50 protein-coding genes and 1 tRNA gene (2 of these 51 only partly in view) are annotated in these 57,182 nt (G+C 62.5%); 32 read left to right on the top strand and 19 right to left on the bottom strand.

Annotation, left to right across the window (positions count from 1 at the left end):
- Nucleotides 1-1,165 carry the 5' end (the start) of a PAS domain S-box protein gene (locus ACIOAU_RS19910; RefSeq protein WP_312389784.1) on the bottom strand. 1,223 nt of this gene lie to the left of the window's left edge, so 1,165 of the gene's 2,388 nt are visible here — the first part of the coding sequence; it begins with the start codon at nt 1,163-1,165; its stop codon lies beyond the left edge, outside the window.
- 95 nt (nt 1,166-1,260) lie between these two features.
- On the opposite strand from ACIOAU_RS19910, the gene ACIOAU_RS19905 reads away from it, so the two are divergent.
- Complete coding sequence (locus ACIOAU_RS19905; RefSeq protein ID WP_312389783.1) at nt 1,261-2,259, top strand: alpha/beta hydrolase family protein; 999 nt, start codon at nt 1,261-1,263, stop codon at nt 2,257-2,259.
- A 13-nt stretch (nt 2,260-2,272) separates the two neighbouring features.
- On the opposite strand, the gene ACIOAU_RS19900 is transcribed toward ACIOAU_RS19905, so the two are convergent.
- From ACIOAU_RS19900 to ACIOAU_RS19890, 3 genes are read right to left on the bottom strand one after another with little or no spacing between them, the layout of a single operon-like run.
- Complete coding sequence (locus ACIOAU_RS19900; protein ID WP_101322383.1) at nt 2,273-3,037, bottom strand: TerB family tellurite resistance protein; 765 nt, start codon at nt 3,035-3,037, stop codon at nt 2,273-2,275.
- A gap of 1 nt (nt 3,038) precedes the next feature.
- Nucleotides 3,039-3,710, bottom strand: coding sequence for an N-acetylmuramate alpha-1-phosphate uridylyltransferase MurU (murU, locus tag ACIOAU_RS19895; RefSeq protein ID WP_103435190.1), 672 nt, complete (start codon nt 3,708-3,710; stop codon nt 3,039-3,041).
- Nucleotides 3,707-4,720 carry an aminoglycoside phosphotransferase family protein gene (locus ACIOAU_RS19890; RefSeq protein WP_401184137.1) on the bottom strand — a complete coding sequence of 338 codons (1,014 nt, stop codon included), beginning with the start codon at nt 4,718-4,720 and terminating at the stop codon, nt 3,707-3,709. Before ACIOAU_RS19890 ends, murU begins: the two co-directional genes overlap by 4 nt.
- Nucleotides 4,721-4,850: 130 nt before the next feature.
- Between ACIOAU_RS19890 and ACIOAU_RS19885 the strand changes: the two genes are divergently transcribed.
- The 11 genes from ACIOAU_RS19885 (at nt 4,851) to ACIOAU_RS19835 (ending at nt 18,854) form a co-directional block, all read left to right on the top strand.
- The gene (locus ACIOAU_RS19885; RefSeq protein ID WP_401184134.1) at nt 4,851-7,670 is read left to right on the top strand and encodes an LPS-assembly protein LptD; all 2,820 of its coding nucleotides are present in this window, start codon (nt 4,851-4,853) and stop codon (nt 7,668-7,670) included.
- Nucleotides 7,651-8,970: a peptidylprolyl isomerase SurA gene (gene surA, locus ACIOAU_RS19880; protein WP_101322387.1), complete on the top strand. Its 1,320-nt coding sequence runs from the start codon at nt 7,651-7,653 to the stop codon at nt 8,968-8,970. Before ACIOAU_RS19885 ends, surA begins: the two co-directional genes overlap by 20 nt.
- Entirely contained in the window at nt 8,967-9,956 is a 990-nt protein-coding gene (pdxA, locus tag ACIOAU_RS19875; protein WP_401184131.1) for a 4-hydroxythreonine-4-phosphate dehydrogenase PdxA, read from the top strand. Before surA ends, pdxA begins: the two co-directional genes overlap by 4 nt.
- Nucleotides 9,953-10,756 carry a 16S rRNA (adenine(1518)-N(6)/adenine(1519)-N(6))-dimethyltransferase RsmA gene (gene rsmA, locus ACIOAU_RS19870; protein ID WP_101322389.1) on the top strand — a complete coding sequence of 268 codons (804 nt, stop codon included), beginning with the start codon at nt 9,953-9,955 and terminating at the stop codon, nt 10,754-10,756. Before pdxA ends, rsmA begins: the two co-directional genes overlap by 4 nt.
- A gap of 152 nt (nt 10,757-10,908) precedes the next feature.
- Complete coding sequence (apaG, locus tag ACIOAU_RS19865; protein WP_101322390.1) at nt 10,909-11,289, top strand: Co2+/Mg2+ efflux protein ApaG; 381 nt, start codon at nt 10,909-10,911, stop codon at nt 11,287-11,289.
- On the top strand, nt 11,289-12,170 hold the full coding sequence (locus ACIOAU_RS19860) for a symmetrical bis(5'-nucleosyl)-tetraphosphatase (RefSeq protein WP_401184127.1): 882 nt from the start codon (nt 11,289-11,291) through the stop codon (nt 12,168-12,170). The genes apaG and ACIOAU_RS19860 overlap by 1 nt, the downstream gene beginning before the upstream one ends.
- The gene (gene glpE / locus ACIOAU_RS19855; protein ID WP_101322392.1) at nt 12,167-12,496 is read left to right on the top strand and encodes a thiosulfate sulfurtransferase GlpE; all 330 of its coding nucleotides are present in this window, start codon (nt 12,167-12,169) and stop codon (nt 12,494-12,496) included. The genes ACIOAU_RS19860 and glpE overlap by 4 nt, the downstream gene beginning before the upstream one ends.
- A gap of 280 nt (nt 12,497-12,776) precedes the next feature.
- Nucleotides 12,777-14,699 (top strand): PrkA family serine protein kinase, encoded by a 1,923-nt coding sequence (locus ACIOAU_RS19850; RefSeq protein WP_101322393.1) that lies wholly within the window; start codon nt 12,777-12,779, stop codon nt 14,697-14,699.
- 129 nt (nt 14,700-14,828) lie between these two features.
- Nucleotides 14,829-16,103, top strand: coding sequence for a YeaH/YhbH family protein (locus tag ACIOAU_RS19845; RefSeq protein ID WP_101322394.1), 1,275 nt, complete (start codon nt 14,829-14,831; stop codon nt 16,101-16,103).
- The gene (locus ACIOAU_RS19840; RefSeq protein WP_101322395.1) at nt 16,100-17,668 is read left to right on the top strand and encodes a SpoVR family protein; all 1,569 of its coding nucleotides are present in this window, start codon (nt 16,100-16,102) and stop codon (nt 17,666-17,668) included. Before ACIOAU_RS19845 ends, ACIOAU_RS19840 begins: the two co-directional genes overlap by 4 nt.
- A gap of 58 nt (nt 17,669-17,726) precedes the next feature.
- On the top strand, nt 17,727-18,854 hold the full coding sequence (locus tag ACIOAU_RS19835) for a multifunctional CCA addition/repair protein (RefSeq protein WP_401184122.1): 1,128 nt from the start codon (nt 17,727-17,729) through the stop codon (nt 18,852-18,854).
- A gap of 19 nt (nt 18,855-18,873) precedes the next feature.
- Here the strand turns inward: ACIOAU_RS19835 and folK are convergent, their stop codons facing one another.
- Nucleotides 18,874-19,383, bottom strand: a complete 510-nt coding sequence (folK, locus tag ACIOAU_RS19830) for a 2-amino-4-hydroxy-6-hydroxymethyldihydropteridine diphosphokinase (protein ID WP_150571167.1) — start codon at nt 19,381-19,383, stop codon at nt 18,874-18,876.
- A complete protein-coding gene (folB, locus tag ACIOAU_RS19825) occupies nt 19,374-19,730 on the bottom strand; it encodes a dihydroneopterin aldolase (protein WP_101322398.1) in 357 nt (118 codons plus the stop codon). The genes folK and folB overlap by 10 nt, the downstream gene beginning before the upstream one ends.
- A 74-nt stretch (nt 19,731-19,804) precedes the next feature.
- Here folB and plsY point away from each other — a divergent pair, with 74 nt between their 5' ends.
- The gene (plsY, locus tag ACIOAU_RS19820; RefSeq protein WP_103435199.1) at nt 19,805-20,374 is read left to right on the top strand and encodes a glycerol-3-phosphate 1-O-acyltransferase PlsY; all 570 of its coding nucleotides are present in this window, start codon (nt 19,805-19,807) and stop codon (nt 20,372-20,374) included.
- Between the two features lie 27 nt (nt 20,375-20,401).
- Here plsY and tsaD read toward each other — a convergent pair whose 3' ends face one another.
- Entirely contained in the window at nt 20,402-21,427 is a 1,026-nt protein-coding gene (tsaD, locus tag ACIOAU_RS19815) for a tRNA (adenosine(37)-N6)-threonylcarbamoyltransferase complex transferase subunit TsaD (RefSeq protein ID WP_101322400.1), read from the bottom strand.
- 205 nt (nt 21,428-21,632) lie between these two features.
- Here tsaD and rpsU point away from each other — a divergent pair, with 205 nt between their 5' ends.
- From rpsU to ACIOAU_RS19790, 5 genes are all read left to right on the top strand, one after another.
- Nucleotides 21,633-21,848, top strand: coding sequence for a 30S ribosomal protein S21 (gene rpsU, locus ACIOAU_RS19810; protein ID WP_002551877.1), 216 nt, complete (start codon nt 21,633-21,635; stop codon nt 21,846-21,848).
- 297 nt (nt 21,849-22,145) lie between these two features.
- Nucleotides 22,146-24,125: a DNA primase gene (gene dnaG / locus ACIOAU_RS19805; RefSeq protein ID WP_150571166.1), complete on the top strand. Its 1,980-nt coding sequence runs from the start codon at nt 22,146-22,148 to the stop codon at nt 24,123-24,125.
- Between the two features lie 68 nt (nt 24,126-24,193).
- A complete protein-coding gene (gene rpoD / locus ACIOAU_RS19800; RefSeq protein WP_101322402.1) occupies nt 24,194-26,044 on the top strand; it encodes an RNA polymerase sigma factor RpoD in 1,851 nt (616 codons plus the stop codon).
- Between the two features lie 183 nt (nt 26,045-26,227).
- The gene (locus tag ACIOAU_RS19795) at nt 26,228-29,965 is read left to right on the top strand and encodes a bifunctional diguanylate cyclase/phosphodiesterase (RefSeq protein ID WP_401184116.1); all 3,738 of its coding nucleotides are present in this window, start codon (nt 26,228-26,230) and stop codon (nt 29,963-29,965) included.
- A gap of 21 nt (nt 29,966-29,986) precedes the next feature.
- Nucleotides 29,987-30,063: transfer RNA gene (locus ACIOAU_RS19790), tRNA-Ile, on the top strand.
- Between the two features lie 194 nt (nt 30,064-30,257).
- On the opposite strand, the gene ACIOAU_RS19785 is transcribed toward ACIOAU_RS19790, so the two are convergent.
- On the bottom strand, nt 30,258-30,941 hold the full coding sequence (locus tag ACIOAU_RS19785) for a hypothetical protein (protein ID WP_150571164.1): 684 nt from the start codon (nt 30,939-30,941) through the stop codon (nt 30,258-30,260).
- 204 nt (nt 30,942-31,145) lie between these two features.
- Here ACIOAU_RS19785 and ACIOAU_RS19780 point away from each other — a divergent pair, with 204 nt between their 5' ends.
- The 10 genes from ACIOAU_RS19780 to ACIOAU_RS19735 all read left to right on the top strand — a co-directional run bounded on the left by ACIOAU_RS19780 (nt 31,146) and on the right by ACIOAU_RS19735 (nt 41,825).
- Nucleotides 31,146-31,607 (top strand): Lrp/AsnC family transcriptional regulator, encoded by a 462-nt coding sequence (locus ACIOAU_RS19780; protein ID WP_101322405.1) that lies wholly within the window; start codon nt 31,146-31,148, stop codon nt 31,605-31,607.
- A gap of 173 nt (nt 31,608-31,780) precedes the next feature.
- On the top strand, nt 31,781-33,460 hold the full coding sequence (locus tag ACIOAU_RS19775; protein WP_220632661.1) for an NAD(P)/FAD-dependent oxidoreductase: 1,680 nt from the start codon (nt 31,781-31,783) through the stop codon (nt 33,458-33,460).
- A gap of 12 nt (nt 33,461-33,472) precedes the next feature.
- Complete coding sequence (locus ACIOAU_RS19770) at nt 33,473-34,261, top strand: carbon-nitrogen hydrolase family protein (RefSeq protein ID WP_401184111.1); 789 nt, start codon at nt 33,473-33,475, stop codon at nt 34,259-34,261.
- A 41-nt stretch (nt 34,262-34,302) separates the two neighbouring features.
- Nucleotides 34,303-36,627, top strand: a complete 2,325-nt coding sequence (pqqF, locus tag ACIOAU_RS19765; protein WP_401184108.1) for a pyrroloquinoline quinone biosynthesis protein PqqF — start codon at nt 34,303-34,305, stop codon at nt 36,625-36,627.
- Nucleotides 36,628-36,792: 165 nt separating this feature from the next.
- Entirely contained in the window at nt 36,793-36,864 is a 72-nt protein-coding gene (gene pqqA, locus ACIOAU_RS19760; RefSeq protein ID WP_003243383.1) for a pyrroloquinoline quinone precursor peptide PqqA, read from the top strand.
- Between the two features lie 79 nt (nt 36,865-36,943).
- On the top strand, nt 36,944-37,855 hold the full coding sequence (gene pqqB / locus ACIOAU_RS19755) for a pyrroloquinoline quinone biosynthesis protein PqqB (protein WP_259076916.1): 912 nt from the start codon (nt 36,944-36,946) through the stop codon (nt 37,853-37,855).
- Between the two features lie 9 nt (nt 37,856-37,864).
- Nucleotides 37,865-38,620 (top strand): pyrroloquinoline-quinone synthase PqqC, encoded by a 756-nt coding sequence (gene pqqC, locus ACIOAU_RS19750; protein ID WP_101322410.1) that lies wholly within the window; start codon nt 37,865-37,867, stop codon nt 38,618-38,620.
- A complete protein-coding gene (gene pqqD, locus ACIOAU_RS19745; protein WP_101322411.1) occupies nt 38,617-38,892 on the top strand; it encodes a pyrroloquinoline quinone biosynthesis peptide chaperone PqqD in 276 nt (91 codons plus the stop codon). Before pqqC ends, pqqD begins: the two co-directional genes overlap by 4 nt.
- A complete protein-coding gene (gene pqqE, locus ACIOAU_RS19740; protein WP_150572901.1) occupies nt 38,864-40,024 on the top strand; it encodes a pyrroloquinoline quinone biosynthesis protein PqqE in 1,161 nt (386 codons plus the stop codon). Before pqqD ends, pqqE begins: the two co-directional genes overlap by 29 nt.
- Nucleotides 39,990-41,825 (top strand): S9 family peptidase, encoded by a 1,836-nt coding sequence (locus tag ACIOAU_RS19735; RefSeq protein ID WP_150571160.1) that lies wholly within the window; start codon nt 39,990-39,992, stop codon nt 41,823-41,825. The genes pqqE and ACIOAU_RS19735 overlap by 35 nt, the downstream gene beginning before the upstream one ends.
- 51 nt (nt 41,826-41,876) lie before the next feature.
- Here the strand turns inward: ACIOAU_RS19735 and ACIOAU_RS19730 are convergent, their stop codons facing one another.
- A complete protein-coding gene (locus ACIOAU_RS19730) occupies nt 41,877-42,035 on the bottom strand; it encodes a YqaE/Pmp3 family membrane protein (RefSeq protein ID WP_101322414.1) in 159 nt (52 codons plus the stop codon).
- A 173-nt stretch (nt 42,036-42,208) separates the two neighbouring features.
- Nucleotides 42,209-43,432 (bottom strand): aspartate aminotransferase family protein, encoded by a 1,224-nt coding sequence (locus ACIOAU_RS19725; protein ID WP_401184101.1) that lies wholly within the window; start codon nt 43,430-43,432, stop codon nt 42,209-42,211.
- A gap of 167 nt (nt 43,433-43,599) precedes the next feature.
- Between ACIOAU_RS19725 and ACIOAU_RS19720 the strand changes: the two genes are divergently transcribed.
- Nucleotides 43,600-44,523 carry a LysR family transcriptional regulator gene (locus ACIOAU_RS19720; protein WP_401184098.1) on the top strand — a complete coding sequence of 308 codons (924 nt, stop codon included), beginning with the start codon at nt 43,600-43,602 and terminating at the stop codon, nt 44,521-44,523.
- A 255-nt stretch (nt 44,524-44,778) separates the two neighbouring features.
- Here ACIOAU_RS19720 and ACIOAU_RS19715 read toward each other — a convergent pair whose 3' ends face one another.
- The 9 genes from ACIOAU_RS19715 to bioB form a co-directional block, all read right to left on the bottom strand.
- A complete protein-coding gene (locus tag ACIOAU_RS19715; RefSeq protein WP_401184095.1) occupies nt 44,779-46,557 on the bottom strand; it encodes an acyl-CoA dehydrogenase C-terminal domain-containing protein in 1,779 nt (592 codons plus the stop codon).
- A 136-nt stretch (nt 46,558-46,693) separates the two neighbouring features.
- A complete protein-coding gene (locus tag ACIOAU_RS19710) occupies nt 46,694-47,977 on the bottom strand; it encodes a diguanylate cyclase (protein WP_101322418.1) in 1,284 nt (427 codons plus the stop codon).
- A 210-nt stretch (nt 47,978-48,187) separates the two neighbouring features.
- Entirely contained in the window at nt 48,188-49,993 is a 1,806-nt protein-coding gene (locus ACIOAU_RS19705) for a phenylacyl-CoA dehydrogenase (protein WP_101322419.1), read from the bottom strand.
- Nucleotides 49,994-50,259: 266 nt separating this feature from the next.
- Nucleotides 50,260-50,556: a pyrroloquinoline quinone biosynthesis protein PqqE gene (locus ACIOAU_RS19700; RefSeq protein WP_181089436.1), complete on the bottom strand. Its 297-nt coding sequence runs from the start codon at nt 50,554-50,556 to the stop codon at nt 50,260-50,262.
- A gap of 124 nt (nt 50,557-50,680) precedes the next feature.
- Nucleotides 50,681-51,361: a dethiobiotin synthase gene (gene bioD, locus ACIOAU_RS19695; protein ID WP_101322421.1), complete on the bottom strand. Its 681-nt coding sequence runs from the start codon at nt 51,359-51,361 to the stop codon at nt 50,681-50,683.
- Nucleotide 51,362: 1 nt separating this feature from the next.
- Nucleotides 51,363-52,187, bottom strand: a complete 825-nt coding sequence (gene bioC, locus ACIOAU_RS19690; RefSeq protein ID WP_401184090.1) for a malonyl-ACP O-methyltransferase BioC — start codon at nt 52,185-52,187, stop codon at nt 51,363-51,365.
- A complete protein-coding gene (locus ACIOAU_RS19685; protein ID WP_101322423.1) occupies nt 52,180-52,911 on the bottom strand; it encodes an alpha/beta fold hydrolase in 732 nt (243 codons plus the stop codon). The genes bioC and ACIOAU_RS19685 overlap by 8 nt, the downstream gene beginning before the upstream one ends.
- The gene (bioF, locus tag ACIOAU_RS19680) at nt 52,904-54,076 is read right to left on the bottom strand and encodes an 8-amino-7-oxononanoate synthase (protein ID WP_401184086.1); all 1,173 of its coding nucleotides are present in this window, start codon (nt 54,074-54,076) and stop codon (nt 52,904-52,906) included. The genes ACIOAU_RS19685 and bioF overlap by 8 nt, the downstream gene beginning before the upstream one ends.
- 1 nt (nt 54,077) lies before the next feature.
- Nucleotides 54,078-55,136, bottom strand: coding sequence for a biotin synthase BioB (gene bioB, locus ACIOAU_RS19675; protein ID WP_150571154.1), 1,059 nt, complete (start codon nt 55,134-55,136; stop codon nt 54,078-54,080).
- 89 nt (nt 55,137-55,225) lie between these two features.
- On the opposite strand from bioB, the gene ACIOAU_RS19670 reads away from it, so the two are divergent.
- The 3 genes from ACIOAU_RS19670 to ACIOAU_RS19660 form a co-directional block, all read left to right on the top strand.
- Nucleotides 55,226-55,963, top strand: a complete 738-nt coding sequence (locus ACIOAU_RS19670) for a phosphoribosyltransferase family protein (RefSeq protein WP_401184083.1) — start codon at nt 55,226-55,228, stop codon at nt 55,961-55,963.
- 72 nt (nt 55,964-56,035) lie between these two features.
- A complete protein-coding gene (locus ACIOAU_RS19665; protein ID WP_401184080.1) occupies nt 56,036-56,800 on the top strand; it encodes a TOBE domain-containing protein in 765 nt (254 codons plus the stop codon).
- Between the two features lie 64 nt (nt 56,801-56,864).
- Nucleotides 56,865-57,182: the start of a serine/threonine protein kinase gene (locus ACIOAU_RS19660; protein ID WP_101322428.1), read on the top strand. 657 nt of this gene lie beyond the right edge of the window; only the first 318 of its 975 coding nucleotides appear in the window; its start codon is at nt 56,865-56,867; the stop codon falls past the right edge of the window.

The raw sequence follows: 57,182 nt of genomic DNA, 5'->3' as shown, positions 1-57,182 counted from the left end.
GGCGCCACAGCTCCAGCCAACGGTCCATGTCCAGGTTGGGCTCGAAGTCACGCAGCGGCCGGTCCAGCAGTTGCCCTTCGGCGTAGCCAAGCATGCCCTCGGCCGCGTGGTTGGCGTAGCGCACATGGCTGTCCCAGTTGATCCAGAGGATACCGACGGTGCTGTGGTCGATGGAAAACTGGCTCAGGCGCAGTGCCTGTTCGCGGCCGTGGCGCTCGGCCAACGCTTCGCGCGCCTGCAACAAGCTGCGTTCCAGCTGGCGCTGCTCACGGCGCTGCCACAGCAAGGTGGCGATGGCACACAGCAACAGCAGCCCGAACAACAGCGCGAGGTTCTGCCAGAAACCCGCGCTCTCGCTCAGGCGCGGGTACTTGGGCTGCAGCCAGCGCTGGTGCAATTGCTCCAGCTGCTTGGCCGGCATCGCCTGCAGCCCGCGCTCGAGCACATCGGCCAACAGCGGCCAGTCACGCCGCGAACCGATCCGCAGCAGTTGCGGCAAGCCGATGTCACCGACCACGACGAGATCGCTGAACTCGCCTTCGCGCGACAGGCGGCTGAGCTGCGCTTCGTCGACCACCGCAAAGCTCGCCTGCGCACCGAGCAGGGCTTGCAGCGCCTGCCGCTCGTTGGGCACGCCTTGCAGGTTGAGGTGGGTGTAGTTGCTGCGCAGGTAATCGGCCAGCGGGCTGGGCATGCGCACCACTACACGCTCACTCGACTCAAGCTTCTCCAGTTCGACCGCCACCGCGCCGCTGCGCGGCCCGACCACCAGCTGCGGCACGCGCATGTACGGGTCGCTGAACAGCCACAGGCGCAGGCTGGCCGGGGTCTGGGTCAGGCCTGGGGCGAAGTCGATCTCACCAGCCTTGAGGGCGTGCTCAAGCGCTGCCTGGTCAGCGAAATTGCGCCAGGTCAGGTCCAGTCCGAGCGCCTGCGCCAGCCAGCTGACCAGTTCGACGTTGGCCCCATACAGCTGCTGCAGGCGCCGGTCGAACTGCGCATAAGGCGCCTGCAGCACCAGGCCCACACGCAGGCTGCGGTGCTCCTCCAGCCATTGTTGCTGAACCGGCTCCAGCGCCACCGTCGGCACCGCAGCGGGCCGTGCCAGGGCGATCAAGGGCAGGCACAGGCAGCCGATAACCAACAGGCGACGCATTCGCTTCATCTATACGCTCGACTTGGCAAGCGCGACCACCAGCCGTGGCCGTCGCGGACAAATACTATTAGGCTGCCGGTATCATTCTGGCTTTGGGTTGATTCATGTTGACACTTTATCGCACGCAGCTGGCAATGATCTGCCTCAGCTCACTCCTGCCGCTGGCAGCCCAGGCGACCGCTGCCGAACCTGCAGCTCCGGCCGATACAGCCGCCGCCGCGCCGATTGTGCGCCCGGTGTTGCTCGAACGCAGTCAGGAAGACGCGCAAGCACTCGAACGGCGCGTGCCCAAGGCCGAGCAGCAGATGCTGCAGGCCGGCAGCGACAGCTTTCTGGCCCTGTGGAAGCCGGCCAACGACAGTAACCCACAAGGCGCGCTGATCATCCTCCCCGGCGCCGGCGAGAACGCCGACTGGCCCAATACGGTCGGCCCGCTACGCAGCAAATTCCCCGATGCCGGCTGGCACAGCCTTAGCATCAGCCTGCCTGACCTGCTTGCCGACAGCCCGCAGGCGCGGGTCGAGGCAACACCAGCGGCGCCCGCCGAGAAAAGCAACGGCGAGGTTGCTGCCGTGCAGGACACCCCGGTCGATGCCAACGCCAACGTCGCCCAGGCCACCGCAGCCGACCCCGATACCGCGCAGAGCACCGATGCGGTCGACGCCAGCGAACAGAACGATCAGGCCGACGCCGAGCGTATCTTCGCCCGCCTGGACGCTGCCGTGGCCTACGCCCAAAGCCAGAAAGCGCGCAGCATCGTCCTGCTCGGCAACGGCAGTGGCGCCTACTGGGCAGCGCGTTACCTCAGCGAAAAGCAGCCGCCGCAGGTGCAGAAACTGGTGATGGTGGCGGCGCAGACGCCGGCGCGGGTCGAGCATGATCTGCTCAGCCTGACGCCCACGCTGAAGGTGCCGGTTGCCGACCTGTATTTCGCCACCCGCAGCGCAGACCAGCGCGCGGCGCAGTTGCGCCTGCAGGCCAGCAAGCGTCAGCCAGGCAGCCAGTATCGGCAGCTGTCGCTGATCGCCATGCCCGGCAACAAGGCAGCAGAGCAGGAGCAACTGTTCCGCCGCGTGCGCGGCTGGCTCAGCCCGCAGGAATAAATCCTGGCCGTGGCTACAAACCGCGGCGCTTGCGCACCAGTGCGTAGGCCTGGTGCAGCTCGCGGGTGGTCTCGGTTGCCTGGCGCACCTGCGCCTCGCTGGCGCCGTTGCCAACCAGTTTGTCCGGGTGATGGCGGCTGAGCAGCCGCCGGTAGGCCTGCTTGACCTGATCGGCCTCGGTATCGGCGGCTACGCCGAGCAAACGCAGCGCGCCTGCGTAGGTCAGGGTGCTGCCCTCGACCCCGGTTTTACGCGGCTCGTACTCAAGCGAAAGCGCCTGCGCCTCGCGCCGGCTCAGGCCCAGCTGTTGCCCCCAGGCCAGCACCAGATCACGCTCATTGGCGCCGGCCCGGCCATCGGCCCAGACCATCCGCCAACAGGCGCGCAAGGTGCCTTCGGCAGCGTGCGGCTGTTGCTTGATGCGTTGCAGGTGATGGCTGAAGCGGTCCTTGCCAGCCTTGCCACGATTGAACGCGGCAATCGCCCGCAACCGCGCCGGCTCGGCCAGCGCCAAGCGGGCCATCTCCTGACGCGCCTGCTGAATATGCCCAGGCGCCACCCGGCCGTCGCTTTTGGCCAAACGCCCAAGCAACACAAACAACAGCTCATCATCACGCAACGGCGGGCGCCCGCTCAGGCGCTCGCGACAGTCCGCCCAACCCTGCAGACGCAAACGCCGGTCCATGGCCTGACCCAGCAAGGCTCCCAGCAGTGCACCAGGAATACTGGCCACTGCAAAGCCTGCCCCGGCACCAATCACTGTGCTCGGCCACCACATGTCAGGCGCGCTCGCCGATCAGGCGCTCGACTTCGGCGAGCCGCTCGAGCGTACCGACATCGACCCAATGGCCCTGATGGTGCTCGCCGCTGACCTGGCCCTGCGCCATCGCCGCACGCAGCAGCGGCGCAAGCTTGAACGCGCCCGCCTGACAACCGGTGAACAACGCTGGGTCCAGTACCGACACCCCACTGAAAGTCAGCGTGCCTGGAGTATCGTCGCCATCGATCACCCGCTCACCTTGCAGGCGGAAATCGCCACGGCCGTGGTGCCCGGGGTTATCCACCAGCACCAGATGCGCCAACGCCTTGCTCGGCGCGCGCAAACGGCTGAAGTCGAAATCGGTCCAGACATCGCCGTTGACCAGAATGAACGGCGCATCACCGAGCAGCGGCAGCGCCTTGAAGATACCGCCGCCGGTTTCCAATGGCTCGCCCTCGGCCGAGTAGCGAATGCTCAGGCCGAACTGGCTGCCATCGCCGAGGTGGTCTTCGATCTGCTGGCCGAGCCAGGCATGATTGATCACCACCTCCGTCACACCGGCAGCCGCCAGCGCGCGCAGGTGATACTCGATCAACGGCTGGCCGGCGACCGGCACCAGCGGTTTCGGGGTGTGCAGGGTCAGCGGGCGCATGCGCTCGCCCTTGCCTGCGGCCAGAATCATCGCCTTCATCGGCCCGCCTGCAGTTGTGCGATCAAGCTGCCCAGTTCTGCCAGCTCCGGTCGGCGCACGATCACTTCGTCTATATAAGCAAAGAAGCGTGGTACGTCGCTGAGGTAGCGCGGCTTGCCGTCGCGGTGGCAGATGCGCGCGAAAATACCGATGACCTTGAGGTGCCGCTGCATGCCCATCAGGTCACTGGCGCGGTGGAACGCCTCGAACTCAGCCTGCACCGGGATGCCGGCAACCCGCGCCTTCTCCCAGTAATCACCCAACCAGCCTTCAACCCGCGCTTGCGGCCAACTAAGGAAAGCGTCCTTGAACAGGCAGGTGATGTCATAGGTAACCGGGCCATAGACCGCATCCTGAAAATCCAGCACGCCAGGGTTGGGCGCACTGTGCATCAGGTTGCGCGGCATGTAGTCGCGGTGCACCAGCACTTTTGGCTGGGCCAGCGCGCTGTCGATCAACAGCTGGCTGACACGCTGCCAGCTGGCCTGCTGCTCGGCACTCAGGCTGACGCCCAGCTCGCGGCCCACATACCACTCAGGGAACAGCTCAAGCTCGCGGCGCAGCAAGGCGTCGTCGTAGCTCGGCAGCGCTGCGTCCAACGGCAGCCGCTGCAAGGCCAGCAGGGCGTCGATGGCGTCGGCGAACAGGCCGTCGGCGTTGTCCGGGTTAATGATGTCGAGGTATGTCTGGTGGCCCAGATCGCCCAGCAGCAGGAAGCCCCGCGCCAGGTCTTGCGCATGAATGGTCGGCACGTGCACGCCGGCACTGGCCAACAAATGATCGATGGCAACGAACGGCGCGCAATTTTCCTGCGGCGGCGGCGCATCCATGACCACGAAACTGCGCTCGCCGGCCTGCCAGCGGAAGTAGCGGCGGAAGCTCGCGTCACTGCTAGCGGCGGTCAGCTTGCCTGCTGGCACGTCGCCCCAGGCGTTGCGTTGAAACAGGTTGAGCAGTTGTTCCTGGAGCCAGGCCTGGAGCAGTTCTAGACGAAGATCGTGTTCGGGCATTACAAGGGTCTCCGACGGCCCTAGCCGTCAAGCGGGTCATGCTTTATTATCCAGCATCTTTTTCAGACCATCGAGAGGCGTGCGGCCCCACACGCGGGCAGATGGCACGCAGGAAGCCCGGACTAATAAGATGGCATTGAAATCCCCCACGTTTCGTAGAAAGTTTCCGTTGCTGGTAACAGGCAGTTTGCTGGTACTGCAACCACTGGCCACCTCGTACGTGGTGGCAGCCGAGCAGTTTGACTGCCAAGTGTCCGCCTCCGGTGGTTGGGACTGCAAGCCCAAGACGCCAGCCAACAGCCTGCCACCACGCCCTGTGCATGATGGCGCAGCGCTCAGTTCGACCGGCGAAGGTAAGGCTGAACAAGCCACCGTCGACGGCGAACCCGCGCCAATGCTGGTTACCGAGAGCAAGGGCCGCGGCCTGAAAACGCGCAGCGAAGACTACAGTCACCTCGACTGGGTCCCGCGCGACAAGCTCACGGCTGCCCAGCTGGCCGAGACCGGTCCGTACTGCGCCGGTGCCTACATCGAGCCGACCCGCCCTGGCATGGATGACACCACGCCCAAGGACGAGTCGCCGACCTACATCAACGCCAAGGTCTCCAAGTACCAGCAGGAGCAGCAGATCGCTACCCTCGCCGGTGACGTGGTCATGCGCCAGGGCAGCATGCAGGTCGAGGCTGATGAAGCCAACCTTTACCAGGCCGAAAACCGTGGCGAGCTCAAGGGCAACGTCAAGATCCGTGACAACGGGGCGCTGGTAGTCGGTGATGCCGGGCAGATCCAGCTCGACACCGGTGAAGCCCAGGTCAACAACGCCGAATACGTGATGCACAAATCGCGCATTCGCGGTAACGCCCTGTACGCCAAACGCGCCGAAAACGCCATCATTCGCCTCAAGGACGGTACCTATACCACCTGTGAGCCGAACAGCAACGCCTGGCAGCTGAAGGGCAACAACATTACCTTGAACCCGGCCACCGGCTTCGGTACTGCGACCAACGTCACCCTGCGGGTCAAGGATTTCCCGGTGTTCTACACACCGTACATCTACTTCCCGATCGATGACCGTCGCCAGTCCGGCTTCCTGCCACCGTCGTTCAGCTCCAGCAGCGACTCCGGCTTCATGCTGGTCACGCCGTACTACTTCAACCTGGCGCCGAACTACGACGCCACGTTGTACCCGCGCTACATGGCCAAACGCGGCATGATGGTCGAAGGCGAATTCCGCTACCTGACCAAGTCCAGCGAAGGTCAGTTCGGCGGCGCCTACCTGAACGACGAAAGCAACGATCGCGAGAAGCAGACCGACTACCAGAAAGATCGCTACATGATCAACTGGCAGCACCGCGGTGGCCTCGATGATCGCCTGATGGCGGAAGTCGACTACACCAAGATCAGCGATCCGTTCTACTACCAAGACTTGGAGTCGGAGCAGATCGGCGTTGAGACCTCGGAAGTGGTCAACCAGCAAGGCGCACTGACCTACCGTGGAGACAGCTACGTTGCGCGCCTGAACGCGCAGGCGTACGAGATGGCGACAATTTCGCGCATCACTCCGTACGACAAGCTGCCGCAGCTGACCCTTAACGGCATGCTGCCTTACCACCCGGGCGGTCTCGACTTCACTTATCAGAGCGAAGCTGTACGCTTCGATCGTGATTTGAAGAACGACACTGTGCGCGACAAGGACGGTAATCTTGACACTTCAGCCGGTGGCACCCCAGGTCGACGCCTTGATGAAAACGTCTTCGGTCTGGCCCGCGCCAACGGTACCCGCCTCAACTTCGCGCCGGCGATCAGCCTGCCGTTGGAGGCCAGCTATGGCTACGTGAAGCCGAAGCTCAAATACGTCTACACCCGTTATGACCTGGACTTGGATGGCAAGGGCAAGACTGACCTGGCTAACGCCTCTGATGCAACGCGCAACCTGCGTGGCGAGTTCTCCAGCAGCCAGGACCGCAACGTGCCGGTCTTCAGTGTCGACAGCGGCCTGTACTTCGACCGCAACACCCAGTGGTTCGGCAAAGACTATCGCCAGACCCTCGAGCCGCGTCTGTTCTATCTCTACGTTCCGTATGAAGATCAGAAAGACATCCCGATCTTCGACACCGGTGAGAGCTACTTCAACTATTCCTCGCTGTTCCGCGACAACCGCTTCGGCGGCTCGGATCGGATTGGCGACGAGAACAAGCTGTCGCTCGGTTTGACCAACCGCTGGATCGAAGAAAACGGCTTCGAGCGTCAACGCGTCAGCGTTGGCCAGGCCCTGTACTTCGCCGATCGCAAGGTGCAGATGCCAGGCATCGACTGGCGCACCCGTCAGGACTCGCAGTCGAACGTCTCGCCGTACGCATTCGAATACATGTTCGCCTTCAACCGCGACTGGCGCCTGAATGCCGACTACAACTGGGATCCGGACACCCGCAGCCCACGTTCGGGTAGCGCGATGTTCCACTACCAGCCGGAAGATAATCCGAACAAGATCATCAACGCTGGCTACCGCTACCGCAACGACCTGGTCCGCTACGACTCGCTGACCGGCTTGTGGCAAGTGGGCGGCGGCGACTACGGCACCCCAGGCCAGCCGAACTACGTCAAGGACTACTACAAGATCAAGCAGCACGACTTCTCGGTGATCTGGCCGATCGTGCCGCAATGGAACGCGATTGCGCGCTGGCAGCATGACTACAACCAGAACCGCACCCTGGAAGCCATGGGCGGGTTCGAGTACGACAACTGCTGCTGGAAGCTGCGTCTGATCAACCGTTACTGGATCGACTACGACGACTTCAGCCAGGCAATTCCGCAGAACGAAAAAGGCGACCACGGCATCTTCCTGCAAATCGTCCTGAAAGGGCTCGGTGGCGTCGTGGGCAACAAGGTCGAATCTTTCCTCGACCAAGGCATTCAAGGTTATCGTACTCGTGAAGACCAAGCTTATTGATCGTCTGCGCCCGCTGATGCTGGGCGCCGCACTGCTGACCGGCGTGGCGCATGCTGCGCCACAACCGCTGGACAGCGTGGTGGCCATCGTCGACAACGACGTGGTCATGAAGAGCCAACTGGACCAACGTGTACGCGAGGTCGAGCAGACCATCGCCAAGCGTGGCGGCGGCATGCCGCCAAAAGGCGCGCTGGACCAGCAAGTACTGGAGCGCCTGATCGTCGAAAACCTGCAATTGCAGATTGGCGAACGCTCGGGCATCCGCATTACCGACGAAGAGCTGAACCAGGCCATCGGCACCATTGCCCAGCGCAATGGCATGTCGCTGGAGCAGTTCCAGGCAGCGCTGCGTCGTGACGGCCTGTCGTTCGACGATGCTCGCGAGCAGGTCAAGCGCGAGATGATCATCAGCCGCGTGCGCCAGCGCCGGGTTGCCGAGCGGATTCAGGTGTCCGAGCAGGAAGTGAAAAACTTCCTCGCCTCCGACCAGGGCAAGATGCAGCTGTCGGAAGAGTTCCACCTCTCCAACATCCTCATCCCGACCCCGGAAGGCGCCAACTCGGCAGCGATCCAGGCGGCCGCTCAGCAAGCCGGCCAGGTCTACCAGCAGCTCAAGCAAGGCGCCGATTTCGCGCAGATGGCCATCGCCCGTTCGGCCAGCGAAAACGCCCTCGAAGGCGGCGACATGGGCTGGCGTAAAGCCGGTCAACTGCCACCTGAGTTCGCCAAGATGCTCAGCGGCCTCAGCAACGGCGAGATCGCCCAGCCGATTCGCATCCCCAACGGCTTCCTCATCCTGAAAATGGAAGAGAAGCGCGGTGGCAGCGAAAACGTCCTGCGTGATGAAGTGCACGTGCGCCATATCCTGATCAAGCCAAGCGAGATCCGCAGCGACGCGGCCACCGAGCAACTGGCCGAGAAGCTCTACGAGCGGATCAAGAACGGTGAAGACTTCGCCACCCTGGCCAAGAGCTTCTCGGAAGACCCGGGCTCGGCGCTCAACGGCGGCGACCTCAATTGGGTCGACCCGAACAGCCTGGTGCCTGAGTTCCGCGAAGAAATGGCCCGCGCCCAACAGGGTGAAGTGACCCGTCCGTTCCGTACCCAGTACGGCTGGCATGTGCTTGAAGTCATGGGCCGCCGCGCCACTGACAGCACCGACCAGGCCCGTGAACAGCAAGCCCTGAGCGTGCTGCGCAACCGTAAATACGACGAAGAGCTGCAAACCTGGCTGCGCCAGATCCGCGACGAAGCCTACGTTGAGATCAAGCTGCCTGGCGCCGACCAGGCCGCCCAGTGAAGCCCCTGCGCTTCGCCGTTACTCCCGGCGAGCCGGCCGGCATAGGTCCCGACCTGTGCCTGCTGCTCGCCAGCGAAGCCCAGCCCCACCCCCTGATTGCCATCACCAGCCGTGACCTGCTCGCCGAGCGGGCCACCCAGCTGGGGTTGGCTGTCGACCTGTTGACAGTCGCGCCGCGCAACTGGCCCGAGCAACCAGCACCGGCCGGCAGCCTGTATGTCTGGGATACACCGCTGGCGACAGCGGCTGTGGCCGGCCAGCTCGATCAGGCCAACGCCGCATTCGTGCTGCAGACCCTGACCCGCGCGGGCAACGGCTGCCTTGATGGCAGCTTTGCCGGGATGATCACCGCGCCGGTGCACAAGGGCGTGATCAACGAGAGCGGTATCCCATTTTCCGGACATACCGAGTTTCTCGCCGAACTGACTCACACCGCACAAGTGGTGATGATGCTCGCCACCGGCGACCTGCGCGTTGCCCTGGTAACCACCCATCTGCCGCTGCGCGAGATTGCCGACGCAATCACCGCTGAACGCCTCGAGCGGGTCACGCGCATCCTGCATGCCGACCTGCGCGACAAGTTTGGCATCGCCAACCCGCGCATCCTGGTCTGCGGGCTCAACCCGCATGCCGGCGAAGGCGGCCACCTGGGCCGCGAAGAAATCGACATCATCGAGCCTGCACTGCAGCGCCTGCGCAACGAAGGCATGGACCTGCGCGGCCCGCTGCCGGCCGATACCCTGTTTACCCCAAAATATCTGCAGCACTGCGACGCGGTGCTGGCGATGTACCACGACCAAGGCCTGCCTGTACTCAAGTACAAGGGCTTTGGCGCAGCGGTCAACGTCACCCTGGGCTTGCCGATCATCCGCACCTCGGTCGATCACGGCACCGCCCTGGACCTCGCCGGCAGCGGCCAGGTCGACACCGGCAGCCTGCGCGTCGCGCTACACACCGCCTATCAGATGGCCGAGAACCGCACATGAACGAGCAATACCAACACCGCGCGCGCAAGCGCTTCGGCCAGAACTTCCTGCATGACGCCGGCGTAATCCACCGCATCCTGCGTGCCATCCATGCCAAGCCCGGCGAGCACCTGCTGGAAATCGGCCCAGGCCAGGGCGCCCTCACCGAAGGCCTGCTGAGCAGCGGCGCGCAACTGGACGTCGTCGAGCTGGACAAGGACCTGGTGCCGATCCTGCAACACAAGTTCGCCGGCAACGACAATTTCCGCCTGCATCAAGGCGATGCGCTGAAGTTCGACTTCAACCAGCTAGGTGTTCCTGCCGGCAGCCTGAAAGTAGTCGGCAACCTGCCGTACAACATCTCTACGCCGCTGATCTTCCACCTGCTCAGCCACGCCGGGCTGATCCGCGACATGCACTTCATGCTGCAAAAGGAAGTAGTCGAGCGCATGGCCGCAGGGCCTGGCGGCGGCGATTGGGGCCGGCTGTCGATCATGGTGCAGTACCACTGCCGGGTCGAACACCTGTTCAACGTCGGCCCTGGCGCGTTCAACCCGCCGCCGAAGGTCGACTCGGCGATCGTGCGCCTGGTCCCGCATGAAGTCCTGCCGCACCCGGCCAAGGATCACCTGCTGCTCGAGCGCGTCGTGCGCGAAGCCTTCAACCAGCGCCGCAAGACCCTGCGCAACACGCTCAAGGCCTTGCTCAGCAATGAACAGATCGAAGCCGCCGGTGTCGATGGCAGCCTGCGCCCCGAGCAGCTCGACCTGGCTGCGTTCGTGCGTCTGGCTGACAAGCTGGCCGAACAGAGCGCTGCGTAACAACGATACCGGCCTGGCCTGGGTGCAGCCATTTGCGCCCAGGCCGCTACCCCCCCTGAAGCACCTCCGCTGCGACACGACTGGCCTCCCGCCCCGCCGATAGCCTAGACTGCATGCACTGCCGTAATCGCGTGTTTGCTCAAGGCCATTGCATGTCCGACCCTCGATACCTGATCGACGTTAGCGTCGTCACCCGCTACCTCAAAGAACAGTCCGACCCCGACAACGAGCGCTTTGCGTTCGCCTACACCATTACCGTGCAGAACAGTGGCACGGTCGCAGCCAAGCTGATGTCACGGCACTGGCTGATCACCAATGGCAATGGCGAAGTCGAAGAAGTGCGCGGGGCCGGTGTGGTGGGCCAGCAACCGCTGATCGCGCCTGGGCAGAGCCACACCTACAGCAGCGGTGCGGTGATCAGCACCCACGTCGGTGCCATGCAGGGCAGCTATCAGATGTTCGCCGAAGACGGTAAGCGCTTCGATGCCACCATTGCCCCCTTCCGCCTGGCTGTACCTGGGTCGCTGCACTGATGGCTGTGTACGCCGTCGGTGATCTGCAAGGCTGCCTGCAGCCGCTCAAGTGCCTGCTCGAGCGCGTGCGCTTCAATCCAGCTGTCGACCGCTTGTGGCTGGTCGGTGACCTGGTCAACCGCGGCCCCGAATCGCTGGAAACACTGCGTTACCTGTACGCCATGCGCGACTCGCTGGTGTGCGTGCTGGGCAACCACGACCTGCACCTGCTGGCGGCCTGGCACAATGTCGAGCGCCTGAAAAAAAGCGACACCCTGCGCGAGATTCTCGAGGCGCCAGATGCCGATCAGTTGCTCGACTGGCTACGCCGGCAAAAACTGCTGCATTACGACGAGCAGCGCGGCGTTGCCCTGGTGCATGCCGGTATCCCACCTCAATGGACCCTAGGCAAAGCCCTTGAACTGGCTGCCGAGGTAGAGCAGGTACTGCGCGACGACACCCGACTCAAACTCTATCTGGACGGCATGTACGGCAACGAGCCGAACAAGTGGAGCAAGGACCTCAGCGGGGTCGATCGCCTGCGTGTGATCACCAACTACTTCACCCGCATGCGCTTCTGCACCGCCGCAGGCAAACTAGACCTGAAAAGCAAAGAAGGCCTGGACACTGCACCCAAGGGCTACAAGCCCTGGTTCGCGCACAAAGACCGCCGCTCCCGGCATGTGCAGGTCATCTTCGGCCACTGGGCCGCCCTCGAAGGGCAAGCCGACGCCCCTGGCGTAGTGGCGCTGGACACCGGCTGCGTGTGGGGCGGCGCGATGACCCTGTACAACGTCGACAGTGGCGAAATGCACCGCTGTGACTGCGCCGACGACGGGACCCCGCGCCCGCCGGTCAGTCAGCTAAACTCAACGATCAGCCCAGAAGGAACCTCGCCATGAGCGAATTCAAGCGCATCCCTCCCGAGCAGGCTCAGGCCCTGCGCGAGCAAGGTGCAGTCGTGGTCGACATCCGTGACCCGCAGGCCTACGCCGCTGGCCACATCGATGGCGCTCAGCACCTGGATAACCACTCGATCAGCGACTTCATCCGCGCCGCCGATCTGGACAAACCCACCGTCGTTGTCTGCTACCACGGCAACTCCAGCCAGAGCGCTGCCGCGTACCTGATTGGCCAGGGTTTCTCCGACGTCTACAGCCTCGATGGCGGCTTTGAACTGTGGCGCAATACCTACCCCGCCGAGACCGCTACCAGCTCCGCCGAATAAATTTTCACTTAGCCTGCAGCCCGCGCCCCGTGCGGGCTGCGCCAGACCTGACGAACGGTCGCGGCAAACTTCTCGGCCTAGCGCCCTTGCCCTTGCGCAGAACCAACTACTCTTAAGCTCAGGCCATCCAAAAAGGGGAGAGCCGGTACACCGGCGTGCGGGTCATCGGTAGCGCTTCAAGGGTGTTCTGGGGGGTACACAGCGGCCGGCGAAATCCGGCAGCTGCCAGCATCAACTGATTGATCCGGCGTCGGCTCCACGTATCGAGCGAGGTGACGTCATGAGTATTTTTAGCCACTTCCAACAACGTTTCGAGTCAACCCGTCAGGAAGAGTTGACGCTGCAGGAATACCTGGAGCTGTGCAAGCAGGACCGCAGCGCGTACGCCTCGGCGGCCGAACGGCTGTTGCTGGCCATCGGTGAACCGGAGGTGATCGATACCTCCACCAACTCACGGCTGTCGCGCATCTTCTCCAACAAGGTGATCCGGCGCTATCCGGCCTTTGCCGACTTCCATGGCATGGAAGAGTGCATCGATCAGATAGTCTCCTACTTCCGCCATGCTGCGCAGGGTCTGGAAGAGAAGAAACAGATCCTTTATTTGCTCGGTCCGGTAGGTGGCGGTAAGTCGTCGCTGGCCGAGAAGCTCAAGCAACTGATCGAAAAAGTACCGTTCTATGCGATCAAGGGCTCGCCGGTCTTCGAGTCGCCGCTGGGTCTGTTCAATGCGACAGAAGACGGCGCCATTCTCGAAGAAGACTTCGGCATCCCACGGCGTTATCTGAACACCATCATGTCGCCCTGGGCGACCAAGCGGCTGGCTGAGTTCGGGGGCGACATCAGCCAGTTCAAGGTGGTCAAGCTGTACCCGTCGATCCTCAATCAGATCGCCGTGGCCAAGACCGAACCCGGTGACGAAAACAACCAGGACATCTCGGCACTGGTCGGCAAGGTGGATATCCGCAAGCTCGAAGAATTCCCGCAGAACGACGCCGACGCCTACAGCTACTCGGGCGCATTGTGCCGGGCCAACCAGGGCCTGATGGAATTCGTCGAGATGTTCAAGGCGCCGATCAAGGTCCTGCACCCACTGCTGACAGCTACCCAGGAAGGTAACTACAACAGTACCGAAGGCCTGGGGGCGATCCCCTACTCCGGGATTCTGCTGGCTCACTCCAACGAATCGGAGTGGCACACCTTCCGTAACAACAAGAACAACGAAGCGTTCATCGACCGGATCTACATCGTCAAGGTGCCGTACTGCCTGCGCGTCAGTGACGAGATCAAGATCTACGACAAGCTGCTGTTCAACAGCTCGCTGGCCAAGGCGCATTGCGCGCCCGATACCTTGAAGATGCTGGCCCAGTTCACTGTGCTGTCGCGCCTCAAGGAGCCGGAAAACTCCAACATCTACTCGAAGATGCGCGTCTACGACGGCGAGAACCTAAAGGACACCGATCCAAAAGCCAAGTCGATCCAGGAGTACCGCGATTCGGCCGGTGTCGACGAGGGCATGAACGGTCTGTCGACCCGCTTCGCGTTCAAGATCCTGTCCAAGGTGTTCAACTTCGACGCCCACGAGGTAGCGGCCAACCCGGTGCACCTGCTGTATGTACTGGAGCAGCAGATCGAGCAGGAGCAATTCCCGGCCGAGGTGCGTGAACGCTATCTGCGCTTCCTCAAAGAGTACCTGGCACCGCGCTACATCGAGTTCATCGGCAAGGAAATCCAGACCGCCTACCTCGAGTCCTACAGCGAGTACGGCCAGAACATCTTCGACCGTTATGTGCTGTACGCAGACTTCTGGATTCAGGACCAGGAGTACCGCGACCCGGAAACCGGCGAAATCCTCAACCGGATTGCCCTCAACGAGGAGCTGGAGAAGATCGAGAAACCGGCCGGCATCAGCAATCCGAAGGACTTCCGCAACGAGATCGTCAACTTCGTGTTGCGTGCCCGCGCCAACAACAACGGCAAGAACCCAACCTGGCTCAGCTACGAAAAACTGCGGGTGGTGATCGAGAAGAAAATGTTCTCCAACACCGAAGACCTGCTGCCGGTCATCAGCTTCAACGCCAAGGCCAGCAAAGAGGACCAGCAGAAGCACAACGACTTCGTCACCCGGATGGTGGAGCGTGGCTACACCGACAAGCAGGTGCGCCTGCTTTCGGAATGGTACCTGCGGGTCAGGAAATCGCAGTAAGCGGCTAGCTAGACGGCCCAGACCGCACGCTGTGCAGCGCACCGTTTCGACGCTGCGCCACAGCCTGCGGTACTGGTGGTGGCTGTTTCGTGCAGCGTCAAGCCTGCAGCTGTTGTCAGCGGAGAGACCATGAGCTACGTAATCGACCGACGCCTGAACGGCAAGAACAAGAGCACGGTCAACCGCCAGCGTTTTCTGCGCCGGTACCGTGACCACATCAAGAAGGCCGTCGAAGAGGCGGTGAGTCGTCGTTCCATCATGGACATGGAGCACGGCGAGCAGATCAGCATCCCCGGGCGTGATATCGACGAACCGGTGCTTCATCATGGCCGCGGCGGCAAGCAGACCGTGGTCCATCCAGGCAACAAGGAATTCACCGCCGGTGAACACATCGCGCGGCCGCAAGGCGGCGCCGGCGGTGGCGGCGGACGTGGCAAAGCGGGTAATTCCGGCGATGGCATGGACGACTTCGTATTCCAGATCACTCAGGAAGAGTTTCTCGAGTTCATGTTCGAGGACCTCGAGCTACCCAACCTGGTCAAACGCCAGCTGACCGGCACCGAGACTTACAAGACCGTCCGCGCCGGGATCAGCAATGAAGGCAACCCCGCACGCATCAACATCATCCGCACCCTGCGCTCGGCCCATGCCCGGCGCATCGCCCTGACCGGCAGCAGCCGCGCCCTGTTGCGTGAGGCCAAGGCGGAGCTGGCACGACTGAAAGTCGAAGAACCAGACAATTTCACCGATATTCAGGCAGTCGAAGCCGAAATCCAGCGGTTGAGCGCGCGGATCAACCGCCTGCCCTTCCTCGACACCTTCGACCTCAAGTACAACCTGCTGGTGAAGCAACCCAGTCCCAGCTCCAAGGCGGTGATGTTCTGCTTGATGGACGTGTCCGGCTCGATGACCCAGGCCACCAAGGACATCGCCAAGCGCTTCTTCATCCTGTTGTATCTGTTTCTCAAGCGTAACTACGACCGCATCGACGTAGTGTTCATACGTCACCACACCAGTGCCCGCGAAGTCGACGAAGAAGAGTTCTTCTATTCGCGCGAAACCGGCGGCACCATCGTCTCCAGTGCGCTCAAACTGATGCAGGAGATCATGGCCGAACGTTATCCGACCAACGACTGGAACATCTACGCCGCGCAAGCTTCGGACGGGGACAACTGGAACGACGATTCGCCGATCTGCCGCGAGATCCTCTCCAAGCAGATCATGCCGCATGTGCAGTACTACACTTACGTTGAAATTACCCCACGTGAGCACCAGGCGCTGTGGTACGAGTACGAGCGCATCGGCGATTCGTTCCCGGATACCTTTGCCCAGCAGCAGTTGGTCTCGGCCGGTGATATCTATCCGGTCTTCCGTGAACTCTTCCAGCGCAGGTTAGCCACATGACCGCCAGAGCACAGAGACGCCAACCGATTTCCACCGGGTCCGAGTGGACGTTCGACCTGATCCAGACCTACGACCGCGAAATCGGTCGGCTGGCCGAGCGTTACGCGCTGGACACTTACCCCAACCAGATCGAGGTCATCACTGCCGAGCAGATGATGGATGCCTATGCCTCGATCGGCATGCCGCTCGGTTACCACCACTGGTCCTACGGCAAGCAGTTCCTCAGCACCGAGAAGTCCTACAGCCGGGGGCAGATGGGCCTCGCTTACGAGATCGTGATCAACTCCGACCCGTGCATCGCCTACCTGATGGAAGAAAACACCATGTGCATGCAGGCACTGGTGATTGCTCACGCCTGCTACGGCCACAACAGCTTCTTCAAGGGCAACTACCTGTTCCGCACCTGGACCGATGCCAGCTCGATCATCGATTACCTGGTGTTCGCCAAGCAGTACATCGCCCAGTGTGAAGAGCGCCATGGCATCGACGCAGTGGAGGACCTGATCGACTCCTGCCACGCCTTGATGAATTACGGCGTGGACCGCTACAAACGCCCCTACCCGATTTCCGCCGAGGAAGAGCGCCGCCGGCAAAAGGACCGTGAAGAACACCTGCAACGCCAGATCAACGACTTGTGGCGGACCATCCCCAAAGGCGCCGACAAGGGCAACGACCGCGACGACGCGCGCTTCCCGGCCGAACCGCAGGAGAACATCCTCTATTTCATCGAGAAGCACGCCCCATTGCTTGAGCCTTGGCAGCGTGAAGTGGTGCGCATCGTGCGCAAGATTGCCCAGTACTTCTATCCACAGCGCCAGACCCAGGTGATGAACGAAGGCTGGGCAACCTTTTGGCATTACACCTTGATGAATGACCTCTACGACGAAGGCCTGGTTACTGAAGGCTTCATGATGGAGTTTTTGCAGTCGCACACCAGCGTGGTGTTCCAGCCCGGCTTCGACAGCCCGTACTACAGTGGCATCAACCCCTACGCCCTGGGCTTTGCCATGTACGTCGATATTCGGCGTATGTGTGAACACCCAACTGATGAAGATCGCCGCTGGTTCCCTGAAATTGCCGGCAGCGATTGGTTGTCTACCATCAAGTTCGCCATGAGCAGTTTCAAGGATGAGAGCTTCATTCTGCAGTACCTGTCACCCAAGGTAATCCGCGACCTGAAGCTGTTCAGCATCCTTGACGACGACCAGCGTGATGACCTGCTGGTGCCTGCAATCCACGACGAAGACGGCTACCGCACCATCCGCGAACAACTGGCATCGCAGTACAACCTTGGCAACCGCGAACCGAACGTGCAGATCTGGAGCATCGACCGCCGCGGCGACCGCTCGCTGACCCTGCGCCACCAGCAGCACAACCGCAAACCATTGGGCGACTCCACCGAAGAAGTCCTCAAGCACCTGCACCGTTTGTGGGGCTTCGATATCCATCTGGAAACCGTGCAAGGTGACCAGATCATGAAGACCCATCACATGCCGCCACGGGGCGAACACGGCGACCCCGGCGACTACGGCCGGATGGACCTGGCGGTGATCCACCACCTCTAGCACAGCCACCGCCATTGCTGTCGACAGGGTATCCTGTCGCCAGCAATGGAGGTTCTACATGCAGATTTACAAAGTCGGCGGCGCCGTGCGCGACCGCCTGCTCGGCTTGCCGGTAAGCGATGTCGACTGGCTGGTGGTGGGTGCAACGGTCGAGCAGATGCAAGCGCTGGGATATCGCCCGGTCGGTGCTGATTTCCCGGTCTTCATCCACCCGAAAACCGGCGAGGAGTACGCACTTGCGCGCACCGAACGCAAGAGCGGACGCGGCTATGGCGGCTTTACCTTTCACGCCAGCCCCGAAGTTACGCTCGAAGAAGACCTGATCCGCCGCGATCTGACCATCAATGCTATGGCCCAAGACCTGCAGGGCAACCTATACGATCCCTACAACGGCCAGAGTGACCTGGAACAGCGCATCCTGCGCCATGTATCTCCGGCGTTCGCCGAAGATCCCCTGCGCGTGCTGCGGGTTGCGCGGTTCGCTGCGCGCTATGCCGCTTTGGGCTTCACGGTGGCCGCCCAGACGCTTGAGCTGATGCGCCAGATCACCGAGTCCGGTGAACTGCAGGCGCTGACTGCCGAACGCAGCTGGAAGGAGATCGAACGGGCCCTGATGGAAGATCAGCCACAGGTATTCATTGAAGTGCTGCGGGCCTGCGGCGCGCTCAAAGAGCTGCTACCCGAGCTGGATTCGCTGTTTGACACGCCAGGTGAACGCGGCCAGGCCACCTTGGCCGTGTTGGCCCACGCCGCAGCCCATGAACAGCCACTGCACGTACGCTGGGCCTGCCTGACCCATGATCTGGGTGCAGCCATCAAAGCCGTAGGCCAGCGTTTCAAGGCACCTCGTGAATGCCAGGAACTCGCCTGCCTGGTAGGCGAATGGCAGGATCACTACCAGCAGGCAGCAGCGCTGGATGCCAGCACGTTGCTGAATATTTTGCAGAAGTTCGACGTCTATCGCCGTCCGCAGCGCCTGGAAGACTTCATCGCAGTCTGCGAGATGATTGCCCATGGACACTCGCTGCATGACTGCTCGCAGAGTGCCTACCTGCGCGGAGCAGCTGCAGCCGCGAAAGCCGTAGAAGTGAAAGATCTGGTCCAGCAAGGCCTGACCGGGCAAGCGCTGGGCGAGGCGGTCAAAGCCCAGCGATTGTCGGCACTGGAAGCCTATACCCAGCGCTGAATGCCGCTGTGACTGCGGCTTAGGTCCGGGTCAACTGCAAGCCGCGCCATTCAAACGGCACGGGTGCCAATATCTGATCGATGTTGGCATCCTGCCACAGCTGGGCCATGCGCTTGCCCTCACCGGGATGGACCAGCTGCGGCGCGATCTGCGACAACGGCAGCAGCACAAAGGCGTTTTTCAGAATCTCCGCCCGCGGCAATTCCAGGCCATCGAAGCTACCGTGCAGATCGTCATACATCAGCACATCGATATCCAGCGGCAAGCCCTTGCGCTCAGGCGCGTAGCGGCCGTTTTCCGCCTCGATCAACTTCAGCCGACGGTCCAGCTCGAGCAGCGGCAGGTCGGTTTGCCCGGTCACCACCAGGTTGTAGAACGGACCACTCTTGATCCCCACCGCCTGGCTTTCGAATACTGCCGAGCAACGCATGTCGCCGAGAAAGCTGGCCAGCGCGTCGAGCCCCGCACACAAGTGCCGCTCGCGCTCAACATTGCTGCCCAGCCCCAGATATACCGTGCTCAGAGACATCCGCGCTCGATCTCCACGCCAACACCACCACGAGCCGCCGGCACCGCGCCCGGCTTGGTCAGTTTCAGGCGTATCCAGGGGATATTGAATTCGGCCATCAACAGCGCGACCAGGCGCTCGGCGAAGGTTTCTACCAGTTCGAACCGCGCCTGTTCGGCAAAGGCCTGAATGCGCGCCGTGATGGTGGCGTAGCACAGGGCCAGGTTGAGGTCGTCAGTGGCGGCCGCAGGGCGGTTGTCCCACGCCAGACTCAGGTCCAGGCGCAGGCACTGGCGAATCTCCCGCTCCCAGTCGTAGGCGCCGATTACCGTATCGACTTCCAGGCCTTCGATGAACACTCTGTCCAAGCACTTCTCTCCACAGCACGACAAGGGCGACTGGCGCCGTTAGAATCAAGGCGTCCTCGCCCGGAATAGTTAGCATGTTTTGGTTATTGGCGATGCTCGCCTACCTGCTTGGCTCGCTGTCCTTTGCCATTGTTCTGAGCCGCCTCAGCGGTAACCCCGACCCTCGCTCAAGCGGTTCGGGCAATGCCGGGGCGACCAACATGCTGCGCCTGGCTGGGCGCAAGATGGCGATCCTGACCCTGCTGGGCGACCTGTGCAAGGGCATCGTGCCCGTGCTGCTGGCCGAGCAAGCCGGGCTGGGCCTGCAACAGCAAGCCTGGATCGGCCTGTGCGCGGTCATCGGCCACCTGTTCCCGGTGTACTTTCGCTTCCGTGGCGGCAAGGGCGTAGCCACTGCCGCCGGCGTGCTCCTGGCCCTGTACATTCCAGCTGCCTTGCTGGCTATCACGGCCTGGCTGGTGACCTTCTACCTGACCCGCACCAGCTCGCTCGCCGCATTGATCGCCACTCCGCTGACCCTGCCATTACTGGCCTGGCGCGAGCCGGCGGCGCTGCTGCCGATGAGTGTGCTGACGCTACTCATCGTCTGGCGCCATCGGCGCAACCTGCGCGACCTGTTCGCTGGCCGCGAACGGCATTTCTGACGCCGCCCCAACCCTTAAAAAAACCGATCAGATCGGCGGCAACTGCTCCATCGGCCAGCGCGCCTGCACGCTGATCGCCAGATCCTGCTGCTGCCCGGCCAGCAAACGCTGACAACCGGCATAGGCGATCATCGCGCCGTTGTCAGTGCAAAAGCGCGGACGCGCGTAGTAAACATTGCCCTTGATCGTTGCCAGCATGCCTTCCAGCGATGCGCGCAACGCGGTATTGGCACTGACCCCGCCGGCAATCACCAGGCGCTTGAGGCCGGTCTGCTGCAGGGCGCGCTTGCACTTGATGGTCAGAGTGTCGACTACCGCCTGCTGGAACGCCAGCGACACGTCGCAACGGGTTTGCTCGGTGTCGTCACCGGCATCACGGCACTTGTTCCAGGTGTTCAGCGCTGAGGTCTTGAGGCCACTGAAGCTGAATTCCAGCCCAGGGCGGTCGGTCATCGGCCGCGGGAACGTGAAGCGCCCCGGCACACCCTGCTCGGCCAGGCGGGCAATTTCCGGGCCGCCGGGGTAATTCAGGCCGATCAGCTTGGCAGTCTTGTCGAAGGCCTCGCCGGCGGCATCGTCCAGGCTCTCGCCGAGCAACTGGTACTGGCCGATGCCATCGACCCGAACCAGCTGCGTATGGCCGCCGGACACCAACAAAGCGACGAACGGGAATTGCGGCGGCTGCTCTTCGAGCATCGGCGCGAGCAGGTGACCCTCCATGTGATGCACGCCGATTGCCGGGATATCCCAGGCAAATGCCATCGACTGCGCGCAGGAGGCGCCCACCAGCAGCGCGCCGACCAGGCCCGGGCCTGCGGTGTAGGCGATTGCGTCGATATCGCTGGCCACTGCGCCGGCATCCGCCAGTACTTCGCGGATCAACGGCAGCATGCGCTTGACGTGATCGCGCGAGGCAAGCTCGGGCACAACGCCGCCGTAGGCGCGGTGCAGGTCGATTTGACTGAACAGTGCATCAGCGAGCAAACCGCGTTCACTGTCGTATAATGCGACGCCGGTTTCATCGCAGGATGTTTCCAATCCCAGTACTAGCATGGGTCTGTGCCTTGTTTAGGCTGAATTCGAAGGCGCGCATGATAGTCCCCGTGCCCAGTGCCGACCAGCGGTTTTCGATCAGAGGCTTTGCATTCCGGTCAGCTTAGCGTTAACATCCGCAACCCTTGAAAACCGACGTTCTCCAGCGCATCTTTATTTTTGTCAGGAGCACGTCTACCCCGGTAACGAACGAAGGTAGCCCTGGATGCCAGCCGTCAAAGTAAAAGAGAACGAACCCTTCGACGTAGCTCTGCGTCGTTTTAAGCGCTCCTGCGAAAAAGCCGGTGTACTGGCTGAAGTGCGTAGCCGCGAGTTTTACGAAAAGCCAACTTCCGAGCGTAAGCGCAAGGCTGCTGCTGCAGTCAAGCGTCACGCGAAGAAAGTGCAGCGCGAACAGCGCCGCGCCGTTCGTCTGTACTAATACAGACGTTCGTCGCAAAGCTTCTGCCCTGCCCGGCTAACCCCGGGCAGTTGGCAGCAGCAGCTTCAAACCTCAGGCGCGAGCCCGAGGCGCCAGCTACCTAGAGCAGCCGGCAACCGTAACACACGTCAGAACTGGTCCTCGCGACCAGGCGTGCCGTCCCTGTCTGACGAGCCCTTGTGGCTGGCGACGCGCACACTCCCCTCGCTTGACCCTCACTGCATCGCACCGCACCCATCATTCCCGCACCCTTGCGTTAGCGATTAGACTTGCCGACTGCACGATGACGAGACTGCCATGGCCGGGCTGATTCCCCAGAGCTTCATTGACGACCTGCTTAACCGCACCGACATAGTCGACGTGGTGAGTTCGCGCGTCCAGCTGAAAAAAACCGGCAAGAACTACTCCGCCTGCTGCCCGTTCCACAAAGAAAAATCGCCGTCGTTCACGGTCAGCCCCGACAAGCAGTTCTATTACTGCTTCGGCTGCGGCGCCGGCGGTAATGCGCTCGGCTTCGTCATGGACCACGACAACCTGGACTTTCCCCAGGCCGTCGAAGACCTCGCCCGCAGTGCCGGCATGGAAGTCCCGCGCGAAGAAGGCCGGCGTGGCAACAAGCCACGTCAACCGACCGACTCGCCGCTGTACCCTTTGCTGGAAGCTGCCGCCGAATACTACCGCCAGGCGCTGCGCAGCCATCAGACGCGCAAGGCGGCCGTTGATTACCTAAAGGGTCGTGGCCTGTCCGGCGAAATCGCCCGTGATTTCAGCCTGGGCTTCGCCCCGCCCGGCTGGGACAACCTGATGAAGCACCTGGGTGCCGACAGCCTGCAGCAAAAGGTCATGATCGATGCCGGCCTGCTGATCGAGAATGCCGAAAGTGGCAAGCGCTACGACCGCTTCCGCGACCGGGTGATGTTCCCGATCCGCGACAGCCGTGGCCGGATCATCGCCTTTGGCGGCCGCGTGCTGGGTGACGACAAGCCCAAGTACCTGAACTCGCCGGAGACCCCGGTATTTCACAAAGGCCAGGAGCTGTACGGCCTGTATGAAGCGCGCAAGCACAACCGCAGCCTCGACGAAATCATCGTCGTCGAAGGCTACATGGATGTCATCGCCCTGGCTCAGCAAGGCCTGCGCAATGCCGTAGCGACCCTCGGCACTGCCACCAGCGAAGAGCACCTCAAGCGCCTGTTCCGGGTAGTGCCCAGCGTGCTGTTCTGCTTTGACGGCGATCAGGCCGGTCGCAAGGCAGCCTGGCGTGCACTGGAGTCGACGCTGTCGAGCCTGCAGGACGGTCGCCGCGCACGCTTTCTGTTCCTGCCCGAAGGCGAAGACCCGGACAGCCTGGTCCGTGCCGAAGGCACCGACGCGTTCCGCGCGCGCATCATTCAGCACGCACAACCGCTGGCGGATTACTTTTTCGAGCAATTGAGCAACGAAGCCGATCCTCGCTCACTGGAAGGCAAGGCGCACATGGCGACCCTGGCTGCACCGCTGATCGAAAAAGTCCCCGGCGCCAACCTGCGCCAATTGATGCGCAACCGCCTCAAGGAAATCACCGGGCTGGATACTCAGCAGGTCGAGCAACTGACGCAGAACGCGCCAGCGGCCAGCGTACCCGATTACGACCCAGGCTTCGATTACGACGCCATGGCCAGCTACACCCCCGACTATGCCGACGCGCACCAGCCCGACTACGGCGCGCAGCAAGAGCAGCGGCCATGGACGCCGAACAAAGGTGCCGGCAAAAAGCAGTGGGAGAAAAAACCCTGGGACAAGAAAGGCGGCAAACCCTGGCAACGGGATGGCCAGCGCGAGGCGCCGCCACGGGTGCCGGCGCCGGTCGAACCGCCAACGCTGTCGGCCTTGCGCACCCTGCTGCATTACCCGCTGCTGGCTGGCAAGGTCGAAGACGCCAGCCATTTCGCCGATGAAGAGCATGTGTACAACCAGCTGCTGATTTCGCTGATCGAAGCTGCACAGAAGAATCCTAAGCTAAGCTCAATGCAACTGATTGCACGCTGGCACGGCACTGACCAAGGGCGTTTATTGCGCGCCTTGGCAGAAAAGGAATGGCTGATCGATGCCGATAACCTTGAACAACAGTTTTTCGACACCATTACTAGCTTATCCGCCCGCCAACGCGAGCGCAGCCTGGAACATCTGATGCGCAAAGCGCGTCAAAGTGACTTGAGTCCAGAGGAAAAATCTCAGCTTTTGGCCCTGCTGAGCCGCAAAGTTCCTGCACAAAACCCGACCTCATCTGGCGCGTGAGGCCCTTATTCGGGTATAATCCTCGGCTTGTTTTTTTGCCCGCCAAGACCTTCAGTGGATAGGGTGTTATGTCCGGAAAAGCGCAACAGCAATCTCGTATCAAAGAGTTGATCACCCGCGGTCGTGAGCAGGGCTACCTGACTTACGCGGAGGTCAACGACCATCTGCCTGAGGATATTTCAGATCCAGAGCAGGTGGAAGACATCATCCGCATGATCAACGACATGGGGATCAACGTATTCGAGACTGCTCCGGATGCGGATGCCCTGTTGTTGGCGGAAGCCGACACTGATGAGGCCGCAGCCGAAGAAGCCGCCGCAGCACTGGCTGCTGTCGAGACCGATATCGGCCGCACGACCGACCCGGTGCGCATGTACATGCGCGAAATGGGTACTGTCGAGCTGCTGACCCGCGAAGGCGAAATCGAAATCGCCAAGCGGATCGAGGAAGGCATTCGTGAGGTCATGGGGGCTATCTCCCATTTCCCGGGTACTGTCGACTACATCCTCGGCGAATACACCCGCGTCACCACCGAAGGTGGTCGCCTGTCCGACGTATTCAGCGGTTACATCGACCCTGACGACAATATCGCCACGCCGTCCGAAGAAGCCCCGCAGCTAGGCGCCAAAAACGCCGCTGCAGCCAAGGACGACGAGGAGGAGGACGAAGAGAAAGACGACAGCGAGGAAGAGGAAGAGACCGAAAGCGGTCCCGACCCAGTTCTCGCCCAGCAGCGCTTCGGCGCCGTGTCCGATCAGCTCGCGATTACCCTCAAAGTGCTCAAGAAGCACGGCCGCAGCCATGCCGAAAGCATTGGCGCGATGCAGGTTCTGGCCGAGCTGTTCATGCCGATCAAGCTGGTGCCCAAGCAGTTCGAGGTGCTCGTCGAGCGCGTTCGTGGTGCCTTGGACCGTCTGCGTCAGCAAGAACGCGCAATCATGCAGCTGTGCGTACGTGATGCGCGCATGCCGCGTGCCGACTTCCTGCGCCTGTTCCCGGGCAACGAAGTCGACCAGACCTGGAGCGGTGACCTCTCCAAGCGCAGCACCAAGTGGGCTGCAGCGCTGGGCGAAAAGAACGATGCCATCGTCGCCTGCCAGCAGAAGCTGGTAGACCTTGAAAACGAAACCGGTCTGACCGTTGCCGAAATCAAGGACATCAACCGTCGCATGTCGATCGGCGAGGCCAAGGCCCGTCGCGCCAAGAAAGAGATGGTCGAGGCCAACCTGCGTCTGGTGATTTCGATCGCCAAGAAGTACACCAACCGTGGCCTGCAATTCCTCGATCTGATCCAGGAAGGCAACATCGGCTTGATGAAGGCGGTCGACAAGTTCGAATACCGTCGTGGTTACAAGTTCTCGACGTACGCCACTTGGTGGATTCGTCAGGCCATTACCCGCTCGATCGCCGACCAGGCACGCACCATCCGTATTCCGGTGCATATGATCGAGACGATCAACAAGCTCAACCGTATTTCCCGGCAGATGCTGCAGGAAATGGGTCGCGAACCGACCCCGGAAGAGCTTGGCGAGCGTATGGAGATGCCTGAGGACAAGATCCGCAAGGTGCTGAAAATCGCCAAAGAGCCAATCTCCATGGAGACGCCGATTGGTGATGACGAAGATTCGCACCTGGGTGACTTCATCGAAGACTCGACCATGCAGTCGCCAATCGATGTAGCTACCGTCGAGAGCCTCAAGGAAGCGACTCGTGATGTTCTGGGCGGCCTGACCGCACGCGAAGCCAAAGTGCTGCGCATGCGTTTCGGTATCGACATGAACACCGACCACACCCTTGAAGAGGTCGGCAAACAATTCGACGTAACCCGTGAGCGGATTCGTCAGATTGAAGCCAAGGCGCTGCGCAAGTTGCGCCACCCGACCAGAAGCGAGCATCTACGCTCCTTCCTCGACGAGTGATGACAAACCCCGGCCCAGGCCGGGGTTTTTCTTGGCCATCGAAAAAGTGCCAGCACTGACCGCGCAGTTGTCGGGGCAATCCCGCCAGCTGTTGAATTCCTGCCGAAGTTAATCGTCTTACCCTCACACCCCGCAGCAATGCACGGCTACACTCGAATTCAGACTATCTGCCTAGAGGCTGCTATGCCGAAAATGCCGGCCCTACTGTTGCTGATCCTGTTTTACTGGAGCGCAACGGCCGGCGCCCTGACCCTGACCGAAGACGAGCAAGCCTGGCTCAGCGCCCATCCACAGCTGCGCCTGGGCGTGGACGCATCCTGGCCCCCGTTCGAGTTTCGCGATCAGGAGGGCCTCTACCAGGGACTGGCCGCCGATTACATCAATGTGATCCAGGAACGTCTTGGCGTCACCCTCAAGCCGACCGAGCCAAGAACCTGGAGCGAGGTGCTTGAGCTTGCCCGCAACAATCAACTCGATCTGCTGCCGGGCGTGATGTCGACCCCGGAACGGCAGAACTACCTGTCCTTCACCCGCCCATACCTGGACTTCCCGATCGTTATTCTGGCCCATGAGGGCGGTCGCCAACCGCGCACCCTCAAGGATCTGTACGGGCTGAAGATCGCGGTGGTGGAAAACTACGCGCCCCATGAACTGCTGCGCACCCACCACCCCGACCTGAATCTGGTCGCCCTGCCCAATGTCAGCTCGGCCCTGCAAGCCTTGGCGACCGACGAAGTGGACGCCGTGGTCGGTGACCTTGCTTCGAGCATCTGGAGCCTGCGCGAGCTCAAGCTCGATGGCCTCTACGTCAGCGGCGAAACACCCTACCGCTACCAGTTGGCAATGGGCGTACCCCGGGACAACAAGCAACTGGTGGCCATCCTCGACAAAGTCATCGCCGATATGAGCAGCGATGAAGTCAATGACATCCAGCAGCGCTGGGTCGGTAACGTCGTCGATCAGCGCAGCTTCTGGCACGACATGCTGCTCTATGGCCTGCCGACAGTTATGCTGCTGATGCTGGTTCTCGCTGCCGTCATCCGCATCAATCGCCGGCTCAGCTCGGAAATATCCCGGCGCATAGCGCTTGAACAGGAACTGCGCAGCAGCGAATACCATTACCGCAGCCTGGTCGAAAGCCTGTCGGCGGTCGCATGGGAAGCCGACGCCAACGATTTCACCTACAGCTACGTCTCGCCCCACGCCGAAGACCTGCTCGGTTACAGCCTGGGAGACTGGCTCAGACCCGGTTTCTGGAGCAGCATCGTGCATCCCGAGGACGCGCTCTGGGCCAAGGCTTACTGCGACAGCGAAACTGCCGCCGGCCGCGATCACAGCCTCGACTACCGCGTGATCCGCGCCGATGGCCATACGCTGTGGGTGCGCGATATCGTCAGCATGATCGAGCAGGGCCAGCGCTCGGTGATGCGCGGCCTGATGATCGATATCAGCGAGACCAAGCGTACCGAGCACGCCTTGCGTCTGTCCGAGCAGAAGTTTGCTTCGGTGTTCCAGCAATGCCCGGATATCCTCCTGATTGCTCGGCACAGCGATGGCTGCCTGCTTGAGGTCAACGAAGCATTCGAGGAGCAGATCGGCCTCGGCCCCAATCAGGTAATCGGCCGCACCGCTACCGAGCTTGGTCTGTGGGGCGTCAGCGGCAGCGGCCCGAGCGTACTGGAACGCTTGCACCTGGGCGGTATTCGCAATCTCGAGATGAGCTTCCGGCGCAGCAACGGCGAGTTGTTCACCGGCCTCACCTCGGCGGAGACCTTCGACCTCGACGGCACCCCGGCGCTGGTCGTGGCCGTACGCGACATCAGCCAGCTGAAGGAAACCCAGCAGCGCCTGCAGATCTCCGAAGAGAAATTCGCCAAGGCCTTCCACGCCTCGCCCGACGGCTTGCTGCTGTCCAGGCAGAGCGACGGCCTCCTGCTCGAGGTCAACGAAGGCTTCTGCCGCCTGACCGGCTACAACCTTGACCCGCGCCTTGACCAAACCTCGCTGGACCTGGGCATCTGGGTCGACCTCAACGAACGCAAGCTGCTGCTGAGCAAACTCAAGAAAGACGGCTTCGTGCGTGATTTCAGCTGCCACATTCGCCGCAGCGATGGTCAGATTCGCCTCTGTGAGCTGTCCGCCAGACCGCTGCCGATTGCCGGCGCCGACTGCATGCTGACTATCGCCCGCGACATCACCGAACGCCATCTCATGCAGGAAAAACTGCAACTGGCCGCCACTGTGTTTGAAAACACTGCCGAAGGTGTGTTGATCACCGACACCGATCAGCGCATCACTGCGGTCAACCGGGCATTCAGCGAGATCACCGGTTACAGCGAGATCGAAGCCCTCGGTCAGACCCCGCGCCTGCTCGCCTCTGGCCAGCATGACAGCGCCTTCTACGTTGCCATGTGGCACCAGCTGACTGCCGAAGGCCACTGGCAAGGCGAGATCTTCAACAAGCGCAAGAACAGCGACCTGTACCCGAGTTGGCTGACCATCAGCGCGGTGCGTAACAGCGAGCGCGAGATCACTCACTTCGTGGCGGTGTTTGCCGACATCTCCAGCCTCAAGCACGCCCAGGCCAAACTGGATTACCAGGCGCATCACGACCCACTGACCGGCCTGCCCAACCGCGCCCTGTTCGAAAACCGCCTGCATGCCGCGCTGCAGTGCTCGCAGGTGTCCAACCGCCAGGGCGCGGTGCTGTTCCTCGACCTCGATCGCTTCAAGCACATCAACGACAGCCTCGGCCACCCGGTTGGTGACCTGCTGCTCAAGGGCATTGCCCAGCGCCTCAAGGAACAGGTGCGCGACGTCGACACCGTGGCCCGCCTGGGCGGTGACGAATTCATCATTCTGCTGCCTGGTCTGCATAAGCCAAGTGACGCCAGTGCCATCGCCAACAAACTGCTGGCCTGCTTCAGCGCGCCGTTCCAGGCCGGCGAACACGAGTTCTTCACCAGCGCCAGTATCGGCATCAGCCTCTACCCACAAGACGGCAGCGACGTCGCCAGCCTGATCCGCAACGCCGACGCTGCGATGTACCGCTCCAAGGCCAAAGGCCGCAACCGGGTCGAAGCCTACACCCGTGACCTCACGGCCCAGGCCAGCGTGCGCGTGGCCCTGGAAAACGAACTGCGCCGCGCCATCGATCGCAACGAGCTGAGCCTGTGCTACCAGCCCAAGCTCAGCCTCAAGACACAAAACCTGGTCGGTGCCGAAGCCCTGATCCGCTGGAACCACCCAACCTTCGGCGACGTTTCCCCAGAGCATTTCATCCATCTCGCTGAAGAGAACGGCACCATCCTCCAGCTTGGCGACTGGGTACTGGAACAAGCCTGCCGGCAGATGCACCAGTGGCAAAAGCGCTATCAGCCGTTCGGCCCGCTGTCGATCAACCTCGCCGGCGCGCAGATGCGCCAGCCCCACCTGGCCAAGCGCATCGAGCAACTGCTCAAGACCTACCAGCTCAAGGCCGGCGACCTGCAGCTGGAGATCACCGAAAACTTCATCATGAGCCAGGCCGAAGAAGCGCTCAGCGTGCTCCATCAGCTCAAGCAGCTCGGCGTGCAACTGGCGATCGACGACTTCGGCACCGGCTATTCATCCCTGAGCTACCTCAAGCGCCTGCCGCTGGACATCCTCAAGATCGACCAATCGTTCATCCGCGGCCTGCCCGACGACCCGCACGACGCTGCGATCACTCGCGCGATCATCGCCCTCGGCCGGAGCATGCAGCTGACCATCATTGCCGAAGGGGTAGAGAACCAGGCGCAGCAGCATTTCCTCACCGCTGAGGGCTGTGAGCAGATCCAGGGCTACATCGTCAGCTTGCCGCTGCCGCCGGAAGAATTCGCTGCAGGCTTCCTGCGTTTAGCACTATCGGATCTTTCGGATGGCACCCATTCAAAACCCTAGCTATAATCCCCGCCACCTCTGGGGCCTATAGCTCAGTTGGTTAGAGCAGAGGACTCATAATCCTTTGGTCCACGGTTCAAGTCCGTGTGGGCCCACCAAATTGAAAGCCGCGCATTGCGCGGCTTTTTTCGTTTCTGAAATATCACTTACGGCCACGCAGCCGCTTCAGCCAGCACCAGGAAAGAGCAGTCCTCATTGCTAACCGTCGGACCAGCCCGCGCCAATGGCTACTTTGAGCCGAATAGCGTTTTTAATCGGCTCATTCTTGAAAACAGCACGCGTCAGGTGAAATCTACAAATCCCGCAACAACAGCGTCTTGCCCACATTACGCAGCACCTGGCTGTATTGCCGGCGCCAGTTATCGCGCCAGAACGCCGCATCGGCGGCGGTGCCGTCGGTGGAGCGGGCGCGGACGATATCGCTGGCGGCGACTTCTTCGGGTTGTTGCTGGCTCAACATGGGGAAGGCCATGTAACCGCGATAGTGCTGCGCCAAGACCTTGTCCAGAGCAGTGCCCGCGTAACCGCCTTGCTCCAGCAGGCGCTGACAGCCGCGGTTCGACAGCAGATAAGCATGGCTGCCGCGGGCACGCACCCGGGCGATGCCACGGCGCCAAGTCAACCAGACCTTGCCCAGGTTTGCGCCCAGGTAGAACAGCTCTGGATCGGCGCTCTGCAGAAAGCGGTTGACCTGTTCGACCTGAAACGGCTCGAACGCTACCAGAGTGGCGTCGTCCTCGAGAATCAACACGCGCCGACAGCCGCGCTCCAAGGCAATGCGCGCGCATTGAACATGGGAATCGAAACAGCCCCGTTCAGGGCTGTGCTGATCGCGCTCGACCAGCACATATTCGATCTTTAACCCGCTGTCTGCGAACTCGTGTTGCAGCAGCAGGCGGCGATCGGCGCGTTCGCGCAAGCTGATGCAAAAAACGCTATCGACCTGCAGCTGTGTAAGGTCCTTGGATCTGGTCATCCTTCCCATCTCTGGAACTGCGTAAAGACTTCAAGGGTTATCGCCAGGCATAACGTCCCGGTTGGCCTGACACCCACTGGCGTGTGAACTGCGATTGATTTCAAAAGTATAGATCAACTGCGCCAGTCTGCCCGCGACTGTGCCGCAGTGGGTTTATCTGCGTTATAAGTGTCGTCACTCAAGTTCCAGCTGCAGAGAGCCGACATGTCGCAACCGCGTCAAATCATCCTCGACGAAATCGATCGCCAGCTGATCGCCCTGCTTCAGATCAACGCCCGCGAAAGCGTCGCCAACCTCGCCCGGCAGCTGGGCATTGCCCGCACCACGGTCAATTCACGCCTGGAGCGCCTGGAAAACAGCAAAGTCATCGCCGGCTACGGCGTACGCCTGGGCCAGCGCCTGATCGGCGGTGGGCTGCAAGCTTATGTCGGGATCAAGGTCCAACCGCGCGCGGGCAAGGAGGTGGTGCGGCGGATGACGGCCATGGGCCAGGTGCAACAGCTGTGTGCCGTGAGTGGCGAGTTCGACTACGTGGCGTGGCTGCACAGCGAATCGCCGGAACAGCTGGACCAGTTGCTCGACCAGATCGGCAGCCTGGACGGTGTGGAAAAAACCACCACGTCGATCATCCTCAGCAGCAAGATAGACCGCGGCCAGCCGATCTGAAAGCCACTTAATGCCTTCGTCATAACGACGTCATTAGCCTCAAAGTGACGAAAAAAAGATTAAAACGACGCCAGCATGAGTCTTAATAACGAACTGCGCACACCCTAGAATGATCCCAGGCATTTTCTATACTCGCGCTTCGCCCTCCGCGCAGCTCCTGGCAAGGTCATAACATGAACAACAATCGCCACCCCGCCGACGGCAAGAAACCAATCACGATTTTTGGCCCGGACTTCCCCTTCGCTTTCGACGACTGGCTGGAGCATCCGGCCGGTCTGGGCAGTATCCCGCTCGACCGCCAGGGCGAAGAGGTGGCGATTATCGGCGCCGGCATTGCGGGGTTGGTAGCGGCCTACGAGCTGATGAAGCTTGGCCTTAAACCAGTGGTGTATGAAGCGTCGAAAATGGGCGGCCGTCTGCGCTCGCAAGCCTTCAACGGCACCGACGGGATCATCGCCGAGCTGGGCGGCATGCGCTTTCCGGTGTCGTCGACGGCGTTCTACCATTACGTCGACAAGCTGGGCCTAGAAACCAAACCGTTTCCAAACCCGTTGACGCCAGCTTCGCCAAGTACCGTCATCGACCTCGAAGGCCAGACCTACTACGCCGAAAGCGCGGCGGATTTGCCAGCGCTGTTCCAGGAAGTCGCCGACGCCTGGGCCGACGCGCTGGAAAGCGGCGCGCGCTTTGGTGATATCCAGCAGGCCATTCGCGACCGCGATGTGCCGCGCCTCAAGGAGCTGTGGAACACCCTGGTACCGCTGTGGGACGACCGCACGTTCTATGACTTTGTCGCCACTTCCAAGGCCTTCGCCAAGCTCAGCTTCCAGCACCGCGAGGTGTTTGGTCAGGTTGGCTTCGGTACCGGCGGCTGGGACTCGGACTTCCCCAACTCGATGCTGGAAATCTTCCGCGTGGTAATGACCAACTGCGACGATCACCAGCACTTGATCGTCGGCGGTGTCGAGCAGGTGCCTCAAGGCATCTGGCGCCATGTGCCGGAGCGTTGCGCGCACTGGCCGGCAGGCACCAGCCTGAGCTCGCTGCATGGCGGCGCGCCGCGCACCGGGGTCAAACGGATTGCCCGTGCCAGCGATGGCCAACTGGCGGTCACCGATACCTGGGGCGGCTGCCGCCACTACGCCGCTGTGCTGACCACCTGCCAGAGCTGGCTGTTGACCACCCAGATCGACTGCGAAGAGTCGCTGTTCTCGCAGAAGATGTGGATGGCTCTGGACCGCACCCGCTACATGCAATCGTCGAAGACCTTCGTCATGGTTGATCGGCCGTTCTGGAAGGACAAGGACCCGGAAACCGGCCGCGATCTGATGAGCATGACCCTCACCGACCGCCTGACCCGTGGCACCTACCTGTTCGACAACGGCGACGACAAGCCGGGGGTGATCTGCCTGTCCTACGCGTGGATGAGCGACGCCCTGAAGATGCTCCCGCACCCGGTGGAAAAACGCGTGCAGCTGGCACTGGACGCCCTGCACCGGATCTACCCGAACACCGACATTGCCGGGCATATCATCGGCGACCCGATCACCATCTCATGGGAGGCCGACCCGTACTTCCTCGGCGCCTTCAAAGGTGCGCTGCCGGGCCACTACCGCTACAACCAGCGGATGTACGCGCACTTCATGCAGGACCACCTGCCGAGCGCGCAACGCGGCATCTTCATCGCCGGTGACGATGTGTCGTGGACCCCGGCCTGGGTCGAAGGCGCGGTGCAGACTTCGCTGAACGCGGTGTGGGGTATCATCAACCACTTCGGCGGCAAGACCCACCCGGAAAACCCCGGCCCAGGTGACGTATTCGACGAGCTTGGGCCGATCGCCCTGCCCGACTGACCAGGAGGCGGCATGCACATCGCTCTGTTCCAAGGCCAGCCCGGCCCCCTCGACCTGGCTGGCAACCTCGAACGCCTGCAGCAGCAGGCGCACCAGGCAGCCGCCAGCGGCGCGCAGTTGCTGGTGTGCCCGGAGATGTTCCTGACCGGCTACAACATCGGCAGTGAACAGGTCGAGCAGCTGGCTGAGGAATCGGACGGGCCCTCGGCCATGGCCGTGGTCGAGATCGCCCAGGGGCTCGGGATTGCCATTGTCTATGGCTATCCCGAGCGCGGCGAAGACGGCGCCATCTACAACAGCGTGCAGTTGATCGACAGCCATGGCCGCAGCCTGGCCAACTACCGCAAGACGCACTTGTTCGGTGAGCTGGACCGGGCCATGTTCGATGCCGGCAGCAATCACTTCCCGGTGGTCGAGCTGAATGGGTGGAAGGTCGGCATGCTGATCTGCTACGACATCGAGTTTGCCGAGAACGCCCGGCGTCTGGCGCTGGATGGCGCCGAGCTGATCCTGGTGCCGACGGCGAACATGAAGCCATACGACTTCGTCTGCCAGGTGACGGTGCGTGCACGCGCCCAGGAAAACCAGTGCTACCTGGTCTACGCCAATTACTGTGGCGCGGAAAGCGATATCCATTATTGCGGGCAGAGCAGCATCATCGGCCCGGACGGCGCCGTGCTGGCGCTGGCTGGAGAAAATGAATGCCAGCTGCACGCGGAGCTGGACAGGCACCAGGTCGTGGCCGGGCGCCAGGCATTCCCGTACTTGCAGGACCTGCGGCGCGACCTGCACCAGCGCTGAGCGTGAATGCGCTAGCATGCGCACTCGCCCCTGGAGAACTCATGCCTGACGCCACTCGCCATCTGACCCTGGCCAACGGCCTGCACCTTACCTTGCGTCACGCGCCGCGCCTCAAGCGTGCGGCGGCGGCTTTGCGCGTGCATGCGGGCAGCCATGATGCAGCGACGCGCTGGCCTGGCTTGGCGCACTTTCTCGAGCACCTGTTTTTCCTCGGCACCGAGCGTTTCCCGCTGGAGGATGGCCTGATGCGCTACGTTCAGGGCGTTGGCGGCCAGGTCAACGCGAGCACCCGCGAACGCACCACTGACTTTTTCTTCGAAGTGCCGCCCGCTGCACTGGCCGGTGGTCTCGAGCGCCTGTGCCAGATGCTCGCCGAGCCGGACCTGAGCCTAGTGCGGCAAGTCAGTGAGCGCGAGGTGATCCACGCCGAGTTCATCGCCTGGTCGCGCAATCGTGAAGCGCAGGACCAGTTCACGCTGCTCCAGCGGCTAGTGGAGGGTCATCCGCTGCGCGCCTTTCATGCGGGCAACCGATACAGCCTGAACCTGCACAATCCGCAGTTTCAGCGCGAGCTCAGGGGCTTTCACCAACGCTTCTATCAGGGCGGGCAAATGGTCCTGAGCCTGTGCGGGCCGCAGTCGCTGGACCAGCTGCAAGCCATGGGCGAGCGCTACGCCAGCGTTTTCGCCAGCGGCCAGCGGGTGATTCAGGCACTGCCACCGGCTTTGAAAGAGCAACTGCTGGTGCCGCCAGCGCCCAAGCACGGCCAACTCGAGCTGCTGTTCGCCCACGATGGATTGCCGGCGGGTGCACAGCAGGCCATGGAATTGCTGCTGGGGTGCATCAGCGACAGCCGCGAAGGCACTTGGCTGGACGCACTGCGCCAACGCGGCTGGGTGCGTGAATGCCAGCCAAAACTGTTGTATGCCTTCGCCGGCCAGTTGCTCTGGACGATACGTCTGCGCTTGACCGACACCGCGCAGGTCGATGAGGTACGAGCGCTGCTGGAGGGCTGGTTGCAGTTCATCAGGCAAGCAGACTTCGACGCGTTGAACGCAGCCTATGCTCAGCTGCAACAGCGCCGGGCGATGTCCGCCAGCGCATTGGAGCTGGCGCAGCGAGACAGCCGTGAAAACCCGCTGCAAGCACTCGATGCGCAATCGCTCCAGGCCCTGCCTGCAGTATTGGATAGCCTGCCGCTGCAGGCATACGGAAGCTGGCAAATGCCGCCCGCCAATCCTCTGCTGCTCGCGAGCCTGCCCAACACGACGGCAGCGCTACCAGCCGCCCTGAGCATCAGCGCCTGCCTGCCCAGCTCGCGTCAATACGCCGCGCTGTATCTGCGCTGGAGGATCGCAACACCTCTGCGCCAGCGCCTGCACGCAGTGCTGGTCAACGCACTGCGGCCGCTCACCGAGCGCGCCGAGCAGGCCTCGCTACAGATGGACTTCAGTAGCAGCGGCGAGTACTGGCAGTTACGCTGCGCCGGGCTCCCCGCGGCCGTGGTGCGGCTGGTTGAAGAGGCGCTGGCAGTGTTGAACCAACCTGCTGCTGACTGCTGGCAAGCACCTGTAGCGGATGAACCTGCGTTGATTCCGATCAGGGCGCTGCTCAAGCGTTGGCCCGACGAGGTAGCGATTGCGCCCACCGCTCAGCCAGATACTGCCCGAGTGCTGGATCAGGCGATCCTCGACCAAGTCTGGCGGAGCACTCGCTGCCGAGGCCTGGCGGTCGGCTTCGGCGACCCGGAACTGGCAGCATTGGGCTCGGCACTCAGCCGCACGATGTGGGACGAGGCTGCCGACCAAGAGCAGTCGCTCGATGCCAGCACTGTGCCGGGCAAACGCTGGCTATATGCCGACGTAACAGGCAGCGAACACGCGCTGTTACTTTTCTGTCCGCTGCCGGCGCAGCTACAAGGCGCCGGACGGCTGCTTGCACAACTGCTGCAGGGCCCGGTGTACCAGCGCCTGCGGGTCGAACTGCAATTGGGCTACGCAGTGTTCAGCGCCTTCCGCCAGACCGACGGCATCGGCGGCCTGCTGTTTGGCGTGCAATCGCCCCACGTCCGGCCGGAGCAGATCCTCGCACATCTGCTTGAGGTGTTCAGCGCAGGCGTGACTCTCGAAAACGCCGCTCGGCAAGCTTTGGCTGATAGCTTTGACGAGGCAGCGATGCCCGACGCCGAGGTCGCGCAGTGGGCTTGGCAAAGCCACCTGGCCGGTGCAGCGGCCGATCTCGGGGGGCTGCAAGCAGCTATTCTGGACACCGATCAAGCCAGTCTGGACGCCTTGCTGACAGCCCTGATCACGGCCCAGCACGGCTGGCTATGCCTGGCCAACAGCCCAGCGCCTGACTCGCACTGACCGAGATTGTTACTCGCCACGCAACAACCCTTCTCGCAAAATGAACCTTCTGGTACATAATTATCTTGTAAGATAGCGCAACCTCAGCAAATGGAACCTCCTGCCTCAGGGGGTACCAAATAAGTAGCTGACAACCCTCAAGCCCCATCCCGAAGGAGTAATCCCATGTGGACCAAACCTGCTTACACTGATCTGCGTATCGGCTTTGAAGTGACCATGTACTTCGCCAACCGCTAAGCCTGGCTTGCGGTTAGACGCCTCGGTCCCGCCGGGGCGTTGTTGTTTTTGCCTACAGCATTTTGCATAGAGGGTGGCCATGTACGTCCAGATTCTTGGTTCAGCTGCCGGTGGCGGATTTCCGCAGTGGAACTGCAGCTGCGTCAACTGCAAGGGTTTCAGGGATGGCTCGCTGCGCGCGCAGGCGCGTACCCAGTCATCGATCGCGCTGTCCGACGACGGCGAGCACTGGGTCCTGTGCAACGCTTCGCCAGATATCCGCGCGCAACTGCAGGCGTTTGCACCGATGCAGCCGGCCCGTGCACTGCGCGACAGCGGCATCGACGCGATCGTCCTGCTCGACAGTCAGATCGACCACACCACCGGCCTGCTCAGCCTGCGTGAAGGCTGCCCGCATCAAGTCTGGTGCACTGACATGGTCCATCAGGACCTGACCAGCGGTTTTCCGTTGTTCAACATGCTCAGCCACTGGAACGGCGGCCTAGCCTGGAACCGTATCGAACTCGAAGGCAGCTTCGTCATCCCGGCCTGCCCCAACCTCAAGTTCACCCCGTTCCCGCTGCGCAGCGCCGCGCCGCCGTATTCGCCGCACCGCTTCGACCCGCATCCAGGCGACAACCTCGGCCTGCTGGTCGAAGACCTGCGCACAGGCGGCAAGCTGTTCTACGCCCCAGGTCTCGGTCAGGTCGACAACTCCCTGCTGGAAATGATGCAGGGTGCCGACTGCCTGCTGGTCGATGGCACGCTGTGGCGTGATGATGAAATGCAGCAGCGTGGCGTCGGTACCCGCACCGGTCGCGAGATGGGCCATCTGGCGCAGAGCGGCCCAGGCGGCATGCTTGAAGTGCTGGACGGTTTCGCCAGCCAGCGCAAGGTCCTTATCCACATCAACAACACCAACCCGATCCTCGATGAAGACTCACCCGAGCGCGCCGAAGTCGAACGCCGCGGCGTCGAAGTCGCCTACGACGGCATGAGCATCGAGCTGTAGGAGCCGCACATGAGCGACGCAACGCCGATGTCGCCTGCCGAATTCGAGCAGGCTCTGCGCGCCAAGGGCGCCTACTACCACATCCATCACCCCTATCACGTGGCGATGTATGACGGCCGCGCCAGCCGCGAGCAGATCCAGGGCTGGGTCGCCAATCGTTTTTACTATCAGGTGAATATCCCACTGAAGGACGCCGCGATCCTCGCCAACTGCCCGGATCGAGAGATTCGCCGCGAGTGGATCCAGCGCCTGCTCGACCACGACGGTGCGCCCGGTGAAGACGGTGGTATCGAAGCCTGGCTGCGCTTGGGTCAGGCGGTTGGCCTGGACCCGGAGCAACTGCGCTCGCAAGAGCTGGTGCTGCCCGGCGTGCGCTTCGCGGTCGACGCCTACGTCAACTTCGCCCGCCGCGCCAGCTGGCAGGAAGCCGCCAGCAGCTCGTTGACCGAGCTGTTCGCGCCGCAGATTCACCAGTCGCGGCTGGACAGCTGGCCACAGCATTACCCGTGGATCGATCCGGCTGGCTACGAGTACTTCCGCACCCGTCTTGGCCAAGCCCGGCGCGACGTTGAGCACGGCCTGGCGATTACCTTGCAGCACTACACCACCCGCGCCAGCCAGGAGCGCATGCTGGAAATCCTTCAGTTCAAGCTGGATATTCTCTGGAGCATGCTCGACGCCATGAGCATGGCCTATGAGCTGGACCGCCCTCCCTACCACTCCGTCACCCGCGAGCGGGTCTGGCACAAGGGGATCACACTATGAGTCTTGACCGTCAACAGGTGCCCAGCTGGCGCCCAGGCTACCGCTACCAGTATGAGCCGGCGCAGCAAGGCCACGTCTTGCTGTACCCGGAGGGCATGATCAAACTCAACGAGAGTGCCGCGCTGATTGGCGGCCTGATCGATGGCCAGCGCTCGGTCGCGGTGATCATCGCCGAGCTTTCCCAGCAGTTCCCCGATGTGCCCGAGGTCGCTGACGACATCGAGCAATTCATGGAGGTGGCCCGTGCCGAACACTGGATCGTCCTCGCCTGAAACAGCCGGCAAAGCCGGCGTCGGCCTACCGCTGTGGCTGCTCGCCGAGCTGACCTACCGCTGCCCGCTGCAATGCCCGTACTGCTCCAATCCGCTCGATTTTGCCGAGCAAGGCCAGGAGCTGACCACGGCACAGTGGTTCAAGGTCATGGCCGAAGCGCGCGAGATGGGCGCGGCACAGTTGGGCTTTTCTGGCGGCGAGCCGCTGGTGCGCCAGGACCTTGCCGAGCTGATCGGCGAGGCCCGCCGGCTGGGCTTCTACACCAACCTGATCACCTCCGGCATCGGCCTTACCGAAAAGCGCATCGCCGAGTTCAAGACCGCCGGGCTGGATCACATCCAGATCAGCTTCCAGGCCAGTGACGAGCAGGTCAACAACCTGCTCGCCGGCTCGAAAAAAGCCTTCGCGCAAAAGCTCGAAATGGCCCGCGCCGTCAAAGCCCACGGTTACCCGATGGTGCTCAACTTCGTCACCCACCGGCACAATATCGACAAGATCGACCGTATCATCGAGCTGTGCGTGGCGCTTGAGGCCGACTTCGTCGAGCTTGCCACCTGCCAGTTCTATGGCTGGGCGCAGCACAACCGCGCCGGGCTGTTGCCAACCCGTGCGCAGCTCGAGCGGGCCGAACGCATCACCAACGAGTACCGCGAGCGGCTCAAGGCAGCTGGCAACCCATGCAAGCTGATTTTCGTCACCCCTGACTACTATGAAGAGCGACCCAAGGGCTGCATGAATGGCTGGGGCAGTATCTTTCTTACCGTCACCCCCGACGGCACCGCACTGCCCTGCCATGGCGCGCGGCAGTTGCCGGTGCAGTTCCCCAATGTGCGCGAGCACGACCTTCGGCACATCTGGTATGACTCGTTCGGCTTCAACCGCTACCGCGGCTTCGACTGGATGCCCGAACCCTGCCGCTCGTGCGACGAGAAGGAAAAGGACTTCGGCGGCTGCCGCTGCCAGGCGTTCATGCTTACCGGCGATGCCAGCAACGCCGATCCAGTGTGCGCCAAGTCGGCCGAGCATGGCATCATCCTCCAGGCACGTGAGGAAGCCGAGCACGCCCATCAGGCCATCGAAGAGCTGACATTCCGCAATGAACGAAACTCCCGAGTCATCGCCCGCGGCTGAGTTCAGCGCCGCCCAGGCCGTCGCCGCCGGCACCGACTTCGCCGACCTCAAGGTCGGCGCGGCCGGGCTGTTCTGGAACGAATTCCGCCCTGCCGACGGCGCTTGCCGCCTGTGGCACTGGCGCGAGCAGCAAGCCCATTGCCTGACGCCGGACGGTTTCAGCGCACGCAGCCGTGTCTACGAATACGGCGGCGGCAGCTTCTGCCTGGGCGAGGAGGTGCTGGTATTCGTCAACGAGTCCGATCAGCAGATCTACCTGCAAGGCCTCGATGGCTCTGCGCCACGCGCCCTGACCGCTGCCGCCGACTGCCGCTATGGCGATGTGCTGTGGCATGCCGGCGCAGTGCTCGCTGTCGAAGAGCAGCACGCTGACAGCGTTGTGCACCGCTTGGTCTGCTTCGCCGATGAGGGCCGTCAAGTGCTGGCCGAAGGCGCCGACTTCTATTCGGCACCGACCCTGAGCGAAGACGGCCAGCGCCTGGCCTGGATCGAATGGGACCGCCCGGCACAGCCCTGGACCCGCACTCGATTGATGTGTCGCCAGCGCGACAGACACGGCGAGTGGACTGCCGCGCTATGCCTGGCCGGCGATATCGACCCAGAGCAGTCCTTGCAGCAACCCCGCTTCGACGGGCAAGGCAGGCTGTATTGCCTGTCTGATCGCAACGGTTTCTGGCAGCCATGGGGGGAGATCGAGGGCAATTGGAAAGCACTACCAGCAGTCGCCGCCGACCACGCCGCCGCGCCCTGGCAACTGGGTGCCAGCAGTTGGCTGGCAATCGCACCTGATAGCTATCTGGCCAGCTGGTTCGAAGACGGTTTTGCCCAGCTTGGCCTGCACAGCGGCGATCAGGTTCAGCGCTTCGCCAGCGAGTACACCCGCTTTCGCAGTCTGGCCCTGGACGACCGCCATATCTACGCTATCGCCGCCTCGCCGATCAGCCCAGCCGCAGTCATCGCCATCGAGCGTGTCAGCGGCCAGACCAGCGTGCTTAGCGGCGGCGGCCTGCCGCTGCCCGCCGAGCGGATCAGTCGCCCGCAGCCGATCCGCTATCCCAGCGGCGACGCCCATGCCTATGGCTTCTTCTACCCGGCGGCCAACCAGCCGCAGGGCGGCGCCGCGCCGCTGGTGCTGTTCATCCACGGCGGGCCGACCTCGGCCTGCTACCCGGTACTCGACCCGCGCATCCAGTACTGGACCCAACGCGGCTTTGCCGTGGCCGACCTCAACTACCGCGGCAGCAGCGGTTATGGCCGCGCCTATCGGCAAGCGCTGCACTTACGCTGGGGCGAAGTCGACGTCGAAGACGCCTGCGCTGCAGTCAGTTACCTGGCGGGGCTGGGCCTGATCGACCCGCAGCAGGCGTTCATTCGCGGCGGCAGTGCTGGCGGCTACACCACCCTGTGCGCGCTGGCATTCGCCGATGTATTTCGCGCCGGCGCCAGCCTCTATGGCGTCAGCGACCCGCTGGCGCTGGCACGGGCGACGCATAAGTTCGAAGGGGATTATCTGGACTGGCTGATTGGCGATCCTGAACGAGACGCCGAGCGCTACCGCCAACGCACACCGCTGCTGCATGCCGAGCAAATCAAGGTGCCGATGATCTTCTTCCAGGGCGAGCTGGATGCCGTGGTGGTGCCCGAGCAGACTCGCGCCATGCTGGCGGCGCTGAAAGCTAACGGGATCGAGGCTGAAGGGCATTTTTATGCCGGTGAGCGGCACGGTTTCCGCAAGGCCGAGAACCTTGCGCATGCACTCGAGGAAGAATGGAAGTTCTATTGCCGGGTACTCGACCGTTGAGCCGAGTTCCCCGCAATTGCAACAGAGGGCCGCAGCGCGGCCCTCGTCACGTCAGCGCTTGGCGATGATATACACCGCGTGGATGATGCCGGGGATATAACCCAGCAACGTCAACAGGATGTTCAGCCAGAACGCACCGGCAAAGCCGACCTGCAGGAACACGCCAAGCGGCGGCAGAAGGATCGCGATAATGATGCGAATGAAGTCCATGCATGTCTCTCCGTCAGTGGTTACTACACAGACTCGCGCGCTTGCGCAGAGGTTCCGCAGGCACAACATCTTGCGCTAAAGGCAAAAAAACGCCCCGGGCCGAATAGGACAGGCCAGGGGCGATGCGCAGAAACGCCAGACGGTTCGTTGAAATAAGTGAGCGCTATAGTCGATCAGGCGCGCATCTCGCGACGGTTGTGCTGTTGCCCGTGCAGCCGGGCAAAGGCTCTGGCCAGCTTAAGCAGCATCTCGTCGACAAGCCCGCGGCTAATCGTCAGCGCCGGGGCAAAGCGGACTACATCGGGCTGGGGCGCCTGCAGCAACAAGCCCTCCTGCAATGCCGCCTGCACCAACGCTGGCGCCACCTCATCGTGTAACTGCAGCGCCCACAGCAGACCCTGCCCGCGCACCTCGCCATGACCATAACGGCCGGACAACCTGCTCAGACCTTCGCGCAGGTGGCGGCCGCGGTCCTTGATCTGCTCGAAGAAGCCAGGCGCGAGCACGCTCTGCAATACCGCCAGGCCGGCCGCGCACATCAGTGCATTGCCGTGCTGGCTGCCTTGCAGCTCGCCAGGCTCGGCGCAGCAGGCGCTGCCGCGGGCCAGCAGCGCGGCGACCGGCACGCCACCCCCCAGGCCTGTGCCAAGGGCGATGATGTCGGCACGCACGTCATATCGCTGTTCGGCCAACAACGCACCGCAGCGGCCGATGCCGGTCAGTGCTTCGTCGAAGATCAGCAGAATGCCCAGCTCGCGGCACAGCCGTTCGACACCCTGGAGATACTCGCGGCTGGCCGGGATAACGCCGGCCTCGCCCTGGATCGGTTCGAGCATGATCGCGACCGTGCGCGAGTCGACGGCGGCGTGTAATGCGCTCAGGTCGTTGAACGCCACCTGGCTGAAGCCCGACGTATCCAGACCGCGCCCGTGGCAGGCCTGGCTGGCCGTAATGACATGATCGGCGCCGCTGCGATGCAGTTGGCCCCATTTACGCGCCAGGCGGATCGCCGCTGCGCACGCTTCGGCACCGCTGTTGAGCAGGTACGCCTGGTCACTGCCGGTGCTCTGGCAAAGTTTCTGCGCCAGCAGCAACTGGTTGTGGTTGGTTAGCTGCCCGCCGCAGTTAAGCAATGTCTGGGCCTGAGCACTCAGCGCTTCGCTCACCACTTGCGGGCAATGGCCGAGACTGTTGCCTGCACTGCCTTGGGTGAAGTCCAGATAAACCCGACCGTCGTTGTCCCATAACCACGAGCCCTGCCCACGCACAAAAATCGGCGCAGGCAGCGCGGCGGACGCCATCAGCCATTCGCTCGATAGCGACGCGGCAGGTGCCGGTGCTGCTGGTACAGGTTCGACCACCGCGACAGCTGGCCGACGCAGCTTGAACAGATTCATCAGAACTCCAGACCGATATTTCAGCGTGGCCTATCAAAAGTGTTTTTCAGCGACTGCAACAATCGGTCGCTGCAACAGCAGGTAAATGCTTGAAAACGCCGCTAGACTAGGCACAACCGGGTACTCTGGCCATTTCGATTTCCCAGCTTTTTCGATAAGTGTTGCTTATGGATTTTCGCCAACTGCGTTATTTCGTCGCGGTCTATGAAGAAGGCCACGTGGGCCGTGCTGCCGAACGCCTGTCACTGTCGCAGCCGGCCTTGTCCCAGCAGATTCGGCAACTGGAACACGGCCTCGACCTGAGCCTGTTCGAGCGCAGCAACAAGCGCCTGCTGCCGACACTGGCCGCGCACACCTTGTACAACCATGCCCAGCCCTTGCTCGACGGCTTGCAGCGCGCCCATGAGGCTATGCGCAGCTTCAAAGGCCAGGCACTGCGTACCCTCGCCATCGGTGTCCTGCAGACCGTCCGCCCCGGGCTGGTACCGCAGTTGCTGGAGCGCGTGCGCCGGGCGCAGCCGCACCTGGTGGTGCAGATCTACGAACTGTCGGGGCTGGAGATCGAGCGGCGTCTGCTCAATGGCAATCTGGATATCGGCATCAGCTATCTGCCGCCGCGCCAGGCAGGCCTGCACGGGCTGATGCTGTATGAAGATGAGCTGCAACTGGTCATCCCCAACACCCACCCGTTGAAGGACTTCAAGAAGGTCTCGATCAGGCAGGCGGCTGAATTGCCGCTGCTCATGCTGGGTGAAGAGTTTCAGATCCGCCAGATCTGGAAGGAGCAGCTGGCCAGCCAGGGCCGCAGGCCGCAGGTACAGGCCGAGATGAACAACATGGCGGGAATCCTCGACAGCCTGGCGCACACCTCGCTGGCAACCATCCTGCCAGGGCGCGCCAAGGCAGCGGCCGAGGATGATCAAGGGCTGCTGTGGAAGCCCCTCAGCGAGCCGCGCGTACCACTCAAGGTTGGCCTGGTGTTTCGCGATGCGCAGCGCCAACAGGCGTCGCTGGAGCTGTTGCGCACATTGCTCGAAGAAGAAACCGACGGGCGCCCGCTGGGCGTGTCGCCGCTGGACGTACTGGGCTGACGGTAAAAACCACGCAACAAAGAAAACCCCGCCTAAGCGGGGTTTTCCAGACTGTTTCCCTGACATCCCTATCGCCTCACCATCCTGGCGAGATTCCTTCGTGTCCCTGTTCTGTCCTTTACGCTTCCTGCGTTCCGTCCATGTGAGAAATATTAGCTGTGGATCCAATCTGAAGATAGAGGCGAAAAGTCACCACGTCGTGTAGGAAAAGGCTTACAAATCACCCCAGCTTTGTTACGGCATGTGATCGAGGCGTCAGAACTGCGCAGCGTCCAACAGATACAGCGACTCGCTACCCGCCTTGACCGACGCCACCAACGAATCCACCCGCGGCAGCAACCGCGCAAAGTAGAAGCGCGCCGTGCCCAGCTTGCCCTGATAGAAGGCCGCATCGCCCTCGCCTGCCTTGGCTGCCTGGGCCATGCGCGCCCACATATAGGCATAAGCGACATAGCCGAACGCGTGCAGGTACTCAACCGAAGCTGCACCGATCTCGTTCGGGTTGAGCTTGGCCTGCTCGATAACCCACTCGGTCAGCCCATCCAATTGATCCAGGGCAGTGGCCAATGGCTGGGTAAACTCGCCCAGCTCGCTATCGGCACCAGCCACGAACTGGCGAATTTCGTCGGCAAACACCTGGTAGAACGCGCCACCGCTGGCGACCACCTTACGGCCCATCAGGTCCAGCGCCTGAATGCCGTTGGTGCCTTCGTAGATCTGGGTGATGCGCGCGTCGCGCACCAGTTGCTCCTGGCCCCACTCACGGATGTAACCGTGGCCGCCAAACACCTGCTGGCCATGCACGGTGCACTCAAGCCCGGTGTCGGTCATGAACGCCTTGGCCACCGGTGTCAGCAACGCCACCAGGTCCTCGCTGCGCTTGCGCGTGGTCGGGTCTTCGCTGTACTTGGCGTTGTCCAGTTGCAGGGCGACGTAAGTGGAGAACGCCCGGCCGCCTTCGATCAAGGCTTTCATGGTCAGCAGCATGCGCCGCACATCCGGGTGGACGATGATCGGGTCGGCGACTTTGTCTTTTGCCTGTGCGCCGACTGGCGAGCGGCTTTGCAGGCGATCGCGGGCGTACTCGACGGCGTTCTGATAAGAGCGCTCGGCCGAGGCCAGGCCTTGAATACCGACGCCCAGGCGCTCGTAGTTCATCATGGTGAACATGGCCGCCAGGCCCTTGTTCGGCTCGCCGACCAGGTAGCCGACCGCGCCGTCGAAGTTCATCACGCAGGTCGCCGAGCCCTGAATGCCCATCTTGTGCTCGATCGAGCCGCAGTGGGCCGAGTTGCGCTCACCCAGGCTGCCGTCGTCGTTGACCAGGAACTTGGGCACCAGCAGCAGGGAAATGCCCTTGGGCCCCGCGGGTGCGTCCGGCAGCTTGGCCAGCACCAGGTGAATGATGTTTTCGGTCAGGTCGTGCTCGCCACCGGTGATGAATATCTTGGTCCCACTGACCTTGTAGCTGCCATCTGCCTGCGGCTCGGCCTTGGTACGGATGATGCCCAGGTCGGTGCCGGCATGGGCCTCGGTCAGGCACATCGAGCCCGCCCAGACGCCGCTGTACATGTTCGGCAGGTATTTGTGCTTGAGCGCTTCGCTGGCATGAGCGTTGATCGACAGGCAGGCGCCTGCGGTGAGCATCGGATACAGCCCGAACGACAGGCTCGAGGCGTTGATCATTTCCTCGACCTGAGCCGAGATCGCCTTGGGCATACCCATGCCGCCAAACTGCGGATCACCGCCAACACCGACCCAGCCGCCTTCGGCGTAGGTCTGGTAGGCCTCGATGAAACCGGCCGGGGTGCGTACGCTGCCGTTGTCCCAGTGGCAGCCCTCTTCATCGCTGGCGCGGTTGAGCGGCGCGATGCTGCGGGCGGTGACCTTGCCGGCTTCTTCCAGCACCGCCAGAGCGGTGTCCTGGTCGACCGCCTCGGCCAGCTCGGGCAGCTGTGCCCACAGCGTGGCCACGTCGAAGACTTCATTGAGAACGAAGCGCATATCACGCAGGGGCGCTTTATAGTCAGCCATGGACAACCTCTCACTAGTCGGGTCGGGGCGGTCCTGGCGAGGACCGCGGCACTGGAGTGAAATCAGTGTAACCGAACAACTTTTGCGAGACATAGGGTCATCACGTGACCCTACAGTCAACCCCGGTCAACCTAAGTCATGCCATTCGCACAGCGCCGCGGCGTGATTGGTGGCCGAACATCACTACACAGTTACGCCCGGCAGCCTTGGCGCTGTACAGCGCCTCGTCGGCAGATTTGAGCACCGCCTCGGGGTTGCGGTGGTCGATCAAGCGTTCGGCCACGCCGATGCTGATGGTGACCGATACGGTAGCGCTGGCCGAGCCGCTGCGCCGTTGCCGGCCGGCGCTATCGTCCTGCGGGCGGCTGTTCTGGTCGCGCAGCTGGATGGCGTAGTTGGCGATCATCTCGCGTACCGCTTCCAGATGCGGCAGACACTCTTCGGCAGTCTTGCCGGCAAACACCAGGGCGAACTCTTCGCCGCCATAGCGGTAAGCCCGACCGCCCCCCGTCACTTTCGACAGCCGGCTGGCAACCAGCCGCAGCACCTGATCACCGACGTCGTGGCCGTGGGTATCGTTGAATTTCTTGAAGTGGTCAACGTCGGTCATGGCAATCACGTAGTTGCGCCCCAGGCGCTGCATACGCTCGTTCAGCGCACGCCTGCCAGGCAAGCCGGTGAGCTCGTCGCGGAAGGCCATCTGATAGGCCTCATGGGCGACCGCTGCGGCAATCATCAGCATGACCTGGCTGCACATGATGTTCAGGGTGAACGGCAGGATGAAGGTTTTCGGCAACATCCACAGCAGGCCCAGCAAGCCGATGATCTGCGCCGCATGCAGCGGTCGCGGCTGGCGCAGGTACTGCACCGCCAGCAGGATGAAAACGATGACGAAGACCGGGTACGCCAGCTGGATCAGGCTCATCCACTGACCGTGCAGCGACGGCCAGCGGATCTCCGCCAGCCAGCCCAGCAGCGCCTCCGGAAAGCTCTGCTGCAAGGCCACCGCCACGCTGCCGACGGCAAACAGTACGGCAAAGCGGGCGAGCATGTCCTGGGCCAGATGAGTGCGTTCCTGCCAGGCGGCGAACAGGCCGAACAACGCAGGTAGCAGCAGGCAGACCAGATGAAAGATCACTGCAGCGTCTTCACGCACGCGGCCGTTGTCGCGATAGAAGTCGGTCTGGGTGTCGAGCAGGTAGTAAGCGATATACACCGTGACCATCACAAACAGCTCACGCTGCCGGCGGTACACCGCGCAATAGGCGCCGCCGAGCAGCAGCACCATGGTTGGCAGCACATTGAACAAAGACGTGAAGAAGACGCTGAGGTCTCTCACATAGGCCGCCGCCAGCCCCGACACCAGTAAGACCAGTGACGGCAGGAAATGGCTTACGCGTACAGCGGATAACTGAAACAAGGGTATCTCCAACCCGGCAGATCAATAATGGCATTGTGCCTTTACTACATCGGCAGCGCACATGAATAGATGAATACACCAGATGTTTAACGGCAGGCGTGGAGCCAGGCTTAGCTTTTTCTGTGCATGGCGCTACGCGGCCCGGACGAGCGCTCACAAAAAAACCGCCTGCCGGTGAGGGCAGGCGGTTTTTGATGTTGCCAGCGCGGCTTAGATGGCTAGGCCGAAGTCTTCTTCTTTCATCGCCATCAGGTTACCGGCACCGGACAGCATGGTCGCTGCATGGGTGCGGGTACGCGGCAGGATACGCTGGAAGTAGAAGCGTGCGGTCTGCAGCTTGGCGGTGTAGAACGCTTCTTCGCTGGTGCCGGCGGCGAGTTTTTCAGCTGCCAGACGGGCGATATCAGCCCAGAAGTAGGCCAGGCAGGCGTAGCCCGAGTACATCAGGTAATCGACCGACGCGGCACCGACCTCTTCACGGTCTTTCATGGCGGCCATGCCGACTTTCATCGTCAGTTCGCCCCACTCCTTGTTGATCGCCGCCAACGGCTCGACGAATTCCTTGACCGCTTCGTTGCCTTCCTGGGCCTGGCAGAACTTGTGCACGATTTTGGTGAAGCCCTTGAGCGCTTCGCCCTGGGTCATCAGCACTTTACGCCCGAGCAGGTCGAGGGCCTGGATGCCGGTGGTACCCTCGTAGAGCATCGAGATGCGGCTGTCGCGCACGTTCTGCTCCATGCCCCACTCGGCGATGAAGCCATGGCCGCCGTAGATCTGCACGCCATGGTTGGCGGCTTCGAAACCGACCTCGGTCATGAACGCCTTGGCGATCGGGGTCATGAAGGCCAGCAATGCATCGGCCTTCTTGCGAGCTTCTTCGTCCTTGCTGTACTTGACGATATCGACCTGCTGCGCGGTGAAGTAGACCATCGCCCGGTTGCCTTCGGCAAAGGCCTTCATGGTCAGCAGCATGCGCCGTACATCAGGGTGGACGATGATCGGGTCAGCGGCCTTTTCAGGTGCCTTGGGGCCGGTCAGCGAGCGCATCTGCAGACGGTCGCGGGCGTATTTGAGGCCACCCTGGAATGCCACTTCAGCGTGGGCCAGGCCTTGCAGCGCGGTACCCAGGCGAGCGGTGTTCATGAAGGTGAACATGCAGTTCAGGCCTTTGTTGGCTGGGCCAATCAGGTAACCGGTAGCGCCGTCGAAGTTCATCACGCAGGTGGCGTTACCGTGGATGCCCATCTTGTGCTCGAGCGAGCCGCAGCTGACGCCGTTGCGCTCGCCGATGGCGCCATCGGCGCTGGGCAGGAACTTGGGCACGATGAACAGCGAAATACCCTTGGTACCAGCAGGGGCATCCGGCAGCCGCGCCAACACGATGTGGACGATGTTGTCGGCCATGTCGTGCTCACCGGCCGAGATGAAGATCTTGGTCCCGGAAACCTTGTAAGAGCCATCCGCCTGCGGCTCGGCCTTGGTCCGCAGCATGCCCAGGTCAGTGCCGCAGTGCGGCTCGGTCAGGCACATGGTGCCGGTCCATTCACCGGTGACCAGTTTGCTCAGGTAGGTGTCCTGCTGCTCGGCGGTGCCGTGCTCGGAAATGGTGTTCATCGCGCCATGGGACAGGCCTGGGTACATGCCCCAGGACCAGTTGGCTTCACCGACCATCTCGCTGACCGCCAGGCCCAGCGACTCAGGCAGGCCCTGGCCGCCGTGAGCAACATCATGGGCCAGGCTCGGCCAGCCGCCTTCGACGAACTGTTTGTAGGCTTCCTTGAAACCAGTCGGGGTCTGCACACCCGACTCGCTCCACTTGCAGCCTTCGAGATCGCCAACGCGGTTCAGCGGCGCCAGCACGTTCTCGCAGAACTTGGCACCTTCCTCAAGGATCGCATCGACCATGTCGGGCGTGGCTTCCTCGCAACCCGGCAAGCTCTGGTAGTGCGCTTCATAGCCGAGCAGTTCGTCGCGAACGAAGCGAATATCACGCAGAGGGGCTTTGTATTCAGGCATTGCGATGAACCTCTTGAGGAGTCCGGTGGAGTGAGCGCCGACAGCAACCGGCACTCGGTCAAACAGTTGTTTGAAACTTACGTTTAGGTGCAAACAAAGTCAAGAAGGGACTATGGTGCCATTTACGTCGTGAAACATGGCGTATCTGCCATGTACCCGTAAATGCAACTGCGGGCCTGACTGCATAGGACAACCGAGCAGACAACGGTGTTGTCTGGTCAGCGCCATCGCAGTCAGGCCCGCAGAGGTTTCAGCGAGATTAGCAATCAGGCGTAGGTGTCGATGAAGCGGCCGAGCATTTCGTCGGAAGCCTTGGCGACTTTCACACCAAGCTCGACTTCAGTCTTGCCCAGCGCCAACTGCACCGTACTGGTGGCCATGTCCATTTGCTGGCTACGGTCGACGGCGCGCAAGCGCTCGGCCTGATAGTCGCTGGACTGGCTGGTGGCGGCACGTTCGACGGTGCCGTTGGCGATCTGGCTGGCGGCCTGATCAACGCGGTTCTGGCCCGCCTGAATGGCGCCAAGACCTGCGTAGTAGGCAGAGCTACCGGTGATTTCCATGTCAAAACTCCGATGACGCTGGATAACGGACAAACTTCATTAAAGCAGGCCAACGCCGAAAAGGCCCGTTTAAATCGCTAATAGCATAGTGCCATTCGATAGACCGAGGGTATGCGCGCGGAGCTTAATCAAGCAGGTCAAGCTGCAGATGTTCGGCCACGGCATCGGCGCTGGCTTGCTTGAGTTTGGGCACCCGCCCCAGGCACGGCGCGGGCAGGCGTTCAGCGAGGCTGGCCAGGTTTTCTTCCAGCCGCGAGGTGCGCGGCTCAATCACATTGGCCACCCAGCCGGCCAACTGCAGGCCATCGCGGGCAATCGCTTCGGCACTTAACAGCGCGTGATTGATGCAGCCCAGGCGCACGCCGACCACCAGGATCACCGGTAGCTTCAGCGCGATCGCCAGATCGGACAGGTTGGCATGGTCCGACAACGGCACCCGCCAACCGCCGGCACCTTCGATCAAGGTGAAGTCGGCGCCCTCTGCCAGAATCCCCTGCATCGCCTTGAGCAAAGCAGGCAGCGCCAGCGCCACGCCCGCTTCGCGCGCAGCCAGGTGCGGGGCGATTGCCGGCTCGAAAGCGAACGGATTGACCCGTTCATAAGGCAACTGGACGGTACTTTGATCAATCAGCGCTAACGCATCGGCATTGCGCAGGCCCTTGCTGGTCACCGCGCATCCCGACGCCACCGGCTTGGCCGCGAGGGTGCTCAGACCTTGCAGCCGGGCCGCATGGAGCAAGCCGGCAGCGATGGTGGTCTTGCCCACGTCTGTGTCGGTACCGGCAATGAAATACGCTTGGCTCATGTCATTCCCCAGCCTGCTGAGGCTTGCGCAGCACGGCATACACCACCTGATAGGTGGCCGGCAGGCCGGACGGCTGGCGCCAGTGTTCGTAGGCCTGCAGCAAACCCTGCATGCGCGCCCGCCCCGTTAGGCCAGCCGGCCGGCCAGGGTTGAGGTTATGCGCACCCAGCGCCTTCAGTTCATGGGTCAGGCTGCGTACATCGGGGTAGTGCAGCACCTGCGCACGCTGTTGCAGATCAAGCAGCTGCAGGCCGCTGCCGGCACACAGCCGCTGGTAATCGTCGAACCGGCGGAAGCGGTTGACGTGGACCATGCCGTCTACTGCCTGCCAACTGGCGCGCAACTCTTCCAGAGTGCCTACGCACAGGCTGCTGAACGCCAGCACTCCACCAGGGCGCAACACCCGCTGTGCTTCGCAGAGCACGCTGGCGAACTGGCTGCACCACTGCACGGCCAGGCTACTGAAAATCAAATCGACACTGGCGTCCTGCAGCGGCAGGCGTTCGGCATCGCCGACCACGTGGAACTGCGCGCCACCTTGCTGCCGAGCGTGACCTAGCATGCCTTCGGCAATGTCGACGGCCACGCCGACAGCGCCGGCAAAGCGCTCGGCCAGCACGCGGCTGAAGTGACCGGTACCGCTGCCCAGGTCGAGCCAGCGGCTTGGGGTCAGATCAGCCGGCAACTGCTCGAGCAAAGCCACACCGACGGCGCGCTGCAACGCGGCAACGCTGTCATAACTGGCAGCAGCCCGAGAAAACGACGCCGCCACCTGGCGTTTGTCAGGCAAGCCGCCCGGCAGGGTCGGATGGGACAGATCAGTCATCGCCGCTCTCGTGCAAAAAAATCTTGATGCCCGCCGCCAGGTCCTGCGGATATTCCAGCAGGAAGGCATGCGAGGTGTTTTCAACCAGACCGACCTCGACGTCCGGGACCAGCTCGCACAGCGCCTTGGCTGCCTCTGCCGGGACCAGCACATCGCTGCCGGCAAACAGGTGCAACTGCGGCCCGGTGTACTCCACCAAGGCGTCGCGGGTATCCAGCTTGCCCAACACCTCCAGGCCGCTCATCAGGTACAGCGGATCAGTGCTCGGCAGGCCGACATTGAGTTGCTTGAGCACGGCCAACTGATCCGGCGCACCCTGGGTGCACAGCGAGCGAAAGCGCTTCAGGGTGACCTGCAGATGGCTGCGACAGCCGTCGGCAAAGGTGCTGAAGGTGTCTGCCGGCATGCCGTGCGGCCAGTCGGCGCGGCTGACGAAACTAGGATTACTGGCCAGGGTCAGCAGGCCGCAGCAGCGATCACCGCGTTTGCGGGCCAGCTCGCTGGCGAGCATCCCGCCCAGTGACCAGCCACCCAGCCAGGTGTCCTGGGGCAGGGTGCGATCAAGATGGTCGACCCAGGCCTGGACATCGCCGTCGGGCAATTCCGGCAGCGCCAGCAGGTCGACCTGCAAGCGCGGATCCTGCGCGCGCAGGCTTGCCGCCAATGGATGCAGTGCAGCAGTACCCAGCCCCCAGCCGGGCAAGAGAATCAGGCGATTACGCATCGGCGCGCTCCAGTTGTGGATAACAGTCTGCCAATGCATTCAACAATAGCTGCACCTGCGCCTCGGTGTGCGCCGCGCTCAAAGTCACCCGCAGCCGCGCACTACCGGCCGGCACTGTCGGCGGGCGAATGGCGGTCACCAGCAAGCCGCGTTCGCGCAGCATCTGCGACAGGCGCACAGCACGGCCGCTGTCGCCGATCAGGATTGGCTGAATCGGCGTCTGGCTGTCCATCAGTTGCAGGCCGATCTGCTCTGCCCCCTCGCGGAACTGGCGGATCAACGCCGCCAACTGCTCGCGCCGCCAGCTTTCGTCACGCAGCAGCTGCAGGCTCTTGAGCGTGGCGCAGGCCAGCGCCGGCGGTTGGCTGGTGGTGTAGATGTAGGGCCGAGCGAACTGCACCAGTGCCTCGATCAAGTCATCACTGCCGGCAACAAACGCACCTGCGGTGCCGCAGGCTTTGCCGAGGGTGCCAATCAACACTGGCACCTGATCCAGACCAAGGCCGAAGTGCTCGACGATTCCGCCGCCGTTGGCGCCCAGGGTGCCGAGGCCGTGGGCATCATCGACCATCAGCCAGGCATTCGCTGCGCGGGCGGTCGCGGCTATTGCGGGCAGGTCGGCGAGATCGCCATCCATGCTGAACACGCCATCGGTAACCACCAGGGTATTGCCGGTCGCCCGCTGCAGGCGGCTGGCCAGGCTCTGCGCATCGTTGTGCAGATAACGATTGAAGCGCGCACCGCTGAGCAGGCCGCCATCGAGCAGCGAAGCGTGGTTGAGGCGGTCTTGCAGCACCGTATCGCCCTGCCCGACCAACGCGGTGATGGCACCGAGGTTGGCCATGTAGCCGGTGGAAAACAGCAGCGCACGCGGCCGCCCGGTCAGCTCGGCCAGGGCTTCTTCAAGCTGGTGATGCGGGGTGCTGTGGCCGATGACCAGATGCGAAGCACCGCCACCGACCCCCCAGCGCTCGGCGCCGGCGCGCCAGGCAGCGATCACCTCAGGGTGATTGGCCAGGCCGAGGTAATCATTGTTGCAGAAGGCCAGCAGCGGCTGGCCATCGACCACCACCTGCGGCCCCTGCGCGGTCTGCAGCAGCGGCCGTTGCCGATACAGATCGGCCGCACGCCGTTCGGCCAGGCGCGCGGTGAGGTCAAAGGCCATTTCAGGCCGACGCTGCGTCGTAGAACATCTCGCTGCTGCGCTGCTCGACCAGGGCCTGCTCGATGGCTGCCTGATGCACTTCGTCAGCGTGCTCTTCGCGCGCTTCCGGCTTGATCCCGAGGCGGGCGAACAGCTGCATGTCCTTGTCGGCTTGTGGGTTGGCCGTGGTCAGCAGTTTTTCGCCGTAGAAGATCGAGTTGGCCCCGGCCATGAAAGCCAGCGCCTGCATCTGCTCATTCATCTGCTCACGCCCGGCCGACAGCCGTACGTGCGACTTGGGCATGAGAATCCGCGCGACCGCAAGCATACGGATGAAATCGAATGGGTCGACGTCGGCTTCTTCAGCCAGCGGCGTGCCGGCAACCTTGACCAGCATGTTGATCGGTACCGACTCAGGATGCTCGGGCAGGTTGGCCAGCTGAATCAGCAGCCCGGCGCGGTCGTCCAGCGACTCACCCATGCCGAGGATGCCGCCGGAGCAGATCTTCATGCCGGCGTCGCGCACATAGGCCAGGGTCTGCAGGCGCTCGCTGTAGGTGCGGGTGGTGATGATGCTGGTATAGAACTCAGGCGAGGTGTCGAGGTTGTGGTTGTAGTAGTCCAGGCCAGCCTGAGCCAGCGCGACAGTCTGGTCCTGGTCCAGCTTGCCGAGGGTCATGCAGGTTTCCAGGCCCAATGCCTTGACCCCTTTGACCATCTCCAGCACGTAAGGCATGTCTTTGGCCGACGGATGCTTCCAGGCCGCGCCCATGCAGAAGCGCGTCGAGCCAATGGCTTTGGCGCGGGCGGCCTCTTCCAGCACCTTTTGCACTTCCATCAGCTTTTGCTTTTCCAGCCCGGTGTTGTAGTGGCCGGACTGCGGACAGTATTTGCAGTCTTCCGGGCAGGCGCCGGTCTTGATCGACAGCAGGGTCGAGACCTGCACACGGTTGGGATCGAAATGCGCGCGGTGCACGCTTTGCGCCTGGAACAACAAATCATTAAAGGGCTGCTGGAACAGCGCCTTGACCTCGGCCAGGCCCCAGTCGTGACGTGTTGTAGCAATTGTGCTGGCGCTCATCGGCGTTTCCTTATCTAGGCTCTGACTGGCGCGCAGGCCAAGAAAGCCGCCAGCGCATCACGGATAGGCGCAATATTTACGGAAGGGCCATGGACTGTCAACCAATACGCAGATGGCTGGTTTACAAGTGTACAAATATTAATCAAATGTGTTTGCTGTGTGATGAACACGCTCATCAGCCCTACCCGCTGTGCAGCGCCTGCGAGCAGGAATTGCCCTGGCTGGAGGAACAATGCCTGCGCTGCGCGTTACCGCTGGCCATCGCCGGCCTGCATTGCGGCCCCTGCCACCGCAGGCCACCGGCCTTCAGCCAGGTGATTGTGCCGTGGCATTTCGGCTTCCCGCTGGACAGCCTGATCAGTCGCTTCAAGCATCGCGGGCAGTGGCCCCTCGGTCGTTTGCTGGCGGGCTTGCTCGGGGATGCGTTGGCGCATCGCTACACCGAGGGCTTGCCCAGGCCGGACTACTTGTTGCCAGTGCCTTTGGCAGCGCGTCGGCTGCGCCAGCGCGGCTTCAATCAGGCCGATATGCTTGCGCGCTGGCTGTCAGGCCAACTGGGCATCGCCTGCAACGAGCGCTGGCTGCTGCGCACTCGCGACACCCCGGCCCAGCAAAAACTCGGCGCCAAGGCGCGCCGGCGCAATCTGCGTGAGGCGTTTACCCTGGCGCCAGGCGTTGATGTCGAAGGGCGGCACCTGGCAGTGGTCGACGACGTGCTGACCACCGGCGCCACTGCCCAGGCCATTGCCAAGCTGCTGCGCAAGGCCGGCGCCCAGCGGGTCGATGTCTATTGCCTGGCGCGCACGGCCAAACCTGGCCAGGCCTGAGCGGGCGCCGGGGTTGACTGATGACGCTACGGGAGGCAACTTCGCCAGTCTCACACCGCCTGGCTCAAGCGCATGTCTCTGCCCACCCAGCTCACCCAACACATCGCCCGCCGCCCGCAGCGCATCGCCCTGCTGCAGCACATCGCCGAACGGGGCTCGATCACCCGCGCAGCGAAGGCTGCCGGGATCAGTTACAAGTCCGCCTGGGACGCCATCGACGAGCTCAACAACCTTGCCGCGCAGCCTTTGGTCGAACGCAGCACCGGCGGCCGTGGTGGTGGCGGCGCGCAGTTATCGTCAGAGGGCCAGCGCGTGCTGCGCCTTTACTTGCGCCTGCAAGCGCTGCAGGCGCAAGTGCTCGAGGCCGCCGAACACAGTAGCGACCTCGACCTGCTCGGCCGGCTGATGCTGCGCACCAGCGCGCGTAATCAGTTGCAGGGTGAGGTCAGCGCAGTGAGCAGCGAAGGTCGGCATGACCGGGTGACCCTGGCGCTGAGTGGCGGACTGCAGATTCAAGCGCTGATCACCCGCGACAGCACCGAGCGGCTGGAACTGGCGCCAGGCAGCCAGGTAGTGGCCTTGCTCAAGGCCGGCTGGGTGCACCTGCTCGGCCCGGAGGACACAGCAGAACCTGGCAGCAACACGCTCGGCGCCACGGTCGCCGAAGTGCTCGCTGAAGAAGAGGCCAGCTGCGAAGTGCGCCTGCAACTGAGTAATGGCCAGACCCTCTGCGCTTTTGCCGAGAGCCAGTGGCTGACAGCTCATGGGGTGACCACCGGCAGCGAACTACGTGCGCAGTTCCATCCGGCTTATGTACTGCTGGGCGTGCCGGCCTAGCGACCTCCGGTGCGCGGGGTAATGGAGTACCATGGTGCTCACGATGTCGCCCTGCGGAGCTCCAATGTCCCACCCTTTCGATACCCTCACCCCCGACCTGGTCCTTGATGCGGTAGAAAGCCTGGGCTTTCTCAGCGATGCCCGCGTGCTGGCGCTCAACAGTTACGAGAACCGGGTCTATCAGGTGGGCATCGAAGACCAGCAGCCGCTGATCGCCAAGTTCTACCGGCCGGGGCGTTGGACCGACGCACAGATCCACGAAGAACACGCCTTTACCGCCGAGCTTGCCGACTGCGAAGTGCCGGTCGTGGCGCCAATCAGCCATGAAGGCCAGAGCCTGTTCGAACATCAGGGCTTTCGCTTTGCCTTGTTCCCACGCCGC

The organism is Pseudomonas sp. NPDC088322 (assembly GCF_044740745.1).
Classification (GTDB): domain Bacteria; phylum Pseudomonadota; class Gammaproteobacteria; order Pseudomonadales; family Pseudomonadaceae; genus Aquipseudomonas; species Aquipseudomonas shirazensis.
The sequence above is the reverse complement of the archived record's forward strand: the minus strand, read 5'-3'. Positions and strand labels throughout refer to the sequence as shown.

What these genes read in the sequence shown, in the direction of transcription:
- apaG (WP_101322390.1), top strand. Translation starts at nt 10,909, where the DNA reads ATGTCCGACCCTCGATACCTGATCGACGTTAGCGTCGTCACCCGCTAC.
- ACIOAU_RS19845 (WP_101322394.1), top strand. Translation starts at nt 14,829, where the DNA reads ATGAGCTACGTAATCGACCGACGCCTGAACGGCAAGAACAAGAGCACG.
- ACIOAU_RS19715 (WP_401184095.1), bottom strand. Translation starts at nt 46,557, where the DNA reads ATGGCTGACTATAAAGCGCCCCTGCGTGATATGCGCTTCGTTCTCAAT.
- ACIOAU_RS19850 (WP_101322393.1), top strand. Translation starts at nt 12,777, where the DNA reads ATGAGTATTTTTAGCCACTTCCAACAACGTTTCGAGTCAACCCGTCAG.
- ACIOAU_RS19860 (WP_401184127.1), top strand. Translation starts at nt 11,289, where the DNA reads ATGGCTGTGTACGCCGTCGGTGATCTGCAAGGCTGCCTGCAGCCGCTC.
- ACIOAU_RS19670 (WP_401184083.1), top strand. Translation starts at nt 55,226, where the DNA reads ATGGACTGTCAACCAATACGCAGATGGCTGGTTTACAAGTGTACAAAT.
- ACIOAU_RS19665 (WP_401184080.1), top strand. Translation starts at nt 56,036, where the DNA reads ATGTCTCTGCCCACCCAGCTCACCCAACACATCGCCCGCCGCCCGCAG.
- rpsU (WP_002551877.1), top strand. Translation starts at nt 21,633, where the DNA reads ATGCCAGCCGTCAAAGTAAAAGAGAACGAACCCTTCGACGTAGCTCTG.
- ACIOAU_RS19685 (WP_101322423.1), bottom strand. Translation starts at nt 52,911, where the DNA reads ATGCGTAATCGCCTGATTCTCTTGCCCGGCTGGGGGCTGGGTACTGCT.
- ACIOAU_RS19780 (WP_101322405.1), top strand. Translation starts at nt 31,146, where the DNA reads ATGTCGCAACCGCGTCAAATCATCCTCGACGAAATCGATCGCCAGCTG.
- ACIOAU_RS19835 (WP_401184122.1), top strand. Translation starts at nt 17,727, where the DNA reads ATGCAGATTTACAAAGTCGGCGGCGCCGTGCGCGACCGCCTGCTCGGC.
- ACIOAU_RS19700 (WP_181089436.1), bottom strand. Translation starts at nt 50,556, where the DNA reads ATGGAAATCACCGGTAGCTCTGCCTACTACGCAGGTCTTGGCGCCATT.
- ACIOAU_RS19735 (WP_150571160.1), top strand. Translation starts at nt 39,990, where the DNA reads ATGAACGAAACTCCCGAGTCATCGCCCGCGGCTGAGTTCAGCGCCGCC.
- ACIOAU_RS19885 (WP_401184134.1), top strand. Translation starts at nt 4,851, where the DNA reads ATGGCATTGAAATCCCCCACGTTTCGTAGAAAGTTTCCGTTGCTGGTA.
- ACIOAU_RS19785 (WP_150571164.1), bottom strand. Translation starts at nt 30,941, where the DNA reads ATGACCAGATCCAAGGACCTTACACAGCTGCAGGTCGATAGCGTTTTT.
- ACIOAU_RS19725 (WP_401184101.1), bottom strand. Translation starts at nt 43,432, where the DNA reads ATGAATCTGTTCAAGCTGCGTCGGCCAGCTGTCGCGGTGGTCGAACCT.
- glpE (WP_101322392.1), top strand. Translation starts at nt 12,167, where the DNA reads ATGAGCGAATTCAAGCGCATCCCTCCCGAGCAGGCTCAGGCCCTGCGC.
- ACIOAU_RS19720 (WP_401184098.1), top strand. Translation starts at nt 43,600, where the DNA reads ATGGATTTTCGCCAACTGCGTTATTTCGTCGCGGTCTATGAAGAAGGC.
- bioD (WP_101322421.1), bottom strand. Translation starts at nt 51,361, where the DNA reads ATGAGCCAAGCGTATTTCATTGCCGGTACCGACACAGACGTGGGCAAG.
- bioF (WP_401184086.1), bottom strand. Translation starts at nt 54,076, where the DNA reads ATGGCCTTTGACCTCACCGCGCGCCTGGCCGAACGGCGTGCGGCCGAT.
- rsmA (WP_101322389.1), top strand. Translation starts at nt 9,953, where the DNA reads ATGAACGAGCAATACCAACACCGCGCGCGCAAGCGCTTCGGCCAGAAC.
- ACIOAU_RS19900 (WP_101322383.1), bottom strand. Translation starts at nt 3,037, where the DNA reads ATGTGGTGGCCGAGCACAGTGATTGGTGCCGGGGCAGGCTTTGCAGTG.
- pqqD (WP_101322411.1), top strand. Translation starts at nt 38,617, where the DNA reads ATGAGTCTTGACCGTCAACAGGTGCCCAGCTGGCGCCCAGGCTACCGC.
- pqqB (WP_259076916.1), top strand. Translation starts at nt 36,944, where the DNA reads ATGTACGTCCAGATTCTTGGTTCAGCTGCCGGTGGCGGATTTCCGCAG.
- dnaG (WP_150571166.1), top strand. Translation starts at nt 22,146, where the DNA reads ATGGCCGGGCTGATTCCCCAGAGCTTCATTGACGACCTGCTTAACCGC.
- folK (WP_150571167.1), bottom strand. Translation starts at nt 19,383, where the DNA reads ATGTCTCTGAGCACGGTATATCTGGGGCTGGGCAGCAATGTTGAGCGC.
- ACIOAU_RS19705 (WP_101322419.1), bottom strand. Translation starts at nt 49,993, where the DNA reads ATGCCTGAATACAAAGCCCCTCTGCGTGATATTCGCTTCGTTCGCGAC.
- plsY (WP_103435199.1), top strand. Translation starts at nt 19,805, where the DNA reads ATGTTTTGGTTATTGGCGATGCTCGCCTACCTGCTTGGCTCGCTGTCC.
- murU (WP_103435190.1), bottom strand. Translation starts at nt 3,710, where the DNA reads ATGAAGGCGATGATTCTGGCCGCAGGCAAGGGCGAGCGCATGCGCCCG.
- ACIOAU_RS19770 (WP_401184111.1), top strand. Translation starts at nt 33,473, where the DNA reads ATGCACATCGCTCTGTTCCAAGGCCAGCCCGGCCCCCTCGACCTGGCT.
- ACIOAU_RS19730 (WP_101322414.1), bottom strand. Translation starts at nt 42,035, where the DNA reads ATGGACTTCATTCGCATCATTATCGCGATCCTTCTGCCGCCGCTTGGC.
- tsaD (WP_101322400.1), bottom strand. Translation starts at nt 21,427, where the DNA reads ATGCTAGTACTGGGATTGGAAACATCCTGCGATGAAACCGGCGTCGCA.
- ACIOAU_RS19905 (WP_312389783.1), top strand. Translation starts at nt 1,261, where the DNA reads ATGTTGACACTTTATCGCACGCAGCTGGCAATGATCTGCCTCAGCTCA.
- rpoD (WP_101322402.1), top strand. Translation starts at nt 24,194, where the DNA reads ATGTCCGGAAAAGCGCAACAGCAATCTCGTATCAAAGAGTTGATCACC.
- pqqC (WP_101322410.1), top strand. Translation starts at nt 37,865, where the DNA reads ATGAGCGACGCAACGCCGATGTCGCCTGCCGAATTCGAGCAGGCTCTG.
- bioC (WP_401184090.1), bottom strand. Translation starts at nt 52,187, where the DNA reads ATGACTGATCTGTCCCATCCGACCCTGCCGGGCGGCTTGCCTGACAAA.
- ACIOAU_RS19840 (WP_101322395.1), top strand. Translation starts at nt 16,100, where the DNA reads ATGACCGCCAGAGCACAGAGACGCCAACCGATTTCCACCGGGTCCGAG.
- bioB (WP_150571154.1), bottom strand. Translation starts at nt 55,136, where the DNA reads ATGAGCGCCAGCACAATTGCTACAACACGTCACGACTGGGGCCTGGCC.
- pqqF (WP_401184108.1), top strand. Translation starts at nt 34,303, where the DNA reads ATGCCTGACGCCACTCGCCATCTGACCCTGGCCAACGGCCTGCACCTT.
- ACIOAU_RS19890 (WP_401184137.1), bottom strand. Translation starts at nt 4,720, where the DNA reads ATGCCCGAACACGATCTTCGTCTAGAACTGCTCCAGGCCTGGCTCCAG.
- ACIOAU_RS19775 (WP_220632661.1), top strand. Translation starts at nt 31,781, where the DNA reads ATGAACAACAATCGCCACCCCGCCGACGGCAAGAAACCAATCACGATT.
- ACIOAU_RS19795 (WP_401184116.1), top strand. Translation starts at nt 26,228, where the DNA reads ATGCCGAAAATGCCGGCCCTACTGTTGCTGATCCTGTTTTACTGGAGC.